The following is a 57,360-nucleotide window of genomic DNA, read 5'->3' as shown; positions in this document are numbered from 1 at the left end:
AATGCAAAGCTATGTTTGAGAGACTTGGAGGAATAGCGAGAAGGATCGAAACCGATGCGGCACAACGTATCGACCAAAATCGCCTTGATTGCTGAAGCGTCCAAACGTGTCATCGTCGCAGTGTCGGTGACGAACAGTGGTCCGGGACTCGTTCCGCGAACAGCGATCCACCTTTTCATCGCACCGACAGGCGACAAATCAGACCAGAGAATTGCCTGCAACTCACGGACGGCATAGTGAATACCGTTTTCCTTGCGCAGGATCAAGCGGAGGTCGTCGCTGTTGGCTACGGACTCCACGTCGCCAAAGTCGAGAGTCGACAGACCTGACTCGTCTATTCCCCCGAAGTACCCTGACAGGAGTACCGCCTGGTCTCGCAGCGCTGTTGGGCTGCACTCAGACAGGGCCTTTGTTGCTCTCCGAATGTGTCTTTCCCGCAGAATGGCACTCCTCTGTGGAAGGACCGGTTCCGCCTTGGACACCTTCCTGGCCGCGGTGAGCACCTGATCCACGAGATCCGATGCTGCCAGCGAGTCTCCTAGATAGGAGATTTGCTGTTCTTGATGTTTCATCTTTATCGCGCACACGCGGAAACGCTCGGTGTGGATCAAATTGGGTTGAACTTTGCCTTCGCTCGGGAACCATTGGGCACGAATGTATCTGAGTATGGTGCTCAGTTCAGCGGGAAGAGGATCGAGGGCGTTGCTGCGGCACCAGGTTGCGAAATCGCCCCAGTACTCCCGGTACAAACTGCTGGAGGAGCTCAGTACCCGCTTCCTGTCCAGTGCGCCGGATAGGGCGGAAATCAACTCGATGTCCGATGGTGAGTGGTCTTCTAGCTGTTCGGAGACTCTATCGAGCAGCTCCAATTCGCGAGTCAGACAGGGCGTCACCACGAAATCTTCAATGCTGTTTCGCTCTACACCCATAGTAGCTTCCCCTGTTCGCCGTAAGGCTTGACCAGGTCGAACAGTCGTCGCGCTGTCGCGACCAATACCGCGGACACCCCTGCGGTGGCGCAGTAGATTGGCCAGATCAACCAGGGGTTCGAATTCCGTGCGAGCATCATCGCCACTGCGAGTGAGCCAACCACGATGGCAAAAGCTGGAATGGTCACCGTAAGTTGTTTCATTGCCCGGATCGGCGAGACCGTCTGGCGCGCCCTCAACCAGGCATTTTGACGTTCAACCCGATCCCATCGATCGTCACGGATGCGTTGTCGAAAAACCCGTAAAGCCACAGTCATTGCCCTCGTCGTGCAGGCGAACAGCGCAAGTGTCTTGGCGCCCAGGTAAAGGTTCGCGTTGTCGATCCCAAACCACCATGCCGCGGTCTTGTACACAATCAGTGTGCAAACAGCGATTATGAGTGCCGAAATCAAACCACGGATCAATGAAGATTTGCCATGCGCAAGAACATCTTTGACCTCGTCCCACGGGCCCTGTACCAGGCCGACTGTCGAGGTGACTACGGTGAGCAAGTAGATGACCGAGTGCAGGACTAGCGCCGACACTACAAGCGCACCGGGTCGATCGATCAAGCTGATGATCGCACATATGACTCCGAATGGAATCGATACGTACAGGCCTTTGCAGACCGACTTTGTTGTCCAGAAATAGAATTGGCTGTCTGGAAGCATCGGGCGGTTCGGGAGGAAGTTCATTTTCGCACCGCCCAGTCTGGCAGGGGTTCGAGCGGATAGTTGGGACACTCAGACTGCTCGATCCCGGCCATGTCCAGAGCCTCCGCGACAATCCTGTCGATGCACGACGGTTTCATCCTCTGCATTGTGTAGATGTCAGCGGGAAACAGTGGCCCATTGCCTCGGTCTCGTTCCATCGTCCAGTTGCGGATGGCAGAAGCCGGTGACATCAGAAGGTCTGAAAATCGTGGCATTTGAATCACCTCTGATTCAGTGCCGTCTGAGGTACGAATGGACAGTTGAATTGGATCACTTATTTTACCGAATGTTAAATCTTCGAAGTTGAGGTTCGCTATTTGCGTGCTTTCCAAGCTGCCGAAGTATTTGATCAGTAGGAGTGTGCGATCCCGTGATGAATCCGGTGCCACCGTTCCGACTGCTCGCCGGAAAACCTCCCACGGCAACCGCGGGTCGCCCATCGAACGGTCCGCTTGGTAAACCGCTTTGACTGCGGACAGTATTGACCGGATGCTTTCTGTTCTGGTCACAGAGTCCTCCAGATACGGAACTCCTTCGCGGTTATGAACGTATCTAATTGCCGCCACACGACCTTCGATAGTTCCGGCAGCGTCAACCTGTGGAAAGCCATTCCGCTGCAGGGGGTTCAAGCCGCCGGTACTGCAGGCGAGGATGTATCGTGCGATCGTCTTTCCGGAGGCCGGCAGCGGATCTACTTGTCGCCTCCGACAGTATGCTTCGAAATGAGACCACTTAGACATGTAGGTCGTCACGGTGGCAGTAGTCGCTGGTTGACTTACAACATGTGTTGCCGCAGCGGTGTGGAACTCAGCTTCCGAAACATCTGACTCAACTAGTTCGTCGACTCGCGTCAGGTACCTGCGAATCTCCTCAACGCTTTTTTGATTCATCCGAGAATCCTTGGCATGCCCGTTGTTGCCCTTTCATGGGATGTGTAAATGGAAGAATTCGTAGAAGGTGATTTCTTCGAGAAGAGTTCTTCTATAAGATTAGATTCTATTAGGGTTGCTACTGTAGGTACAGTGCTTGCGAGTGCTTCCTTACGAAGGAGGCATTTGTTGGTTATGCGCACTGAATTTTAACTCTGTACTATCGCCGAAATTTGACGTAATCTCAATACTACGATAAGTAGAGATTATCGTAGTATCCGTCGTATTTTCGAGTGCGATCGTGAATCGCTCATCTCATCCCTCAGTTAGGTGGACTCTATGTCGTCGAGTAAAAAATCGGGTGGACGCCGAAACCGATCTCGGTCACCGAAGAAGCGAATCGAGGTTCGCGAACCGAATCGTGGGAGAAGCGCGCCGGATCCCCTCACTCTTGAGTACATCGAGGAGCGAGTCCTGCGTAGAGGCGGTGATATCAGTCGTGTGACAATGCTCGTTCATGTGGATGACTGCCCTGGTTTTGACGGGCTCGTACCGAGCGAAATCCTCACTGCGATCGAGGCATACAAGCCTCTACTTCCCAGCGACGCGATCTGCGCGCATCTGAAGGCGAAGTACCATCCGGACTGCGCAGATTGGACATTGCGCCGCCCAAAGGTGTTTTACAGATCGCCTGAGTGGCTGGACGTCAATTTCCCGCAAGAATGCGACGGGGACCGGAGGGAGTATCGGGTGCTCAATCTGGTCACCGGCCAGGTTTCTGTTCCGCCGACGCTGGTTCGAGCGAATCGGCCGATGTTCATCCATGAAGAAGTCGACTCCGGCTGCCGTTGCGGCGTCGGATTGTTGTACCGATGATCGCGGTTATGTCCGACGTCAGCGGTCCCCGTCCACGGCAAGATTGTTGTGGCTGGCTTGTCTCGGCCCCTCAGCCCCGTCTTCAGCCCCTCAAGCAGATGGGTGGGGATCAATGGCGGATGGGGTGATTGCGGGGGTGGAGCCTGTTTTTCGTGCGTCTGCTACTCCGGAGCAGTCGGTGGAATCGTTCAATCAAATTGCTGCGATGGAGGATTCGGAGTTCGCGAAACGGTACCGGGCGTTCGTTCACCAGAAGATCCGGGCGCAATCATCGGTTCGCGCCTACGAAACAGGGTGGCGGCACTTTGTGAAGTGGTGCTCTGTCTGGGGTTTCGACCCTTTGCCGGCCAATGAGATTGCGCTCCTGAAGTACATGCATTATTGGGGAGATCCAGATTTCATTCGAGCGGAGGGCGAGTCTTATCTGTCTGCCAGCACTCTGTCTGTCTACGTGGTCGGTATCAAGTGGATGCATATTCAGAGCGGAAACCCTTGGCCGACAGTAAAATCTACCAGTGGTGATTCTATCTCGGACACCCGCAAACTAATCCAGATTCTCCAACGGGACCGGCGGCGAGCTCCGTTGGGCAAGGCGTTGCTGCGGGACGAGTTGCTGGAAGCTGTCACACTGATGGAATCCGAATCGAGGTTAGGGCGTCGGAACCGGGCATTGTTGTTGACAGCCTTTTATGGTGCCTTCAGGCGGAGCGAGGTGGTCGGACTTCGCCTCGGTGATCTCGATCTGTACGCATCGACCTATGACCATGAGTCAAAGAGCATGAAGCATGGCATGACGATTAATCTGCGGTATTCCAAGACCGATCGACGAGGGGCCGGGTCTTTGGTTCAGATCTCCGCGACTAACTCGAGTCCATGTCCGCATCAGGCGATGAAGGATTGGATCGAGGTCTGCGATGAGGGGCCTGCGGACGGTCCCATCTTCACCCGAATGGGCAATCGTGGACGTCCCAGTCGGAGTCCGTTTCTCGATCCCCGGATCGTAAATGACCTGGTCAAAGGAGCTGTTGTTTTAATCGGCAAGGATCCGACCAGGTACAGTGCGCATTCTCTGCGATCCGGGTTCATCACGTCGGCGTTCGCAGCTGAGGTGCCGGCACCGTCTATCAAGACACAGAGTCGGCACGCCTCATACGAAATGCTGGATCGGTACAACCAGAACAGGGCGGACATGGCTGGCAATGCGGTCAGTCAGATGGACCGAAACCGTTGTCAAGCAATGAATGACGACCCTCATATGGAAGCCGAATCACTCGATTGGCCTTCGAAGCGAGTGCGGGGCGTCAGCTAGATGGAGCCGTCTAGACCGTCGGTGTCCACTGGAGAATGGATCGTGTCGTGGCTAGGCTCCGGCGAACTGACACAGCTCTCGTGTGCAAAGGGTTGCGCAGCCGCGATGTGAGCATGTCCTTTGCATCGATCCGTAGCGACTGCAGCATTATCGTACCGCGCACGGCTCTTATCTCCGTGTCAGATTTTAGGTCATATTCTTGCCCGTATTGCCGAAATTCTAAGTGCAACAGTAAATGTCATCGAAACAATTCCTGGAAGCCGTATAGCTTTGTTACTACCCGTGCGCGCGTAGTCCCTCGGTCGCGCCGGAAACCGAAAGGCTAGGAGTTGTCTCGATGAATATCACGGATCAGGACAAGCGTCAGATCAACAATCGGATGCGGACTACCCGGAATGGACTGAGTGACAGTCTTGGCAGGATTGCTCTCGATATCAGTGGAGAGGAGGACAACGATGATTTCCTTGCTATCTACGATTCGCTTCGTCGGCTGAGGCCCGAGGACGTGGATAGGTTGATGATTGCACGCGTCGGGCGATTCCTGTTGATAAAGATGATGCTGGCGTACAGTCAGGGTCTGATCGGTATCGAGCGGGACTGCGGTGAACTGGCCAGAACTTGGCATGTGACCAGTGCAGGAATCGATGATGCTTACTCACTGGCAGGTGCTGAAGTTGGAGACGCGATCGTCATCTACTTGGACCGTTTGGGACCGTCGAAGGCGAAGCCACGCAGGAAAGCCAATTCTGAGAGTGCCTTCGCTGAGGTGTTGAAAAGGCATGGTTTTCAGCAGGAATGAGCAATGGCTGAACTCGGAGCGTGTGCGGATGCCCCGGATAGTCTCTCTCGTAGCGAGTCTATTGGTACAGGCTCGTCGGACGGCGTGGTGACTCCGTCGGTGCTCCTTGCTCGGAGCCGGCGACATGGGATGGCCCCGTCCGCCCCAGGCTTTACGAGGGTCTGGGGCACCAGCTGCTTTACTCCGCAGCACTTTTCGTGGGCCTGTGCGACCTTTTCGACGAGGAAAGCTTGTTTGGCCAAGTAGGTGTGGACTTACTATCTTGCGAGCACTTCATCGATGCACTTGTTGAACTCGGCGTCCATCGTGGTTCCCAGTTGCGCGAGCTTCGCCTTGAACGCGGCACGTCGAGCCTTGGTCACTCGGGCTGAGACTTGGGCGGTCCGTCCTGTCAGCTCGTCCTGAAGTTCACTCTCTGCTGTAGTTTCTACTGCCGCGCTGGCCGAATCATGGAGATTCGCGGTATCCCGTTGGTCGACCGGAATCGCGGGGTGCCCACTGTGGCGACGAGTGCTCAGGTTGGTCGCGCGCGGTTGCGGTTTCGTCATCTCATCTCCCGCCTTCATAGATTGAGTTCAGGATTGTGGTCAGGTGCTGGACGTAGGTCTGATGACGGACGGAAGCCTTTGTAGACCCCCACTGGTCCAGTCCTTGTCCAGCTTCTTGGGCCTCTGCAATGAAAGTTGCTCGCTGAACCGGGGGATCGAGGACGGGGACTGGCGTGGGAAGTTGTGCGAGGGCGCTGCCGAGTTCGCTTCGCCAGTGGGTCATCCGCTTTGTGTTCTGCACCCCGTTGACGATGGCGGCCGCAATGGTGAGCTCGGAATTCGTATATTGCTGGATTATCTCGACAGTGTCGAGGAGGCGATCCAAACCATCGAGGGTGAACTGGCCGAGTTCTGCGACTACCACTACGGCGTCTGCTGCAGTGAACGCGTTGACAGGCAACTGGTCCAGACTCGGAGGGCAATCGATCAGAATGAGATCGTAACGATCGGAGATCTCCGCGATTGCCTTCTTCAGTCGGCTCTCTCTGCCGGCCTTCATGGTAACCAGGCTCTGAGCCACATCAGCAAGGTCATCACCGCCGGCCGGGACGACGTCAAGGTTTGCCCACTCGGAGGCCCGTATCGCGTCGGATATCGGTGAGCTATTCGACTTGTCCAGGACCGTGGCGAGTGAACAGGTCTGAGTGCCTTGATGTTTTGGTGCCAGGACTTTGGTTGCATTGCCCTGTGGGTCAGCATCGACCACGAGAACCTTGAATCCGTGTTCCGTGATCGCCGCACGTGCGATGTTCACTGTGGTGGTCGTCTTCCCGACTCCGCCTTTCTGATTGGCGAACGCAATTATCCTGGTCATCTGGCTCCGTATTCTCGGTGCGAAACCAGCTTCTACCTGCGGCTTCTCTAGCTAAGACTATCGAATTCTTAACTTGCCATGTAGTGACGACGCTGGCTTGTGAACATGCTGGAGAGTTAACAATTCAACAAGAGGTCATACCGGTCGATGCGATGCGAAGAAGCGGTGATTGCGGCCTGATCCGGGTGAGTCAGCGCATGAGAAATCCCGGCTGTTCGCAAGTCGACTTGTTAACAACCGGGATTTCGCGCGGCCGAACTGGTCGCAGCCGAGGTTCACTCTCCACGTGCCGTCTGTTCGATACAGGGTCGCCTCGAGGATCATTTGAGGCTCGTCGGTGAGGTTTATTGAGCAGCGTGCGACATCTCCGTCACCGTACTGACGAGACTTTGGATAGGAACTGTGTAAGTGAGCGCCTGGGGGTTGTTCGCCCTCTGCTCAAGTCGTTCTCGAAGATCCTCGCGCAGTTCGGGACAGGTTTGGGATTGACCAAGTTCGCAATTGGAGTTGTTGACAAGTGATCGTGAATTGTTGTTAGGCATTCGAATTGGTTGAACCCCGATCTGGTGATCAACAAGATGAGGTCAGCGTTCCACTCAGTTGTCCGCATGGACGTCCCATGGCTTTTAGGCGAGACGGACTGATTGGTGCATCCATAGGCGCCCCCGAACATTGGACAGCGAAGCCTGACCGCAGCGCCTAATTAGGATGTTCCAATGTCACGCTCAAACTGGTCGTTCACGATCGATTGCTCCCGTCGGGTCAGCGGTACAGGCGGCTTGGCTGTCGACGGCCGTGAAATGAGTCCGTATGAGGTCGGCAACCCGGATCGGTGGCCAGGTATCGATGCGGCTTGTCGGAAGTCGGACGTTCGAACCTCGGGCAGGTGCTCGTGACGACGAAGCGCAACCGTCGGTCCGGCGTGGAGGACCGCTGGAGGAAGACGATCAGGGTCGGTGATGTCGAGCAGAAGGTTCCGTCGGCGAATGATGGCAAAGGCAAGCGCTGGCGTGCCCGGTACGTTGACGACCTCGGCACCGAGCATGCAAAGGGCTTCGACCGGAAAGTCGACGCTCAGAACTGGCTGAACACAGCTACGACGGCACTTGGCACGGGAACTCATGTCGCGCCCCGCAATGCTCAGATCACTGTTCAGCAATGGTGCGATCAGTGGATCCTGGGATACGGAGTCCATCGTGACGCGACGGTCAGACAAGCGCGCACGCACATTGCGCAGATAACCGCGGAGTTCGGCAAGGTGCGTCTGTCTGCTGTCCGACCGTCAGCGGTCAAAACCTGGACGTCGAAGCTGAAGGCGGATGGATTCGCGGAATCGTACATCTACGCGTTGCATTCACGTCTGGCGCAGATCATGGGCGATGCGGTTCATGACGGACTGCTTGGTCGTAATCCATGCTCGCGTCGGACGTCGCCGCCGATGGGTCGTGCCAAGGTGTACGTGATCACGACCGAGCAACTGTGGGCAGTGCACGACGCGATGCCGGCTCACTATCGAGGGGCGATTCTTCTTGGCGCGTTCGCAGGCCTTCGGATCTCCGAAGCGGCCGCGACGCTTGTCGACGACGTCGACTTCACCAGGGGAGTAGTTCACCCGAAGCGGCAGTGGCCGGACAAGCCGTTGAAGACGCAGGGGAGTGACGCGCCGATTCCAGTGCCGCAGTCTCTCGCGCTCATGTTGTCGGCGTCGGTGCAGCAGTGGCCCCATGAGCACATGGTGACGAACGGATTGGGGAAGGCCGCGGGACCGTGGTTGATTGAACGTGCGTTGCGAGGGGTGAAGGACTCGGGGGACGTCGACCTTCCCGACGAGTTCACATTCCACGACTTGCGCCACTATCTCGCCTCGCTGCTCATTGCCTCTGGCGCAGATATCAAGACAGTCCAGGCTCGGCTGCGGCATGCGAGCGCGAAGACGACGCTCGACACCTACGGGCACATGTGGCCGGACGCAGACGAGTCCACCCGCTCTGCGATCGATGCTGTGATCACTAAGCGGGTGGACTCGTCTAAAGAAGCTGCGGACGCTGTGCGGACGGAAGGCTAGGTCAGCCGGTTCCAGTCCAGGTCAGCGACCGATGCGGATCACACGTCGTAGTAGAGCTCGAACTCGTACGGGTGCGGACGCAGGTTGACCGGAGCGATTTCCTGCTCACGCTTGAGCGAGATCCAGGTCTCGATCAGGTCGGTGGTGAAGACGCCACCCTCGGTCAGGTACTCGTGATCGGCTTCGAGGCGGTTGATGACCGTCTCGAGGCTGGTCGGAGCCTGCGGGATGTTGCGAGCCTCCTCCGGGGGAAGCTCGTAGAGGTCCTTGTCGACCGGAGCCATCGGCTCGATCTTGTTCTTGATGCCGTCCAGGCCGGCCATCATCTGTGCAGCGAAGTTGAGGTACGGGTTACCCGAGGAGTCGGGTGCGCGGAACTCGAGACGCTTTGCCTTCGGGTTGTTGCCCGTGATCGGGATACGGACAGCTGCCGAGCGGTTGCGCTGGCTGTACACGAGGTTGATGGGAGCTTCGTAGCCCGGCACCAGACGGTGGTACGAGTTGATCGTCGGGTTGGTGAAGGCCAACAGCGACGGAGCGTGGTGCAGGATGCCGCCGATGTAGTGGCGAGCCATGTCCGAGAGGCCTGCGTAGCCGGACTCGTCGTGGAAGAGGGGCTTGCCGTCCTTCCACAGGGACTGGTGTACGTGCATGCCCGAGCCGTTGTCACCGAAGAGCGGCTTCGGCATGAAGGTGGCGGACTTGCCGTGCTGCCAGCAGGTGTTCTTGACGATGTACTTGAACAGCTGCAGGTCGTCGGCCGCTGCGAGCAGCGTGTTGAACTTGTAGTTGATCTCCTGCTGTCCGCCGGTGCCGACCTCATGGTGGCCGCGCTCGAGCTCGAAGCCCGCGTTGGTCAGGTTGGTGGAGATCTCGTCGCGCAGGTCCACGTAGTGGTCGTACGGAGCGACGGGGAAATAGCCGCCCTTGGCACGAACCTTGTAGCCGAGGTTCGGGGAACCGTCGGCGTTGGTCTCTGCGCCGGTGTTCCAGGAACCGGAGATGGAATCCAGCTCGTAGAAAGCGGAGTTCATGCCGGAGTCGTAGCGAACCGAGTCGAAGATGTAGAACTCGGCCTCGGCGCCGAAGAATGCGGTGTCCGCGATGCCGGTGCTGACCAAGTACTCCTCGGCCTTGCGGGCAACGTTGCGCGGGTCGCGGCTGTAGGACTCACGGGTGAACGGGTCGTGCACGAAGAAGTTGATGTTGAGGGTCTTCGCCTTGCGGAAGGGATCGATCTGCGCCGTGGTGACGTCGGGAAGCAACATCATGTCGGACTCGTGGATCGACTGGAATCCGCGGACCGAAGATCCGTCGAACGCGAGGCCGTCCTCGAACACATCCTGGTTGAAAGCAGACGCCGGGATCGAGAAGTGCTGCTGGACGCCGGGCAGGTCGCTGAACCGAATGTCGACGTACTCGATGTTCTCGTCCGCGATGTACTTGATGACCTCTTCGGCCGTGGTGAACGCCACGCTTGTGCTCCTTAAGTCGCTTCAGCCAAGTGATGTCGGTTGAATCCGTCGAGGCAGACGGTAGGGAGCTGGTGTTGCCCGCTCGTCAACCCTTTGTTTCGGCAGTGTTACGCGTCGCAGCATCCTGGGGATTTCCGAAGTCCATGTGACCGGCCACACAGTTAAAACGCGGCAAATCTGGACTACGGTGCTGCGACGCCTATCCTGGACAGCATGGCACGAATCACCGGAACTTGGCTCTCTGGGCCTGAAGCAGCTTTGCCGAAGAATGCGGACGGTCGTGAGCAGTCTTATCGCGGCGAGTTTCTCGGCTTCCCCCAGGAGGGCCCCGGATCGCTGGTCGGTTCGGGTCGTCGTATCGCCGCACTGTTGGTGGATTGGGTAATGGCCGTGGGAGTGGCCTCGCTCATCACCGGTGACTTCTTCGACGGTATGACCTCCACGATCACGCTGATGGTGTGGTTCGCTGTCGGCGTCGTCACCGTGGCGCTGTTCAACTTCACACCGGGGCAATTCGTTCTCGGACTTCAGGTCGCGCGAATCGAAGGCCCGATTCGAGTGGGCTTCGTGCGTGCGCTCGGGCGTCAGGCACTTCTCGTGTTCGTGATTCCCGCGACGATCACCGACATCGACGGTCGCGGTATGCAGGACCGCGCGACCGGCACTTTGCTCGTGAAGTCGCGCTGACACGAACTTCTCGTACGAAGAAAGACCCGGGTCCGTATGGGCCCGGGTCTTTCGTTTTGCTGTGGGGGAGTGTCAGCGACGACGAATGGTCCGCTGCATTCCCTTCATCTTCGCGCCTCCGGGCATCGGTCCCTTGGGAAGCGCTGCTCCGCCGCCGCGTGCGCTGAGCGCAGCGAGTCGGCCTTCGATGTTGTCCATGCGCTTGGTGTCGATGTTGCGCGGTAGCTTGTTCAGGTAGCGCTGGAGCTGCGAGAGCGGAACCTGACCCTCGTCGTTTCCGATGATGATGTCGTAGATCGGGGTGTCGCCGATGAGGCGCGCAGTCTTCTTCTTCTCCTGAGCGAGGAGGCCCTTGACGCGTTGCGGCGAACCTTCTGCGACGAGGATGACACCCGGCCGTCCGACAACCCGGTGAACGGCGTCGAGCTGGGTGGTGCCGGCGACGGCGTTCGTGACGCGCCACGCGCCCTGCATGTTGTCGAGTGCCCACGCGGCGGCGCCGGCCTGACCTTCCGCTTTCTTGTACACCGATTTCTGGACGCGGCGACCGAAGATGATGAAGGCGCCGAGGAGACCGAGAACGATGCCGATCGGAAGCAGGAACCACTGAAGGCCCCAGACGAGACCGACCAGGAAGAAGACCAGAGCCGCACCGACGAGGGTGCCGATCATCAGCGGCAGAAGGAGCTTGTCGTCCTTGCGCTGCATCTGGAACGCCTGCCAGAGCTGAGTTCTACGTTCCTTGGAAGCCTGCTTGCGGGCAGCCTTCGCTGCAGCCTTTGCCTCTTTGGTGGGTTTGCCCTTACCGGATTTGCTGCCGTTCGCCATGTACCCAGGATACGTCCATTGCTGTGCGCCTTTACTAACCGCCCGCGGTTAATAAAGGCGCACAGCAAAAAGTGGATCAGCGATTCAGGCGCGCCATGAGCGAGCTGGCTTCCTGGGAAGCGTCTCCGCCCTCGGTGAGATGACGCTGCGCCTCGGGAAGTTCACGGCCGTGATGTGCCATGGCCTGCGCATACAGGCGGCCGGCGCGGTACGACGAGCGAACCAACGGACCGGCCATGACGCCGGCGAAGCCCATCTCTTCTGCAGCCTTCGAGTGTGCGACGAACTCCTCGGGCTTGACCCACCGCTCGACGGGGTGGTGCCGGGGCGAGGGGCGCAGGTACTGGGTGATGGTGAGGATGTCACAACCGGCGGCGTGGAGATCTGCCATCGCCTCGGTGACCTCTTCAGGGGTTTCGCCCATACCGAGGATCAAGTTGGACTTGGTGACCAGTCCGTAGTCGCGTGCTGCGGTGATGACGTCGAGGCTGCGCTGGTACCGGAATGCCGGACGGATCCGCTTGAAGATGCGGGGAACGGTCTCGAGGTTGTGTGCGAGCACCTCGGGGCGAGAGGCGAAGACCTCGTCGAGCAGTTCCGGCTTGCCGTTGAAGTCGGGAACCAGATTCTCGACGCCGGTGCCCGGGTTGAGTTCGTGGATCTTGCGAACGGTCTCGGCGTAGAGCCAGGCGCCGCCGTCGGGGAGGTCGTCGCGGGCGACGCCGGTGATCGTGGAGTACCGAAGTCCCATGGCCTGAACGCTTTCGGCGACGCGACGGGGCTCGTCGCGGTCGAGGGCTTCGGGCTTGCCGGTGTCGATCTGGCAGAAGTCGCAGCGGCGTGTGCACTGCTCGCCGCCGATCAGGAAGGTGGCTTCGCGGTCTTCCCAGCATTCGTAGATGTTGGGGCAGCCCGCTTCCTCGCAGACGGTGTGCAAACCTTCACGCTTGACCAGGCCCTTGAGCTCCGTGTACTCGGGGCCCATCTTTGCGCGGGTCTTGATCCAGTTGGGTTTGCGTTCGATGGGCGTCTCCGCGTTTCGGATTTCGAGGCGGAGCAGCTTACGTCCTTCTGGGGCGATAGTCACGGGGACGATCCTACGCCCGGTGATTACTGCAACGGGGTTCGGGCGAGCCCGTCAGCTGTACTGAACGGTAGTAAAAGTCGGAGTAGGCGAGGCGCTTTCGAAGGTGACGCGCTCGACGTTGCGTTCGGTGACGGGCATGGTTCCGTCGAGAGCGGCGATCACTGCCTCGGTCACGGCGGGAGTGACTTCGTCCACGGTGACGTCGCGACCGAGTTCGTGTGACAGCGTCGTCACCCCGGCGTCACGGATGCCGCAGGGAATGATGTTGTCGAATCCGGTCAGGACCGAGTTGCAGTTCAGGGCGAAGCCGTGCAGTGCCACGCCCCGTTGAACGCGCACGCCGATGGCAGAAACCTTGCGCTCGGGCTTCCATTGCCCGTTCGCAATTTCGGCAGGCAGCCACACGCCGGAGCGGCCGTCGATCCGCCCGCAGTTCAGGCCGAGGTCCGTGCACACCGTGATCAGTGCTTCCTCGATGCGTCGGACATACCGCACCACGTCGATGGGCTCGGCCAGTTTTACGATCGGGTACCCGACCAGTTGACCGGGGCCGTGCCAGGTGATCTTCCCGCCGCGGTCGACATCGATGACCGGCGTGCCGTCGACAGGTCGATCTTCCGGTTCCGTGCGTCGCCCAGCCGTGTACACCGGGGGATGTTCGAGGAGCAGTAGCGTGTCCGGCCCGATGTCGTCTGCCCGCGTTGCCGCGAGCTCACGCTGACGGTCCCACGCGGCGTTGTAGTCGATCGATCCGAGTTGCTCGACGGCGATCGGCAGTTTCGAGAACCGGGCGGAAACGGCAGCGCTGCTCATGGAAGTAGAGATTACGCCCGACTTCGGACTCAACCGAGTGCGGCCGCCAGCGCTTCGCCGATCGTGTTGTGGCGGAAGGAGAATCCCGCCTTCTCCAACGCTGCGGGAATGGCGCGCTGGCCACCGAGGATGCCGCTTTTGGCGAATTCTCCGATCAAGGCTTCGAGAGCGAACCCGGGAACGATCCACGGCGCCGGGCGGTGAACTGCGCGGGACATGGCGTCGTTGAACTGGGCGTTGGTGACAGGGGCCGGACCGGTCAGGTTGACGGGACCGGAGAGTTCGGGATTTGTGAGCGCGAACTTGATCGCGTCGCACTCGTCCTCGAGCGAGATCCACGGAAAGTACTGACGACCGTTGCCCAGTCGCCCGCCGAGGCCGAACGAATAGATCCGCCGAAGCCGACCGAGCATGCCGCCGTGGGGTGAAATCACGACGCCCGAGCGCAGATTGACGACGCGGGCACCCGCCCTGCGCGCGGGCTCGGTGGCAAGTTCCCAGTCTCGACACGTCGTGGCGAGAAAGTCGGTGCCTGCCGGCGAATCCTCGTCCACGATCTTGTCGCCGGTGTTGCCGTAATAGCCGACGGCGCTGGCGTTGGCGAGGACGGGAACCTTCTGGCTCGCGACAGCTTCGGCCAAGACATCGGTGGCAACTATGCGGCTGTCACGGATCGCTTGCTTGTAGGAACCCGACCACCGTTTGTCGCCGATGCCGACACCACAAAGGTTCACGACGGCGTCAGCGCCTTTCAGGACGGAGAGGTCCAGACGGTCGTGGTCCGGGTCCCAACGCGATTCGTCGGGCCCAGCGGTCGACCGTCGCACCAGACGCACCACGTCGTGGTTGTCGGAGCGCAACGATGACACCAAGGCCGTTCCGATCAAACCGGACGAGCCGGCGATGACTACTCGCATTCGGAAAGCCTCCTTCGATTCAGCCTGCTTCGATATCCGACCCTATCTATCCGACCGTACTGAAAAAGCCGGGGCGCCACCTCCTGATGGAGATGACGCCCCGGCTGGAAGAGCAGTTGCTTACAGGCCCAGATCAGCTTCGAAGGAAGCTTCTTCCAACCGCTGCTTCACGGTGGTGAGGAATCGGCCGGCGTCGGCGCCGTCGACGAGACGGTGATCGTAGGTCAGCGGCAAGTAGATCATCGAACGAACGCCGATGGACTCGTTGCCGTTTTCGTCGGTGACCACCATCGGACGCTTGACAATAGCGCCGGTTCCGAGCATGGCCGCCTGCGGCGGTACCAGGATCGGGGTGTCGAACAGCGCACCCTGGCTGCCGATGTTGGTGATGGTGAAGGTGCCACCCGAGAGCTCGTCCGGCTTCAGGCCACCCGAGCGTGCACGCTTAGCGATGTCGGCGATGGCGCGGGCCAAGCCGGCCAGGCCGAGATCGCCGGCGTTGTGGATGACGGGGGAGAGCAAGCCCTGATCGGTGTCCACTGCGATGCCGAGGTGCTCGGCGTCGTAGTAGGTGATCTGCTTGGCGGCCTCGTCGTAGCTGGCGTTGATGTTCGGGTGCGACTTCAGTGCCTCGACGACTGCCTTGGCGAAGAACGGGAGGAACGTCAGGTTGACGCCTTCGCGCTCGATGAAGCCGGCCTTGGCACGGGCCCGCAGGGCGACGATCTTGGTGACGTCGACCTCGAAGGTCTGCGTGAGCTGAGCGGTGTTCTGCAGCGACTCGCGTGTCTTGGTGGCCGTGATCTGCCGAATACGGTTGGCCTTCTGCGTGGTTCCGCGCAGGTGTGCCAGTTCCGGTCGGACGCCTGCAGCTGCGGAGGCAGCCGGTGCGGCTGCGGGAGCTGCAGCAGCAGGAGCAGCGGCTGCGGGTGCCTTCTTGGCCTCCGCTGCGGCGAGCACATCCTGCTTGCGGATGCGGCCGCCGACGCCGGTGCCGGTGACGGTGGTGAGGTCGACGCCATTGTCCGTTGCGAGCTTGCGCACGAGCGGGGTGACGTACGGGCTGCTGTCACCCGAAGTCGCGGGTGAAGCCGCCGGTGCGGGAGCCGCAGCGGGCTTCGGTGCGGCCGCAGGCTTGGGTGCTTCAGTCTTCGGTGCCTCAGCCTTGGGTGCTTCGGCCTTGGGTGCTTCGGCCTTGGGTGCTTCGGCCTTGGGGGCGGGCGGCGCTGCGGGTGCGGCCGGAGCGGCCTTGGGTGCCGGAGCCGCGGCGGGTGCGCCGGATCCGACGACGGCCAGCTGGCCACCGATCTCGACGGTGTCGTCTTCCTGTGCATTGATCTCGAGCAGGATTCCGGCGACGGGCGACGGGATTTCGGTGTCGACCTTGTCGGTCGAGACTTCGAGCAGCGCCTCGTCGACGGCAACTTCGTCGCCGACGGCCTTGAGCCAGCGGGTGACGGTGCCTTCGGTGACGGACTCGCCGAGGGCGGGCATCGTCACGGCGGTACCTTCAGCGGAACCGCCGGAAGCAGCGGGTGCCTCGGCAGCGGAAGCTTCTTCAGTGGGAGCTTCGGCAGCCGGGGCTTCCTCGGCGGGAGCTTCCTCTGCGGCGGGGGCGGGTGCCTCTTCCGCGGGTGCTGCGGCTTCGCCGGCTTCACCGATCTGGGCGAGCTCGCCACCGATTTCCACGGTGTCGTCTTCCTGCGCGACGATCTTGGTCAGGACGCCGGCGACGGGAGACGGAATCTCGGTGTCGACCTTGTCCGTGGAGACTTCGAGCAAGGGTTCGTCGACTTCGACCGTGTCTCCTTCCTGCTTGAGCCACCGTGTGACAGTTCCCTCGGTGACGCTCTCACCTAGGGCTGGCATCTGGACGGAGAAGGCCATGTCTTTTGACTCCTCGACAGTTGTGTTCGGGTTGTTGAATTTTGTCGACTTGTGGTCGTAATGCATTGTGCTCGAGTGGCGCGCGACGTGCGGCTACTTGTAGCTATTTTGCCGATGTCGACGCGCGGGCGCGGCGTCACCGTCGTTCATCTTTCCATTGATACGCCGGGCGTGTCCGATGAGGGGGATGCCGTCCGTTTCGGGTGTGTCGGCTACCGGCGAGTAGGTATGCGTCGGGGGTTCGGTTGTAACGTCGTAAGCGGACCAAACGGTATGTCGTGCGCAGGCACAACGGACATCGCCTGGCAAACTTGACATATCGCCGGGGTACATCCGCGGCGTCGGTACCGAGGAGGGTACGACCGTGGGACTGTTCGATCGTTTCAAGCGTCCGCCGAGTGCGGCTCAGGCCGCAGCGCAAAGTGATGCGGATCATCTGGCGAACTGGGCGCACTCACACGAGGGCGTCGAGGCGTACGTGGAACCTCAGACGACGGTGACCGAGGTGACCGTCGTCCTCGTCGCAAAGGACGGGGAGTGGACTCGTCGTCGTGTCGGCGGCGAACGTGGTGCCCGCAAATTGGGACAGGACTTGAAGATCCCTGTCTACGACGTCCGCAAAACGGGATATCCGCAGCGTATGCGCGACCACGACGAGCGTAAGCGCATCGAACGCAAGCGTGCCCGCGAGCAGGAATTGCGCGACGGTGCCTGAACTGCTGTGCGCCTTTGTTAACCGCGGGGGGTTGATAAAGGCGCACAGCAAGGGGTCAGCCGTTGACCGCAATGTCCTCCAGGACAGAGATCATCGTGCGAACGGGAACGCCGGTACCGCCCTTGCCGGTGTAACCCCACGGCCCTGACGTGTTGTACGCCGGACCCGCGACGTCGATGTGCGCCCACTGGACACCCTCGGGAACGAATTCCTTGAGGTAGTGAGCTGCGACCAGCATGCCGCCCCAGCGGTGCGGGGTGACATTGGCCATGTCGGCAACCTTGGAGTCGAGATCTCCGCGCAGTTCTTCGGGCAGCGGCATGGCCCAGCCGTTCTCGCCGACGCTCTGCGAGATGGAGGCGACGCGGTCACGGAACTCGTCGGTGCCCATGACTCCGGGGGTGCGGTTGCCGAGCGCGACCATCTGCGCACCGGTCAGGGTTGCGGTGTCGATCATGTAGTCGGGGTTGTCCTCACCCGCGCGAACCATCGCGTCGGCAAGAATCAAACGGCCCTCGGCGTCGGTGTTGACGACCTCGATGGTGATTCCGCCGTACTGGGTCAGCACGTCGCCGGGACGCTGCGCGGTCGCGGACGGCATGTTCTCGGCCATCGGAACGTATGCGACGACGTTGACGGGCAGGCCGAGCTTTGCGGCGAGCACGACGGTGGAGATGACGGCTGCGGCGCCGCCCATGTCCGAGGTCATGTTCTCCATACCGGCGGCGGGTTTGATGGAGATTCCGCCGGTGTCGAAGGTGATGCCCTTACCCACCAGCGCGACCTTGCGAGCTCCACGCTTCTTCGACGCGTATTCGAGGCGGACGAGACGCGGCTGGCGTGACGAGCCCTTGCCGACGCCGATGATTCCGCCGTAGCCACCCTTCTCGAGTGCCTTCTCGTCGAGAACCTGGACGGTGAGCCCGGCCTCGACGCCCAGTGCCTTGGCACGCGCGGCGAACTCGGCAGGGTAGAGGTGGCTCGGGGGAGTGTTGACGAACTCGCGCGCGGTGGCTACGGCTTCGGCGATGGCAGCGGACCGTGCCAGCGTTGCCTTTGTCTCCTTCGTGCGCGGCGAGGGCACCAGAAGTTCGACGCGGGCGAGTGGCTGCGAATCAGGACCGGGAGCCGTCATGGACGACTTGAATTCGGTGAAGCTGTACGCGCCCAACGCAAATCCCTCGGCAGCGGCACCGAGGTCGAGGATCGAGAGCGTGGTCGCGACGGTGTCGATGCCGGACAGCGAGCGAGCTGCAGCGCCGGCGGACTTGCGGATCTGCTCACTGCCGAGCTTGTCGGCGGAGCCGAGCCCGACGGCGAGGACGCTGGTGACCGACAGCGCGCTCGGTGCCGGGACGCGAGTGAGCTGCTCGGGCTTGCCGGTGGCGCCGACGGCGATGAGGCTGTCGAGGATCTCGGCGAGCACGTCCTCGTCGACGATGCCTTCGCTGAGTGCGATTTCGGGGCCGTCCGGACCCGACGTCAGGCCGACGACCAATATCTCTGCGCGCTTGGCGACTGTGCCGGCGAGAACGAGGTCGGGTCCCAACGATCGGGCTGTGCGAGTGCTCAAGGTGTCTCCTGTGAGGTGAGTGTGCGATGCGTCCGGTTCTGGCGGATGCCTGAGTCGATGTTAGGCCCTTTGCAGTTTGCGGACGGGCGATCGTCTCGGTCGGGTGAGCTCTCACTGCGGACATGTTTCGTTCGGCGAAGTCCGATAGGTTGTGGGCCATGACCGACGAACAACTGTTGCAGGGCCCGATCCACCCCGTCCACGTCGAACTCGGCGCGACGTTCGCGCCGTTCGGGGGGTGGCAGATGCCGGTTTCCTACGCCGGGGTCGTGGCTGAACACACCTCTGTGCGTGAGAATGTCGGACTCTTCGACGTCAGTCACCTCGGCAAGGCCGTCGTGCGTGGGGCAGGCGCCGCAGAATTCGTGAACTCCGCACTGACCAACGATCTGAACAAGATCGGGCCGGGTAAGGCTCAGTACACGTTGTGCTGCAACGGGTCCGGTGGCGTCATCGACGACCTCATCGCGTACTACGTCAGCGACGAGGAGATCTTCCTCGTCCCGAATGCGGCCAACACCGCGGACGTCGTTGCGGCCCTGGTCGCTGTAGCACCGGACGGAATCACCGTCGAGGATCAGCATCGTGCCTACGGCGTGTTGGCTGTGCAGGGGCCGAAATCGGTGGCGGTTCTGACCGCTCTGGGACTTCCCACCGACATCGAGTACATGGCGTACGAAGACGCGGAATGGAACGGCGTGCCTGTGCGTGTGTGCCGCAGCGGTTACACCGGTGAGGTCGGGTACGAGCTACTGCCACGGTGGGAGGACAGCGAGCCGTTGTTCCGTGCGCTTCTCGAAGCAGTGCGCGCCGAGGGCGGTCAGGCCGCCGGGCTCGGAGCCCGCGACACTCTTCGCACCGAGATGGGTTATCCGCTGCACGGGCACGAGCTTTCGCTCGAGATTTCCCCGCTCGAAGCACGCTGCGGATGGGCGATCGGTTGGAAGAAGCCGACATTCTGGGGCAAAGAGACCCTGACCGACGAGAAGGCTGCCGGTCCGGCCCGCAAACTCTGGGGGATCAAGGCTCTCGACCGCGGTGTGCTGCGGGCCGGCCTCGGTGTTCTGCGTGACGGCGAGGCAATTGGCGAGACCACCTCCGGAACGTTCTCGCCCTCACTCAAAGTGGGAATTGCGTTGGCGCTCCTGGATTCCGGCGCCAATATCGCAGCCGGTGACGAGATCGAAGTCGACGTCCGTGGTCGTGCTCTTCGGTGCGTCGTGGTGTCTCCTCCGTTCGTGGAGACCAACACCAAGTAGAGAGCTTTTTCACGTTCGATAGGATTGCGCCCATGACAGGTGCCGCCGATTTCGTTCGTGTTCAGAGCTCGTCCCCGAAGTCCGACGCCGAGCGCCGTGACATTCTGGCGGCGCCCGGCTTCGGGCGGCACTTCACCGACCACATGGTCTCGATCGACTACACCGCGGGCAAGGGCTGGCACGACGCCCAGGTGTTGCCCTACGGAAACATCGAGCTCGATCCGGCCGCAATGGTTTTGCACTACGGACAGGCCATTTTCGAGGGCCTCAAGGCATACCGTCAGCCGGGTGGCGAGATCAGCTCGTTCCGCGTCGAGGCCAACGCCGAGCGTTTCGCAGCATCTGCGCGCCGTCTCGCCATGCCTGAACTGCCGGCGCAGATGTTCATCGATTCCATCACCGAACTGATCGACGTCGATCTCGACTGGGTTCCCGCTGCCGGCGGCGAGGACGCGCTCTACCTCCGTCCGTTCATGTTCTCCACCGAAGCCGGACTCGGTGTCCGTCCCGCCGACGAGTACCGCTACCTGCTGATCGCCTCGCCTGCCGGGGCGTACTTCCCGCGTGGCGTGAAGCCGGTCAGTGTGTGGCTGTCCACCGAATACGTTCGCGCAGCCCCCGGCGGGACCGGCGCTGCCAAGTTCGCCGGCAACTACGCCGCTTCGCTCCTCGCCCAGGCGCAGGCTGCCGACGAGGGTTGCGACCAGGTGGTGTGGCTCGACGCCATCGAGCGCACGTACGTCGAGGAAATGGGTGGAATGAACCTGTTCTTCGTCTTCGGCTCCGGCCCCGACGCTCGCCTCGTGACGCCGTCGCTGTCCGGTTCGTTGCTGCCCGGCATTACGCGCAACTCGCTGCTCGCCCTCGCCGCCGATTCCGGCTTCTCCGTCGAAGAGCGCAAGATCAGCACCGACGAATGGCGTACCAAGTGCAAGAGCGGTGAAATCACCGAGGTCTTCGCTTGTGGCACAGCAGCAGTCATCACCCCCGTCGGACGCGTCAAGTCCGCCGAGGGCGAGTTCACCATCGCCGACGGCGAGCCGGGTGAAGTGACGATGGCACTGCGCGACACCCTCACGGGTATTCAGCGCGGCACCTTCGCCGACACCCACGGCTGGATGACCAAGCTTCACTGATCGCTGGTTCGTTCCGCGAGCAATCGCTCGCTGAAGAACTGCAGAATCTCGTCTCGTGCGACGGTGGTGGGCGATCCCGCCTCGTCGACGAGATGAGCTGTCACCACGCTGTGTGGATTGGCAATGACGTGTTCGAAGAACGGTGACGTTGCCGCGTTGGCCGCTTCGTTGCGCAGTACTTTCCCGACGAAGCGCTCGCCCAAGGCCTTCGAGTAGGCCGCGAATCGCTGTGCGCGGCAGAACGGGTCGCCTTGAAAACGGTAGGCAAGCACCGTGAGGTCTTCGGCGTCGAGTCGCGAGCGGACGGCTTCGAGTTCTTCGCAGGGTCTTCGGACGGTACGAGTTCGAACCCCGGTACAACCAGGTGATCGATGTCGTGATGCCCCTCCTGTACGCCGAGCGAAAATCCGCCTGCCGCAACGACGGGCGTGCCGGACGCTGCGATAACCGATACCTCGAAGAGGTCGGCGGGCGCTCCATCAGCGACCCGATTCGCGGTCAGGAGAAGGTCGGTGAAAACGAAGATCTCGGCCGCCAGGCAGCCTTCGTATGCGAGGACTCCGACTCGCACGACGTCAGATCACAGTCCGAGAGTGAGGCCGACGGCCGTCAGCGTCACCGTGAGTTCGAGCGCGAATCCGAGAACATCTCCGTTGAGTCCGCCGAATCTACGGACGCAGTGACGCACACACAGCACACTGATCAGCAGCGCCGACGTGGTGACGAGAGGGCCGAGCCACCACCGGTCGGTGGCAAAGGCCGAAACGGCGATGAGCGGAACCGACCATACGAGTGCGGCCCACAGCGGTTGCGAATCGGCGACGAGCGCACCGAATCCGCTCGGACCAGACGCGAGAATGCCTCGGCGGCAGGCAAAAACGACGGCCACACGACCCACAGCGACAGATACGAGCACCGCGATCCACTGCGTGGGGGAGTCGGCAACAGCGAGGACGCCGAAGGAGACCGATTGCAGCCCGAGGACGATGAACAGTGCCGCGACCCCGAACGGTCCGGCACCGCCGCTGTGCATGACCTCGCGGGCGCGCTCCGGTGGACCGTAACAACCCAGTCCGTCGACGGAGTCTGCCAGTCCGTCCACGTGCATTCCGCGTGTCCCGAGAGCGAGCATACCTACCGTCAGCAAACCTGCGAGATAGGGATTCAGGCCGATACTTGTTGTGCCCCAGAGCAGAAACGTCGCGGCAATCCCGAGAGCGATTCCGGTGAGCGGAGCTGCCGCGATGGCGCGACGACCCGCAGTTCGGTCGATGTCGGAGGGACCACGAACCGGAAGGACCGTCAGCCACGAGAAGGCCAGCGGCACTCCGGACAGCGGGCCCACCACGCTCACTCCGCCGTATCGGTCTTGGTCAGGTCGATCGACCCGGGCACTTCATCGGGCGCGCTGCCCTGAGTGCTGACACCGGCCTCGGAGAATGTCGCCATCTTGCTCAGGATTGCCACAGCGCTCTGAAGAATCGGGAGCGCGGTGACTGCACCTGAACCTTCACCGAGACGCATGTCGAACTCGACGATCGGGTCGAGACCCATGCGGGTCAATGCGATGGTGTGGGCGGGTTCGGTGGAGCGGTGTCCGGCGACCCACCATTCACGTGCGCCGAAAGCCAGTTCGTCGGCAACCATGGCGGCTGCGGTGACCACAACGCCGTCGAGGATCACCGGCGTACGACGCGACGCTGCCTGGGCCAGAAAGCCGGCCATCGCGGCGAGGTCGGCACCCGAAGACGTGCGCAGCAGCGCGACTGTGTCGCGAACGTGCGGACGCGCGCGTCGGAGCGCATCGCGAATCGCGGCAGTCTTGCGGATCCACCCGGCGTCGTCGATACCGGTACCTCGACCCACGACCGCGACAGGTTCGCTGTCCGTCAGGGCGGCGATTAGGACGGTAGCGGGTGTGGTGTTGCCGATGCCCATGTCGCCGGCGATGAGAAGGTCTGCGCCCCCGTCGATTTCCTCGTCCGCGATTGCTCGGCCGGCAGCGATGGCCTGGAGGGTTTCCTCGGTCGACATCGCGTCTTCGCGGTCGATGGACCCAGAAGACCTGCGCACCTTGTGGTTCGCGACGGACGGATCGGTGTCGCCGTCCACCGCGATGTCGACGACGCGAACGGTGGCGCCGGCAACCTCGGAGAGGACGTTGACTGCCGCGCCGCCCCCGAGGAAGTTGGCGACCATCTGTGCGGTCACTTCCGGGGGATAGGCGGAGACACCGTTGCGGGCGATTCCGTGATCACCGGCGAAGACGACGACGCGAGGTCGAGCGAAAGCACGCGGGGGACAAACGCCTTGGCATGCCGATGCCCAACCGGCCAGAGCCTCCAGTCGACCCAGTGAACCGGCAGGTTTGGTCAGATCACGCTGACGCGCATCGGCCTGTGCACGCACCTCGCGGTCGGGCGGGGTGACAGGTTCGAAGTCGGCGCTACTGGCAGGCGCGACGTCGGGGTTGGATTCTGGATTGGCCCCTGAATTGGCGTCGGTACTCACATCGTGCCTTCCGGTTGTGCAGCAGTATCTTTCAAGACGAGCGGTAACCCTGCAACCACTAGTACGACACGATCGCACACCGCTGCGATACGAGCGTTGAGAGTGCCGATCTCGTCGCGGAACAATCGTCCCGACCGGGTCTCGGGGATCACGGCCAAACCCACTTCGGGGCTGACCAGCACCAAGGATCCGCGGTAGTTCTCGACGCTCGCGACCAAGCTGTCCGCAGCGGACGTGATGGTGCCGCGCGGTGCGTCCCAGGCGCCTTGCCGATCGAGTTCCGTGGTCAGCCACGTTCCCAGATCGTCGACCAACGTCGCTGTGTGTGAATCGCTTTCGAGCTGCGCCGCGAGGTCACCCGCATCTGCGGTTTCGACAGTCGACCAGTGAGAAGGCCGTCTGCTGCGGTGCTGATCGATCCGGCTTTCCCAGTCGGCGTCGGAGTTATCGCGCTTGGCTGTCGCCAGGTACCGGATCGGTGCCGAATCTTCGGGCAGGTTGCCTGCACAAACCAAATCCTCGGCGTGCGCGGACTTACCAGACCGCGCGCCGCCGAGGACCAAAGTTCTACAAGTGTCCGTCACGCTCAGATTGCGTCGCCCGGCCCCACACGAGGCTTCGGTGCGCGCAGCTTACGGATCTGCGACGCGCGAACGAACGCGTACCAGCCGAGCTTGAATCCGCCGTCGGTGCTGTCGGGGAAGCGCTCGGCCACGCGGTTGTTGATCATGCGTCCGAGCCAGATGCCTTCACCGACCATGAAGAGCATCATCACGAGCATTGCCAGCGTGACGATCTGCTGGAGTGCGGGCGTGACGAACATCGTCATGATGAGGATCAATGCGAGCGGCATGAACAGCCCGACGAGGTTGCGGCGAGCGTCGATGAAGTCGCGGACGTAGGCGCGAACCGGGCCTTTGTCGCGGGGGAGCAGGTACTTGTCCTCGCCGGCAAGCATGCGGGCGCGGCGGTCTGCCGACGATGCGCGACGCTCGGCGGCTTCGGCCTTGCGGTCCTCCTTGGAACCCCGGGTCGCCTTGCGGCGGGCGCGGGCTTCCTTCGCGGTCAGCGGGGCAGGCGCAACCGGGCCACGCCTCTTCGCTTCGGCGTCACGACGCTTGGGTGTTGGGCGGCCCTTGCCCACCTGCTCGATGGGCGCCTCTTCGGAGGCCGAGGATGCCTCAGTGCCCTCGACGTCACGTTTGTCGGAGTTGTCTGAGTCACCGCGGCGTAGCAATTTCACACCTCCAGGCTATTGGATAAGTGCACGGTCTGGGAAACCGACCTCGGTCTTTCTGAAAATCACAATCGCGCAAGACGCTCAAACGCTCGAGAAACTGAAACATCGGGGTCATTCGGCACTCTTAGACTTCGGCTATGCGGGTAATAGTTGCTCCAGATTCATTCGGTGAGACCCTGACCGCCGTCGAGGCGGCCGAGTCCATTTCTGCCGGTTGGCGACGCGGCCGACCCGATGACGACGTCGTCACCGCGCCACAATCCGACGGGGGACCGGGATTTGTCGACGTTTTGGCCGCGGCAGGGGGCGACATCCGGTCCGCGCGGGTGTCCGGACCGTTGACCGTGGGCGTCGACGCTCAGTGGCTGCTCGATTCGGGCACGGCGTACATCGAGTCGGCCGAGGCAGTCGGGCTCGGCCTGCTCGGAGGCCCGCCGACGCGTGAGAGCGCACTCGCCGCGCACAGTCGCGGTGTCGGAGAACTGATCGCGGCTGCGCTCGAGGCCGGCGTGAAGACGATCGTTGTCGGACTTGGTGGGAGTTGCTGCACCGACGGCGGGCGTGGACTGGTGGAGGCGCTGGGCGGCCTGGAGGCTGCAATGGTGGCTACGGCGGGCATTCAGTTGGTCGCGGCCACCGACGTCGAACACGTCCTTCTCGGCGAACACGGCGCAGCAGCGGTGTTCGGCCCCCAAAAAGGCGGTGATGCCGAGGCAATCGCCGTCCTCGAAGCGAGAAATGCGATGTGGGCAGAACAGTTGGAGGCCGTCACCGGAAAGGGAGTGTCGGATCTTCCGGGTGCCGGCGCCGCAGGTGGTATCGGTGCTGCGCTGTTCGCGCTCGGTGCGCAGCGGCGATCCGGGGCCGACGTCGTCGCCGATCGCACCGGGCAGGCAGCGCTATTGGCGTCTGCCGACCTGGTGATCACAGGCGAAGGCAAGTTCGACCACCAATCTCTGCGAGGCAAACTCGTAACAGCGCTCGCTTCGGCCGGGGCAGCGCACTGCGTTCCGACGCTCCTCTTTGCCGGCCAGGTGACGCTCGACGAGGCGGAATATGCGTCGACCTCGATCGTCGCGGCGAAATCGGTGGCAGGGTTCGCGGGTTCGGTGGAACGTGCGATGAACGAAGCGTCGGCGTGTCTTCAGGGACTCGCCGAACATACAGCGCGCAATTGGAACATCTGGCGCGGTAAACAGAGCACAAGATCCACCAGCGTCGACGCGCCGTTGCCGTGACGGGAAGACCGGATAGGATGAAGACGAATCGCACCCGGTAAGGACTGGCGGGAATAAGTCGGCAGCGGCGTACCGTTGAAGCGTTCACGGGTTGGTACGAACATTAGGGAGAGCCCATGACTGTGCAGAACGAGACCGCCACCCACGGCGTCAAGATGACCGAGGCCGCATCCTCCAAGGCGAAGGCACTCTTCGATCAGGAGGGGCGCGACGACCTCGCGCTGCGTATAGCAGTGCAGCCCGGCGGCTGTGCCGGACTGAAGTACCAGCTGTTCTTCGACGACCGCACGCTCGACGGTGACCTGACCGTCAACTTCAACGGCGTCAACCTGGTTGTCGACCGAATGAGCGCGCCGTACGTCGAAGGTGCGTCCATCGACTTCCTCGACACCATCGAGCAGCAGGGCTTCTCGATCGACAACCCCAACGCAACAGGCTCCTGCGCCTGCGGTGACTCGTTCAACTGAGTCTGTCGATCACAACTCAATTCGCAAACAACTGACGCGGAACCGACATTCGGTTTCGCGTCAGTTGTTTGTGGTGACCCGTACCCTGACGGTTCCGATCCGACGGCTCGGGTGCCAAAGGCGGCGCTACGGGCAGTAACGTGAACTTTTGCTCCTCTTTCATTCTTGTACTCACTTCGCTGAAAGGCCACGATCCGTGACTATTGCGGTAACCGGTTCCATTGCCACCGACCACTTGATGCGCTTTCCCGGCCGCTTCGCCGATCAGCTCCTCGCCGATCAGCTCGCCCACATTTCGCTGAGCTTCCTGGTGGACGACCTCGTGATCCGCCGCGGCGGCGTCGGCGGCAACATCGCCTACGCAATGGGCGTGCTCGGTGGATCGCCGCTGCTCGTCGGCGCGGTCGGCGCGGACTTCGCCGAATACCGCACATGGCTCGAGGACAACGGCGTCGATTGCAGTGCGGTCCGCATCTCGGACAAGGCGCACACCGCGCGTTTCGTGTGCACCACCGACGAGGACATGGCACAGATCGCGTCGTTCTACCCCGGCGCGATGAGCGAGGCCCGCGAGATCGAACTCGCAGCAGTGGCCAAGACCTCGGGTGCACTTGATCTTGTACTGGTCGGCGCAAACGACCCCGAAGCAATGGTTCGACATACCGACGAATGCCGCCTGCTCGGAATCCCGTTCGCAGCTGATCCGTCGCAGCAGCTTGCTCGCCTGTCCGGTGACGAGGCCAAGGCGCTCATCCACGGTGCGAAGTACCTGTTCACCAACGAGTACGAGTGGGGTCTGCTTCAGCAGAAGACGGGTCTGAGTGAGGAAGAGATCCGCGCACAGGTCGGCATCCGCGTCACCACTCTTGGTTCCAAGGGCGTGGAAATTGTTGATGCCGAAGGTAATTGGGTGCGCGTCGACGTTGTGCCCGAGACGGGTAAGGTTGATCCGACGGGTGTTGGCGACGGATTCCGTGCCGGCTTCCTGCTCGCACACGGCGCTGGTCTGAGCTTCGAGCGTGCTGCTCAGCTGGGATCGCTGGTTGCTGTGTTGATCCTCGAGACCGTCGGAACCCAGGAGTGGGTGTTCAATCGCGAGGAGGCTCTCAAGCGTCTCACCGAGGCGTACGGCAGCGCGGCAGCGGACCAGATCGCGACGATCCTGCCGCAGTAGGGCTCCGCCCCGTGAGTGGTTGAGGAGTCCGGAGACTCGCTAACCACTCACGGGGCCGAAGGCTTAGATATTGACCGGGTACACCGGTTCCTGGATCTGCGGCACGATGCGCTTCTCCACGAAGATTCCGTGCCAGACCATGAAGGTCAGGACGGTCCACAGGCGTCGGCTGTGGTCCGAAACGCCCTCGCGGTGATCGTTGAGCATCTTCACGACGGCCTGCTTGTCGAAGATGTGGTCGGTACCCGACTCTTCGATCTGCAGATGTGCCCAGTCGAAGAGTTCGGTGCCGCGAAGCCAGTGGCGCAGAGGAACCGGGAATCCGAGCTTGGCGCGGTGCAGAACATGGTGCGGCACAATGCCTTCCAAGGCCTGACGCAGCGCATACTTGGTAGTGTCCTTCGTGATCTTCTGATCGAGCGGTACGCGTGACGCGACGTCGAAGACCTCGGGATCGAGGAACGGCACACGCAGTTCCAGCGAGTTGGCCATCGTCATCTTGTCGGCCTTGACGAGGATGTCGCCGCGCAGCCAGGTGAACAGGTCGAGATGCTGCATCCGCGCAACCGGATCCCAGTCCCGTGACTGCGCGTAGATCGGCGCAGTGACGTCCTGGTGAGTCCATTCGGGGCGGAAATCGCGAAGGACGGCGCGGAGCTGAGCGTCATTGAAGCTACGAGCGTTGCCGTAGTAGCGCTCCTCGAGGGTCAACGAACCGCGATTGAGCAGGCTCTTGCCGCGAGTGCCGTCCGGGATGCGTTCGGACAACTTGCCCGCAGCCCGACGCAATCCCTTGGGGAGGTACTCGAACGGCTTGAGCGACAACGGCTCACGGTAGATCGTGTAGCCGCCGAACAGCTCGTCTGCACCCTCGCCGGACAGCACGACCTTGACGTGCTTTCGCGCTTCCTTCGCGATGAACCACAGCGGAATCAATGCCGGATCGGCTACCGGGTCGTCGAGGTACCAGACGATCTCGGGAATGGCAGCGGCGAACTCGGCGGGGGAGACCACCTTGACGACGTGCTTCGCGCCGATCGCTGCGGCGGATTCTGCAGCGACGTCGACCTCGGAATAGCCTTCACGTTCGAAACCGGTCGTGAAGGTGATCAGGTTGGGGTTGTGACGCATCGCCAGCGCCGCGATCGCAGTGGAGTCGATACCGCCGGACAGGAACGAACCGACTGTGACGTCGGCCCGCATGTGCTTGGCGACCGAATCCTCGAGTGCTTCGGCGATTTCCTGGTAGCGCGCCTTCTCGGTGCCAGGTGCAAAAGGCTTGGCCGGGAACTTCGGCGTGAAGTACCGCGTGAACGTGGGCTCCTCGCCGGGACGCACCCGAGCGAAGCTGCCCGACTCCAGGCGTCGGATCTCCTTGTGCAGTGTTTCCGGCTCCGGTACGTACTGCAGAACGGTGTAATGCTCGATGGCGCGCGGATCCAGCTCGGTACCGATGCCGATCAGATCGGTGAGTTCGAGCAGGCTCTTCTTCTCGCTGCCGAACGCGGTGCCGCCGGCGCCGGTCGCAATGAACAGCGGCTTGATCCCGAACGGATCGCGCGCGATGAACAGCTCGCGTGTGTCGGTGTCCCAGATCGCGAACGCGAACATTCCGCGCAGGCGCCTGACCGCATCTTCACCCCAGTAGTGGAATGCAGCGACGATGGCTTCCGAGTCGCCCTCGGTGAAGAACTTCGCGTCGTGGTCCTTGACCAGCTCGGCGCGGATCTCCAGATAGTTGTAGATCTCGCCGTTGAACGTGAGCGCGTAGCGCTCAGGGTTCTCCGGCGGGCCCCAACGCAGCGGCTGGTGGGAATGAGCGATGTCGATGATCGCCAGGCGGTTGAACCCGAAGACGAGGTGGTCGTCGTTCCACGTCCCGTGTTCGTCCGGCCCGCGGTGACGAAGGCAATGCATCGCCTGGTCGACCCGCGAGACGGCGTCTTCGCTGGTTCCGCCAGATGTCAGTAGCCCGAGCAGTCCACACACAGCGTCCGGTTCCTCGATTCAGAATTTTTTGTACAGAAGGCTCCCGGACACGAGTGTCGGGGAGAGGTCAACGAACTCTTGTCGAAAGTATGCCGCAGATCGACGTCCCTGCCGATCACGGCGGAACGAATCGACGTGATGTGCGTCGCCCAAACGACCTGAGCTGTTCCTGAGCAGCACCTGAGAGAGCTGTGTGACGTCCGCCGCGACACGGGTGAGGACCCGAGGATGGATAGCGCCCGGCTTTGGTCTACGCTGCGTAGTAATTGGGCCTTCCCTCCGGGCATGCCCTAGTTGAATTTTGTGGCGATCAGGAAGGCGTGAACGTGGCGCAAGGTCGGATCCTTCGGCGAGCGGGGCTGGCAGTATCTCTGGGCATTGCTGCCTTGCTGCTGTCGGGTTGCTCCATCGACAACGAAGTGCTTCGTTTCGGGTGGCCTTCGGGCATCACCCCGGAGGCGACGCGCATGCGTGAGCTGTGGACGTGGTCGGTTGTAGCCGCCCTCGTCATGGGTGTGCTGGTGTGGGGGTTGGTCTTCTGGGCCGTCATCTTCCACCGTAAGAAGAAGGACTCGCCGGAATTCCCGCGTCAGACGGCATACAACGTGCCGCTCGAACTCGGTTACACGGCAGTTCCCTTCGTCATCATCGCGGTTCTCTTCTACTTCACCGTCATCGTTCAGAACCATGTTCTGGACAAGACGGACAACCCTGACGTCGTCGTAGACGTCACGGCATTCCAGTGGAACTGGAAGTTCGGTTACCGCTCCATCGAGTTCGGTGACGGTTCCGCCAAGTACAACGGAATCGACGTCGAGGCCGAAGAGGCTGCCAAGACCGAGGGCTCCACTGTCAACGATCACGGCGAAGAAGTTCCCGGCCCGATCCACGGCAACAGCACCGAGGACCTGAGCTACCTGCACTACGACAAGATCGAGACCGTCGGCTCCAGCCAGGAGATCCCGATCCTCGTTCTGCCCACCGGCAAGCGAATCCAGTTCGAACTCGCTTCTTCGGACGTCATCCACGCATTCTGGGTGCCCGAGTTCCTGTTCAAGCGTGACGTTCTCCCGAACCCCAAGGAGAACCACTCGGACAACATCTTCCAGATCAGTGAGATCGAGAAGGAAGGCGCGTTCGTCGGGCGTTGTGCAGAAATGTGTGGCACGTTCCACGCGATGATGAACTTCGAGGTTCGTGCGGTTTCGCCGGAGGACTTCGCCAAGTACATCGAGCTGCGCAAGGGTGACGCGGAGGGCAAGGGTGGTCTGACGACCGCTGAGGCTCTGCAGGCAATCGGTCAGTCGCCGGTGGCTACGTCGACCACGCCGTTCAACACCGACCGCGAGTACCGTCAGGCAACCGTCGCCACTGCAGGCAACTGAGCCGGCCAGCCTCTTCACTGAACAAGGACAAGTGCTGATATGAAGATCGAAGCCAAGCTCTTCGAGATCCTGACGATGTTCTTCATTCTCGTCGCGATCATCTACGGAGTGTTCACCGCTCTGTCACGCACAGGTATCGAGTGGGCCGGACTGACGGCCATCGTCCTGTCTGCAGGTCTGACGCTCATCGTGGGTACCTACTTCCGCTTCGTTGCTCGTCGTCTGGACACCCGTCCCGAGGACTACGACGACGCTGAAATCTCGGACGGTGCAGGAGAACTGGGCTTCTTCAGCCCGGGTAGCTTCTGGCCGATCCTGCTGGCCGCCGCTGCTGCACTCGCGGCAGTGTCGCTGGCGTACTTCCAGCCGTGGCTCATCGCAGTGTCAGTTGTCTGTGTGCTGGCCGCAGCTGCCGGCCTGGTGTTCGAGTACTACACCGGACCCGAGAAGCACTAGTTTCACCTGCACTCGAACAGAGGCGCCGAATCCATCCGGGTTCGGCGCCTCCGTTGTCGTTGATGCAGGGTTGTCGTTGATGCAGGTGTAGGACGGACAAGCTTGCCGAGTATCAACCGCTGTCTGTCAATCGTGGAGCAGGTATTCGAGGTCGTAGCGGTGCAGACCGTCCACGACCTCGAGTTCGAGCGTGCCCGAGATACCCTTCAATTCGCCGGTTCCGGACCCGGGGACGATCTCGTACAGGAGCTTCTGGGTTCCGTCGATCATCCGACCGAACTGCTGCAGGGCGAACGACCCCACCGCTTCGTCGACTTGCCCGGTGACAACCTCCAACGCGACGTAGCCGGCTTCACCGTTTGTCGGGTCGCCGGCGGACAGCATGAGGCCGGACGACGTACCTTCGATGCCGCCGACGAATGTCTTGTCGAACTCGAAGCGGCCGACGCGTCCGGCGAGCTCAGGATCGGCAGGGCGGAGATCGATCTCGAAGGTGCCGCGCGCATGGGATGTCATGGTCCGAGTATCTCACCAGGCGGCAACGCCTCGTGGGGACTCTCGAGAACGTGCAACACTTCGCCTATGATCCTCGAACATGCCGTCTTGCAGGTCGATCCGGCGCAGTCAGCGCAATTCGAGTCCGCGTTCGACGTGGCCCGTGCCATCATCTCCGAGGTTCCCGGATTCATCAGGCTGCGGCTCTCGCACTGCGTGGAAGCGCCGGAGCGGTACCTCCTGCTTGTCGAGTGGGAGGACTTGGAGTCACACACCATCGGGTTCCGTCAGTCCGCAGGATACGAGAAGTGGCGAGAACTTCTCCATCACTTCTACGAACCTTTCCCGACGGTCGAGCACTATTCGTCCGTCTTCGAGGTCTGAGATTGGGCGTACTGCCCTTCAAGCCGGCCTCATACGGCGGACCGGGGGAGTGGTAACCCCCCTTAGTGGTTCTCCAAACTGAATCGCTCAGAGAACGAGTGAGGCCCCGAACCGGAATCCGGTTCGGGGCCTCACTGGTCAGCTGTTGTTCTTAGTGGAGCTCTCCACCCGAACCGTTGGACTTGCCATTGGTTCGGTTCTGGTAGTCCAGAAGGATCTGAAGCTGCTCGTGCTCAGCTTCGTGGTGAGCGGCTTCGAGAGCCTCGCTCTCCTCGACCGGGTCAGCGGTGATCAGGCTACCGCTACCTGGCTTACCGGCGAGACCGAGCTTGTTCATCTTCTTCGGGACAGCTGCACCCTGGTACTCGAGCGGGATCGGGTGTCCGTGCTCGTCGACGGGGCCGAGCGGCTGGTGGATCTCGATGTACTGGCCGTTCGGCATCCGCTTGATGATGCCGGTCTCGATGCCGTGCTCGAGGACTGCACGGTCACTACGCTGCAGGCCGATGCAGAACCGGTAGGTCACGAAGTACGCGATGGGCGGAAGGAGAACCATGCCGATACGGCCGATCCACGTCATTGCGTTCAGCGAGATGTGCAGGTGGTACGCGATGATGTCGTTGATGCAGGAGATCGTGAGCACCAGGTAGAAGGCGATCGACATCGCACCGATAGCGGTACGGACCGGCACGTCGCGCGGGCGCTGCAGGATGTTGTGGTGAGCGTCGTCTCCGGTGAGGCGCTTCTCGATCCACGGGTACGCGATCAACAGTGCGAAGACGAGGCCCATGATCAGGGCGACGGCAAACACAGCGGGAATCGTGTAGCGATTGAACAGGTAGATCTCCCACGCCGGCCACAGTCGAGCAAGGCCGTCCGTCCACATCATGTAGATATCAGGCTGCGAACCGGCAGAGACCTGAGACGGGTTGTACGGACCGATGTTCCACACGGGGTTGATCTGGAACAGACCACCGAGCAGTGCGAGCACGCCGAAGGTCATGGCGAAGAACGCGCCACCCTTCATCGCGAACACCGGGAGGATACGGACGCCGACGACGTTCTGCTCCGTACGGCCTGGGCCGGGGAACTGCGTGTGCTTCTGGTACCAGACCAACGCGAGGTGGCCGGCGATCAGGGCCAGGATGATGCCCGGGAACAGCAGCACGTGGGCGACGTAGAGGCGCGGAATGATGAGGTCGCCGGGGAAGTCGCCGTCGAAGATCAGCCAGTGCATCCAGGTACCGACGATCGGGATACTCATCGTGATACCACCGAAAGCGGCGCGAAGGCCGGTGCCCGAGAGCAGGTCGTCGGGGATGGTGTAGCCGAAGAAGCCTTCGAACATCGCCAGGATGAGCAGCAGGCAGCCGATGACCCAGTTCGCCTCACGCGGACGACGGAATGCGCCGGTGAAGAAGATGCGAGCGAGGTGAACGATGATCGACGCCGCGAACATCAGTGCAGCCCAGTGGTGAATCTGGCGAACGAAGAGACCGCCGCGCACCTCGAAGGAGATGTTGAGGGTGGTCTCGTAGGCACGAGACATCGTGACACCGCGTAGCGGCTGGTATGCGCCCTGGTAGACGACGTGTGCCATCGACGGATCGAAGAACAGTGTCAGGAACACACCGGAGATCAGCAGGATCACGAAGCTGTAGAGCGCGATCTCGCCGAGCATGAAGGACCAGTGCGTCGGGAAGACCTTGTTGATCTGCCGGCGCATGCCTGCAGCGAGGTGGTAGCGGGAGTCCATAGCCTCCGCTTGTCCAGCCGCTGCCGCGCTGATCTTGGACGGTTTGGTTGTTGTTGTGGTCACGGTCGACGCTCCCAAAATGCCGGGCCGAGTGCTTCGATGAAGTCACCGTCGGCGACCAGGAAGCCCTCTTCGTTCACTGTAATAGGCAACTGCGGAAGTGCGCGAGCAGCGGGACCGAAGATCGGCTTGCCGTAGGTCAGTGCGTCGAACTGCGACTGGTGGCAGGGGCACAGAATACGGTTGCTCTGCTGTTCGTAGAGCGAGGTGGGGCAACCCAGGTGGGTGCAGATCTTCGAGTACGCGAAGTAATCGCCGTAGTTGAAGCTTTCCTGGCCCTTACGCTTGGTGACACGCGCGGTGTCTTCCGTGCGGAGGCGAATGAGCATCACCGAGTTACGAATGCCGCGCAGTGCAGCGAGCAGAGCGTGCTCGTCGCCACGGTCGGACTCGCGGAACGGGAAGACCGTTTCCATCGATCCGGCATCGAGATCTTCCGGGCGAACGAGGACGATGTCCTCGGGACGGCCGGTGTCACGACGCAGGTAGATTGTCTCGCCCGGGTAGTTCGGGGTCCAGCCGGACACCCACAGAGGTGAGTCGTCGCCCTTGGCCCACGGGTTCTTGATGAGTCCGCCGAGGGGCATGACCATCATGACGCCGAGTGCGCCACCGCCGAACATCAAGCTGCGCTTGATGGCCTTGCGGCGGGGGAGGGTGGACGTATCGAGGGTGTCGCCGAGTTCGGCAACGATCGTGCGACGATCGACCTCTGTGGAACCACCGTCGTGGCGGTCCTGGATCGAAACCTCTTCGGGGATGAACTTCTTCGTGAACTGGACGGCACCGATGCCGACGCCGAGGATCGCCAGACCCATGGTCAGGCCGATCAGCGGGGTGTACAGACTGTACTTGCCGTAGTTCTCGTCACCGGCGCCGGCGTACTCCCAGGGCCAGAACAGGTAGATCGCGATGAACGCGATCGCCGAAACGCCGGCGAGGCCGAACCAGAAGGCGACGTTGCGCTCTGCGCGCTTCTCCGCCCTGGTTCCCTTTACCGACCAACGATCACGGCGGTAGACGACGTCGACGCCATCGAGATTGGTACCCAGCTTGACCAGGTCGTCGCGTGACATCGCGTCGAGCTCTTCATCTGTGTACTTCTTAGGCGTATCGCCGCCATGCTGGCCAGCGTCGCTCATGACCTTGCTCCGATCCACAATGCTGCACCGACGACAGCGATGATTCCGACGGCCCACATGGCGAGACCCTCAGAGGCCGGACCGAGGCCACCGAGCCCGTACCCACCGGGGTCCTTCGATTCGCCCGACGACTTGACGTAGGCGATGATGTCCTTCTTCTCCTCGATCGTCAGCTGACGATCCGAGAACTTCGGCATGTTCTGGGGGCCGGTAACCATGGCAGCGTAGATCTGCTGCTCGCTGGCCGGATCCAGGACCGGGGCGTACTTGCCCGAGGACAGTGCGCCGCCGCGGCCGGTGAAGTTGTGGCAAGAAGCGCAGTTGAGCCGGAAGAGCTCACTGCCGCGTCCGATGTCGCCACCGCGCAGCGAGGACTGGGCGATTTCGCCGTTCTCGTCGCGGATGAGCGTCGGGCCGCCGCCGTTGGCCTGGATGAAAGCGCCGAGTGCGTCGGTCTGCGCAGCATCGAACTTGGGGTCCTTGCGTGCAGCCTGGGCCTCGTTGCGAGCTGCGGGCATACGACCAGAGGAGACCTGGAAGTACACGGCTGCTTCGCCGACGCCGATGAGGCTGGGACCGCGGTCCTGCACGCCCTGCAAGTTCGCGCCGTGGCACGTGATGCATGACGTGTCGTAGAGCTGCTTGCCTTCACGAATCAGGGCTGCTGAATCGTCACTGGCGGTCGCAACCTGCGGAGCTGGTGTCAACGCCGAAGCGAGGAAACCTGCGCTGATCAATCCCATCATCAATACGAGCGCGCCGGTAACGCGCCGGCGGATTTTCCGCTGGCGACGCGACTTCGCGGCATTCGCTGAGTTATCGGATGCGGGAGGGGGGGATGAACTCATCTGTATCCCTTTGGTATGTCGGGACGGAACTGGACGTCAGGGGCTGCCTGGGGCGTACAGCTGATTAACGGATGAAATAAATCGTGGCAAACAGCGCGATCCACACGATGTCGACAAAGTGCCAGTAGTACGAAACAACGATCGCGGCGGTGGCCTGGGCGGGCGTGAACTTGCTGACCCTGGTACGTGCGATCAAGAAGACGAAGGCGATGAGACCGCCGATGACGTGCAGACCGTGGAAGCCGGTGGTCATGTAGAACACCGAGCCGTACACGCTGCTCGAAATCGTGGTGCCCTCGTGCACGAGGTGGTAGTACTCGTAACCCTGGCCGGCGACGAAGAACGCCCCCATGACCAAGGTGATGGTGTACCAGCGACGAAGTCCGAAGACGTCGCCACGCTCAGCCGCGAAGACACCCATCTGGCAGGTGAACGAAGATGCGATCAGCACCAAGGTCACCGGCACGGCCAGATACAGGTTCAATTCGGTTGGCTCCGGCGGCCAATTTCCGTTCGCCTGAGCTCGTGCCACGAAGTACATGGCAAAGAGCCCTGCGAAGAACATGAGCTCACTTGACAACCACACGATGGTGCCAACGCTGACCATATTCGGCCGGTTCAGCGAGTGCACGCGTTGGGTGATTGCCGATCCTGAAGTCCCTACTGCGCTCGTCACAGACAGAAGTATGACGCTTCGTCGTAAGAGACGACCACTCGGGTCCACCATCGGCGCGTCGCTCGGCTCGAGTTCGCGGGATCGGGCGGCGAACGCGCTGGTGGCGTGGTCGGAATATGCTGGCGCGATGGCAGCTGCACACAAGAGTAGACCGTGGTTCCTGAGAATTTTCGGCACGAAGATTCCGGCACCGCTCGATGCAGGGCGGATGGATCTGGTCGTCGTTGCCGAATGCTTCGACGACGCCGAGGCGAGCTCGACGGCTCTCGAACGTGCCGCCTCCACCGAACCGGAGTTCCGGGCGGAGTCCGAGGTGGTTCTGCGGCACCATCTGGACCTGCCGGAGGGTTCGGTTGTCGAAGCCGAGAGCATCGTCGCCCAGGACGGATATTTGCCAGGCGCGAGTCGGCCCGAGGACGTGACTCGGGCGGTCGAGAATTCGGTTCGCATCATCTTCGAGCGTGTCCAGGTGCTTGACGCCCTGCATTGCTCCCAGGAGCGATCACGAATGGCCGGTCTGGCGCAGCGACTCGGTGGTTCGGTCGCCGGGTGGGACGCGCTTCAGCCCCCAGCCCTTGCGGAGGCGACGCCCAAACGCGGTCGCCGAAAGTCCTGAGCGGCCCTATTCGGTTTCCTCGCTACCTCACTGACTAGGCTGCGATGGTCATCGACAGCACGAAATGACAGCACGAAACACAGCCCACATGAACGACAGGGGACCAAGGCACTATGGCCGGCACCGACGCAACCAACGCCGTGAACGTCGATTCGAGTGCCGTGGTGCGGTCCTGGCCGATGATTCTCGGTTTGCTCACGGACGGCAGCGACTTGTCGGAAGCCGACAGTCGGTGGGCGATGGGCGAGATCATGTCGGACAACGCCACTTCCGCTCAGATCGCAGCTTTCGGCGTCGGGCTGAAGATGAAGGGTGAAACTCCCGCGGAGTTGGAAGGGCTCGCTGCCGCGATGCTCGAACACTCCCGGCGCGTGCCGGTCGATTCCGACGTCGTCGACATCGTCGGTACGGGCGGTGACCGCTCCAACACCGTCAACATCTCGACGATGGCCTCGATCGTGGTTGCCGCGTCCGGTGTGCGAGTTGTCAAGCACGGCAACCGCGCTGCTTCGTCCAAGAGCGGCGGAGCCGACGTGCTCGAGGCGCTCGGCGTTCGCATCAACCTCGGGCCGGAGCAGGTGGCGAGGTGTGTCGAGGAGGTCGGCATCGGCTTCTGCTTCGCGCCCGTCTTCCATCCCGCACTGCGCTTTGCCGCTGTGCCCCGCAAGGAAATCGGCATCCCGACGGCGTTCAACGTGCTCGGTCCACTGACCAACCCGGCTCGCCCGCGCGCCGGCCTGATCGGGTGCGCATTTCCGAAGCTGATCTCGGTTGTCGCGGGAGTACTTGCGCAGCGCGGCAATTCGGCGTTGGTGGTGCGCGGAGACGACGGACTCGACGAACTGACCACCTCCACGACTTCGACGGTCCACATCGTCGGCGGTGGAAGTGTGCGAACCGTCACGTTGGATCCGCGTGATCTCGGAATCGACCGCGTTCCTCTCGAAGAGTTGCGCGGAGGAGACGCCGAAGTCAACGCCACGGTGGCGCGAACGCTGCTCTCCGGGCAGAAGGGCCCCGTCCGGGACGCGGTCTTGCTGAATGCGGGAGCAGCCATCGCGGCATTCAACGGTGTCGGCGACGACCTCGAGGGTGCGATCTCTGCCGGGATGAACGCCGCCGCTGCCGCGATCGACAGTGGCGCGGGGGCTGAATTGCTTCACAAGTGGGCGGCACTCACCGTCGATCTGGCTGACCAAGCCTGATCGACGTCAGTCGAAGAGGCGTCGAAGGGGCTCGGTCGACGGGCTACTCACCCAGCGAGAAACCGGCTTCGACGTCAGCGCTGGAGAACGACTGGAAGGCAATGTGTGTGGCGGTTCGGAGTACGCCGGGCACCTTGTTGATTCCTCCGGTGACCACGTCGGCGATCTGGGCGTGGTCACGTACTTTCACGATGGCAATCAAGTCGACGTCACCTGCGCACGAGTAGACCTCGGTCACACCGGACAGGTCGGCGACGGCCTGCGCGGTTTCCGGGATCCGAGCGGACTCGGCGTGAATCATGACGATGGCGTTGATCATTTCTCTCCTCGATTTCCCGGTGGGTTGTGATGACCCGGTGGTTTCGATCGAGCTTAGGGGTGCCGCCCCGTCGTTACGTCATCGATGTTCGGATTCGGTACCCGCCCGCGCGAGTCGGCACCAGGCTTCCCACCTGCCGGCACCGCCCACAGGTTCGACGTAGCCGGATGTCGCCGACACGATTCGTACGCCGTCCGATGCGAGCCACCTTGCGATCAGGCCCAGTTCTTCGGGTGACGCGCCGCGAAACGGTGTGTTGTCCGGCAACACGGTTTCGGCGGCCGCTGTGATGGCGTCGACGACGGGCATCGGGTGTGTTCCGCGCCTGGCGAGGCCCGCGGAGGCGAGCCGTCCAGAGCGGATCACGGACAGCTCCCAGCCGCCGTCCCCGGTGGGGCGGGCGAGAACGAGTTGTTCGATCGCCGCGACTGCGGCGAGCCGCTGTGTGCGCCGCACTGCGGTAGCGACTGCGACGGTTCGGTCACGTAGACGAGCAGCATTCTCGAACAACGCGTGTGCGGACAGTTCGTCGATCCGCGCCTGCATCTGTTGTAAAGGAGCGTCGCTGGTTCCCCGGAAGAAACCACGCACAGCCTCAGGGGCCGCCGCGTAGTCCTCTGCAGTGATTTCCGGGGCCCAGGAGGCCGGACATGCTCCCAATTCGCGAGCGGGGCAGTCAGGGCCGTGGACGGCGCCGCGCCCCAGTCGCTTGGTGCAGGTGCGTAGACGACTGAACTCTGCGACTGTCTCGGCGACGTCTACTGCATCGGCGCGAGAGGTGAACGGGCCGATCGAATCGGCAGTCGCCGTGCGAACCACGGACAGTCTCGGAAACGCCTCGTCCGTGAGGGTGATCCACCAACCGCGCTTGGGAAACTTGGAACGACGGTTGTACGGCGGCGCATGCGCGCTCAGAAGGCGCAGTTCGCGGACTCCGGCTTCCAAAGCGTGCGCGCACTCGACGTGGTCGACGCGAGTGGCCAGCGCGACCATTTCCTTCATACGGCCGCGCGTCTCCGAACCGGTGAAGTAGTTACGGACGCGGCGTCGAAGGTCGGTAGCAGTTCCTATATAGAGGGCTTCGTCCGAAGGACCTCGGAAAAGGTAGACACCGGGGCTTCGCGGCAGGTTTGCGGCGAAGGACCGTTTGGCCCGCTGATGCGAGGAGATGTTGGGCAGGTAGTCGACGAGTTCGCTGTAACTGTGGACGCCCTGGTTTCCGACCCTGTCGATCAACCCGTGGAGGACATCGACCGTCGCACGCGCGTCGTCGAGCGCGCGGTGCGTCGGCTGGGTGGTCACTTGAAACAGATGGGCAAGTGCGGAGAGCTTCACCGAAGGTGCTTCGTCGCGTGTGAGTACCCGTCGGGCGAGTTTGACGGTGCACAGGACTCGGAACGCCGGCCACGGGCGTGCGCTGCGTGACGCCGCTGCTTTGAGGAAGCCGATGTCGAACGGCGCGTTGTGTGCCACCAGCACCGCGCCCTCGGCGAATTCGAGAAATGCAGGCAGGACACGTTCGATGGGAGGTGCGCCGATCAGCATGGCCGTGGTGATTCCGGTCAGCTCGACGATGTACGGCGGAATCGACCGGCCGGGATCGACGAGTGTTGCCATTTCACCGAGTACCTCTCCGCCCCGGATCTTGACGGCGCCGATCTCGGTGATGGAGTCCTGGTCGGCGCTTCCGCCTGTGGTCTCGAGGTCGACGACGACAAACGTTGTCTCGCTCAGCGGTGTGTCCAGCTCGTCGAAGCTCAGTTGCCGCCCGACGTCGAATTTCTCCCCGTCGGAGAACGGGGGCGGAGACGGAAATTCTCGGGCCGAGGCGGGACTCACATCGCAGACAGTAGAAGGACCCCCCGACAGGAATGGGTGAGTGCTGACGCGGAATCCGGCTCACTCCGACTTCCATTGAGAAAGCAGCGGATCGACCCCCGACAAAAGTATGAGAGACGAGGATCACACTTGCGGCGGGAACTCGCGAATGCGGCCCCGAGCCTACTTGCCGGTAGGGCGATTCGTGAGGTTGTTGCTACGACGATCAGCCGCCGAAAATGCTCGTTTGATCGAAACAGGTTCTAGTTTCAAGTAATCGGCGTTGAACTGCATGGAAGATCGGATTGTCGGGTTTGGTGACCCTTGTCAGTGGGTAACAAGCGCAGGTTTGCGGGCCAGGTGAGCCTCGCCGAACAGACCTGTCGTTATCTCTTCGTGACCCGTTGGGAGTATCGCGGGCGCGGCAGCACGATTTCCGGCGAATCGGGCGCGATTGTCACGAAGCGGTCGACATCGTCGCGATCATTTCGTAACCTTCCTGAGACCTAACGAAGTCTTGCCGGACCAAACAGGACCGGCATCGTCAGGAACCGCCTAATCGGGATCTCCGCGAGGAACCCGAACCGGGAACCCAAGTTTCCACTGGGGTGAATCCCGCCTGGGGTGCAGCACGCTCGATCGCTGCAGACCACGCGGGTAGGGCTGATCTTCCCAGCCCGAACCCGTCAGCTAACTCGGTCGGCGGATGAATGGAAGAAATGGAGCACCCCTTAAGTGGCGTCACAGAGTTTCAAGCGTTCAGCGCAGTTGGCAGTAGCCGGCGCGCTCGCAGTCGGTGCATTTGCTGCAACCGCTGCACCTGCCTCGGCAGACCCCATCACGATCCCCGGCGTCGGCACCTTCGAGGTTCCTGGCGTTTCTATTCCTCAGTTGCCGGTCGTCCCGGGCATCACCGACATCGCACCGGCCGCACCGGCCGCTCCCGTCTCCAGTGTCGGTGAGCAGGCAGTTCGCGCCGCAGAGAGCAAGCTGGGCTCCCCGTACGTGTACGGCGCATCGGGCCCGGACGCATTCGACTGCTCCGGTCTGGTCCAGTGGGCATACAAGCAGGCCGGCCTGAACCTGCCTCGCACGAGCTACGACCAGGCTGCAGCCGGCGTTGCCGTTGCACAGTCCGATCTTCAGGTCGGCGACGTGATCTCCTTCTACGGCGGATCGCACTCGGGCATCTACGCCGGCAACGGCAATGTCATCCACGCGTCGACCGCTGGTCAGCCCGTGAAGCTCGCACCGGTCTCTTCGATGCCGTACGACGGCGCTCGTCGTTACTGATTTCTGATCACGCTCGACGGCTGTCTCCGGTAGGCAGTCGGAACGATCCGCCGCTGCAAGGCGGCGGAGCTCGGGGGAGCTCCGGATCTTCGAATGTGGGCCTCGAATCTTCTGATTCGAGGCCCACATTCTTTGTTTCTCGACAATCCGCCAGTACTTCACCCCGACACGCCTACCGGCGAGTAGACACAAACGTATGCCGTTCCGTAACCTTACCGAGACATTGCGCGGCCGAGGCAGGTACTGTGAATAGTTGACAGCCAGCTAACAGAATGTCGACCGGTCCCGGTCGACGTCGCTTCATCGAGACGGAGAGTTGCATTCCGTGGTTTCATCGAAAAACAACAGTCGAGTACGCGCCGCATTGACAGTGGGAGTGCTGGCGTTCGGACTCGTCGCAGGGCCTTCGATGCAGGCCGGTGCCGACCCCGTCATCACCAACCCCACCGAGGCGCTCGACAAGCTCGGTGAACTCTCCCGGGTATCCGAGCAGACCAACGAAGCGCTGCACAACGCACAGATCGACCTCGACGCGAAGCTGGCGGTCGCGAATGATGCGGACGCGCGTTCGGCAGCCGATCAGGGTCTTCTCGGCGCGGCTTCGGCACGTGTCGCCGAGTTCGCTCCGGCGGTAAACCGCATTGCCACAGCGAATTACCAGGGTGCGCGGACCAATCGCCTCTTCGCTCTGATGGTGAGCGATTCGCCGCAGCAGTTGCTCGACCAGATGTCCGCGCTCGACGTTATCTCCAACGACGCCGCAGTGCAGGTCTCACAGTTCAACCAAGCTACTGCCGATGCGCGTGCTGCCTCGGAAGCGTCGAAGCGATCGGCCGAAGATGCTCGAACCGCCGCCGATCAAGCCCGTGCACTCAGTGACGATTTGCAGCGCAAGCAGAGTGAACTGCAGACGCAGATTGCCGATGTGACCAAGGCATTCCAGAACCTCACCGATGCCGAGCGTAACCAACTGAGCGGTACGCCATTCCCGCCGGACGTCGATCTCAGCAAGATTCTAGCTAACTTGACGCCGGGGTCCGGCGCCGCAGCGCTCCAGGCAGGCCTGACCCGTATCGGTGATCCGTACGTCTGGGGCGCAACCGGCCCGAACGAGTTCGACTGCTCAGGTCTGGTGGTCTGGGCCTACAAGCAGATCGGGAAGTCTCTGCCCCGTTCGAGCCAAGCGCAGGCACAGGGCGGTGTTCCGGTCTCGAGGGACCAACTACAGCCCGGTGACGTTGTGACTTTCTACAGCGACAACTCGCATGTCGGTATCTACGCCGGCGACGGAAACATTCTGCATGCATCGACGTTCGGCGTACCGGTGAAGGTTCAGTCGATGGCAGGCATGGAGTTTTCCACTGCGCGTCGTTACTGACGGCTTGCTGCGTCCGGGCGACGTGTGGCCAGCCGCCGTGAAGCGTCGAGTCGAGTTCTCCTACACTCGGCACCGTGCCGACTGAACCGATGACGACGCCCGACGTCGGCGCAGATCAAAAACGCCGTTGGGAGTACCCGGCTCTCGTGGCGCTCGGTGTTGCCGTGGTGCTCGTTCTCGGTTTGACGATCTTCCTGACGAACAGGTCCGATTCCGACGAAAATGCAGCCAGCGAGCAGGATGCCGATCGAACCGCTCAGGTACAGGCCTTTCTCGATGCCTGGGCTGCGGCGCAGATGTCCGACGATCCGTCAGGGCTGGCGAAGTTCGTCGACGATGCTGCCGCACCCGGTGTGCTCGAAGCGGAGATTCGACGAGCCACTGCAGCGGGAGCGCTCGACTTCTCCGACTGGGGATACGAGATTCCCGGCGGCGGCCTGACTCCGGCGCCGCGAACCGGTGCGCCGGACGGAGACGTCGAATTATGGAATGCGCAAGTCCTGTTGCGGTACGCCCTCGACGGCGTCGACGCGTTGCCCACTCGCAAGGGCGTGTCCATGACGCTCGCGAAACGCGGTGATCAGTGGTCGGTTCTTGCTGACGGGGCGATCGTCGGACTGGACGGAGCCCGAACGACGGGCGAATCCTGGAACGGCCCTTGGGACTTCGGCCCGCTGGCCGTCGCCGAAAATTCTGCGGGTAGTGCGCTGGTGATCGGGCATCCGGGTCAGCAGGCGTTTGTCGATGCCTTGGCGTCCGATGTGGACTCGGCCATCGAGAACACGACGCAATTGTGGGGTCCATGGTGGTCCGAGCGAGCGGTGCTCATGGTGGCTGGATCGGCGGAGGAATTCACCGCACTGGTCGGCTCCCATCACGACGGCGCTTCGATTGCCGCAGTTTCGGTCGCGGATGCGACGGCGGACGGGTCTTCCGACGTGAGCGGCCAGCGGGTGGTTTTCTCGCCTGCCGCGGCTTCGAGGTTGACCGACATCACCAGGCGAACGGTGCTGCGCCACGAACTCATGCACATAGCCGCCCGATCGAAAACCCGCGACGGGTCACCGATGTGGGTGTTGGAAGGGTTCGCCGAATACGCGGGAAACCGCGGATCCTCGCGGGCCTGGGGCGAGATCGCACCGACTCTGGCAGCAGCGGTACGTGCCGGCGATACTCCTACCGAGTTTCCGGACGACGCGCAGTTCGGCGGTGTACCGGTCGTGAGTTCACTGGCGTACGAATCGGCTTGGTCGATCAACGCGTACATCGCTGATCGATTCGGAGAGGCCAAGCTGACCGACCTCTTTCGGGCCCTGGCCTCCGGAAAGATGACGGCTGAAGACCTCGACTCGCGGATCCGAGCGGTTCTCGGCGTCGGAACCGAGGACCTACGAACCGGATGGGTCGACTGGACCAACAGCCATCTGGGCTGAGCAGTCAGCGGTTCGGTCGTTCGCAGCTGGGTCGTTCGTAAACTGCGCGGTGACCTTGTCGCGTCTCGACGCACCGAGTGCCTTACGGTGGACGGATGCGCCGGACCCTCTTGGTGACCAATGATTTTCCTCCTCGCCCCGGAGGTATCCAGTCTTATCTCCACACGTTCGCAGGGCATCTGCCGGCGGACAAGTTGGTGGTGTACGCGCCGCGGTGGCGGGGCGACTCGCACAAGAAGTTCGACGCGGCACAGCCTTTCGAGGTCATTCGGCACCCGACGACGCTGATGCTGCCCTCGCCTTTTGTCGCTCGTCGGGCCGCGAAGTTGGTCAAGAAGCACGACTGTGAGTCGGTCTGGTTCGGTGCGGCGGCGCCGTTGGCGTTGTTGGCGCCGGTTGTTCGGCGCGCCGGAGCGAGCCGAGTGATCGCGAGTACCCACGGCCACGAGGTCGGATGGTCGATGATTCCCGGTGCGCGGCAATCGTTGCGCGTGATCGGCGATCACACGGATGCGGTGACGTTTGTCAGCAAATACACCCGTGGGCGGTTCTCGGCGGCTTTCGGCCCGCAAGCGGCGCTCGAGCACCTGCCGTCCGGAGTCGACACGTCGTTGTTCCACCCGGACTCGGTCGCCCGCGCAGAACTGCGTAAGCGATACGGGCTGGGAGAGCGGCCCACGATCCTGTGCCTGTCGCGGCTCGTGCCACGCAAGGGGCAGGACATGCTCATCAAGGCGCTGCCGACGATTCGAAAGAGCATCGACGGGGCGGTGCTGGTGATCGTCGGCGGTGGACCGTACGAGGACCACCTCCGTCAACTCGCGCGAAAGACCGGGATGGACGATCACGTCGTCTTCACCGGCACGGTGCCCGCCGCGGAGTTGTCGGCTCACCACACGATTGCCGACGTGTTTGCGATGCCGTGTCGTACCCGAGGCGCCGGCTTGGACGTCGAAGGATTGGGAATCGTCTACCTCGAGGCTTCGGCGACCGGCGTTCCGGTGATCGCCGGGCGCAGTGGTGGCGCTCCGGAAACGGTGCAGCAGAACAAGACCGGCCTCGTGGTCGACGGCACCTCTGTTCGCGACGTCGCCGAATCCGTGATCGAGGTGCTGTCCGATCGTGATCGAGCGGCCGCGATGGGAGCAGCCGGCCGGGCGTGGGTTGCCGAAGAATGGAAGTGGGACACGCTCGCTTCGAAGCTGCGTAGTCTTCTCGGCTGAGCTACTGCGGACTGGAACGCGAACGGCCCGCACCGAATTCGGTGCGGGCCGTTCATGTCAGCAGAGGACTGATCGACGAAAGGCTACTTGGCGTAGATCTTTTCGATGTCGGCGGCAAAGCTCTCGTGCACGACGTTGCGCTTGAGCTTCATCGTGGGCGTGAGTTCGCCTGTGTCCTCGGAGAAGTCGACCGGAAGAATGCGGAACTTCTTGATTGCCTCGGCGTGTGAGACGAGCTTGTTGGCCTCGTCGATGGCGTCCTGGATTTCGCCGACCAGTTCGCCGTCCGAAACCAGGTCGGCAGCTGTGGTTCCTGCGGCCTTGTTGTTGCGCTCGTTCCAAGCGGGAAGAGCTTCGGCGTCGATGGTGATGAGGGCGCCGATGAAAGGCTTCTGGTCGCCGACCACGATGGCCTGGCTGATCAGCGGGTGGGCGCGAAGGGAATCTTCGAGCTGAGCGGGGGAGACGTTCTTGCCGCCCGCCGTGACGATGATTTCCTTCTTGCGGCCGGTGATGGTGATATAGCCGTCCTTGTCGACGGTGCCGAGGTCGCCGGTGTGGAACCAGCCGTTCTCGATCGACTCGGCAGTCGCCTTCTCGTTGCGCCAGTAGCCGGTGAAGACGACCGGTCCCGAGAGGAGGATTTCGCCGTCTTCAGCGATGCGAACGGAGTTGCCGGCCAAAGGCTTTCCGACAGAGCCGACCTTCTGTGCGCCGATGGTGTTGACGGCGAACGCTGCGGTGGTCTCGGTCAGCCCGTAGCCCTCGTAGATCGTGACGCCGATACCGCGGAAGAAGTGGCCGAGTCGAGCGCCCAGAGGTGCACCACCGGAAATGGCCAGCTGGCACTGCCCGCCGAGTGCAGCGCGAAGCTTCGAGTACACGAGCTTGTCGAAGAGAGCGTGCTTGGCCTTGAGAACGATGCCGGCGCCGCCCTTGTCCTGCGCCTCGCTCCAGGCAACGGCGGTGTCTGCGGCCGCGTCGAAGATCTTTCCCTTGCCGTCGCCGTGCGCCTTGGCACGTGCGCTGTTGTACACCTTCTCGAACACGCGTGGCACCGAGAGGATGAAGTCCGGCTTGAACTCGCCGAACGTCGGAACGAGGTTCGGGATGTCACTCGTGTGCCCCAGCGCTGCACCGGCGTCGAACGACGCGATGCTGACTGCGCGAGCGAGAACGTGCGCGAGCGGCAAGAACATCAGGGTGCGAACGCCGGGAGTCTTGAGCAGCGTGCCGAGGTTGGAGTCGAGGATGCCCTTCGACTCGGCAATGAGGTTGGAGTGCGTCAGCTGGCAACCCTTGGGTCGGCCTGTGGTGCCCGACGTGTAGATCAGGGTCGCGGGATCGGAAGCCTTCAGTGCAGCGACGCGGGCGTGGACGTCCTCGTCGGAGATGTCGGCGCCCAGTGCGGTCAATTCCTCGACAACACCTTTACCGCCTGCCGCGGCTTCGATCTGGTAGACCGTGCGCAGCGCGGGTGCGGCTGCAGCGACGTCCTTCACGGTCGCGGCATGTGCGTCGTTCTCGACGATGAGGTCGATTGCCTCGGAGTCCTCGAGAATCCAGCGAACCTGCTCGGCTGCGGAGGTTTCGTAGATCGGAACCGTCACGCCGCCGGCCGCCCAGATGGCGTAGTCGACGAGCGGCCATTCGAAGCGAGTCGCCGACATGAGGCCGACGCGGTCGCCCTGCTTGACTCCGATCGCGATCAGGCCCTTGGCGACGGCAGTCACCTGAGCGGCGAAATCGCCTGCAGTGACGTCGACCCATGCATTTCCGACTTTGCGCTTGTAGACAACCGCCGCCGGCTTCGTCTTCGCGAAGGCGAAGACCGAGTCGACCGCGGAGGCATCCTCGGGAATGGTGAACGTCTGGGGTGCGCTGAACTCAGGCACGAAATACCTCCGACACTGCGAAATACTGACGAGTAGGGTTTTCGTCTCCTACTGTAGTCGCATGTCCGACGCAGTTGTGGCCAGGCTTACAGTCTGTCCGGTATGTAGTGGTGCGACACCCCTCGACGCTTCACCGACGCGATATGTGAAGCTACATCGGTGAGCAGCATTCAGGTCGCAGACCAGACTTTCATCGCCGCCCCGCCCGAGCGGGTCGCCGAACTGTTGTCCTCGCGTGCGCAATGGCGTCGCTGGTTCAGTGATCTTGTGCTCGAAGTCCGGGAAGATCGCGGTCCCGCGGGATTCCGGTGGGGAGTGTCCGGTCAGCTGGTCGGCACCATGGAGGTGTGGCTCGAACCGGTCATGGACGGGACGATCGCGCACTACTTCCTGCACTGTGAACCGGTCGGAGTATCACCGTCCGATCTGGCGAACCTCGACCTCGCCGGGATGAACCGCAAGCGTCGGGTCGACGGCAAGGTCATGTCCTTCCAGCTCAAGCGCGAACTCGAAGCAGGGCGTGCCGCCGGAGTAGCACCGGACTGATAATCGAAGCAGTGCACGTTGTGCAGGTTCTGGACTTTTGACGAAGGAAGGTAGCGCAGTCGTATGGCCGAGAAGACCAAGGGGTTGATCAGCATCGACGCCCCTGCCGACGCCGTGATGAACGTCATCGCCGATTTCCCGCAGTACCCCGAATGGGTGGCCGCGGCGAAGTCCGTCGAGGTGACGGCTCCGGGGCAGGGCGGCCGCGCGGACCGAGTACGTTTTGTCCTCGACGCGGGGATGGTGAAGGACACCTACGAACTGCAGTATTCGTGGGCGCCGGACGGTATGGCGGTGAGCTGGGAGCTGATCTCGGGTGAGATCCAGAAGTCCCAATTCGGTTCGTACACACTCGAGCCCGGCCCGAACGGCACCACGTCGGTCACCTACGAGTTGACGGTCGACCTGACGATTCCGATGATCGGTCTGTTCAAGCGCAAGGCCGAGAAGATCATCACCGACACAGCTCTGAAAGAACTGAAGAAGCGAGTCGAGGGCTGAGTGCCGGAGCAACGATCGCGCGTCCAACTGTTCGTCGGTAAAGGCGGAGTAGGCACGACGACGCTTGCCGCAGCGACTGCTGTGTCGGCTGCGGCCGACGGGGCGAGAGTGCTCTTGGTGTCGATCGATCAGACAGGTTCTCTCGCGGATGTCGTGGGCGCGCCGGCGCTGCGAACGACTACACCTCTCACCGAGCGCCTCGACGTCCGGCAACTCGACACTTCCGAGCTCCTCGAGGAAAAGTTCCGAGGACTGTCGGGATTGATCGAAGCTGCAGGAAATTTCGGAGCGGGAAATCACGAACACGGTTCGTCGTTCGAGCGGTTGGAACCAGAAGAGTTGACGGGATCCCTGGGCGTCCAGGACATACTCGGACTCTCCGAGATCGTCGACTTCTCCGACAGCGGCGACTACGACCTCGTGATCGTGGACTGTCCGGCCGCAGCCGAAGCGCTGCGGATCCTCGGGTCGCCGTCGATGGTGTCGGAGTATCTCGAGCGATTGTGGCCGCGGCACAGGCGGATGGTCGCCGTGACGGGCACGGACATGCGGTTGCTTTTGCTCGTGTCCGTCATCGAACGGGTGCTCGCGTCGGTGGATCGAATCGCGGTTCACCTCTCGGATCGGGAGAACACCAGCGTGCGTGTGGTGGCGTCGGCTGATGGCGTGTCGGTCGCGGCGACTCGTCGGACGTTGTCCGGGCTGGCTCTGGCCGGGTTGCGAGTTGACGGGATTGTGATCAACAACCTTGTCCCGCAGTTCAACTCGTCAGCCGGGAAGGGTGTCGACGATTCACCGGCGGCGCAGTGGCTCGCTTCGATCCGGGCGGCACAGGCACTCGTCGTGGACGAATTGCGTGGATCAACCGATGGAATGTCCGTCACAACGGTCGAACGCGCTTGCGCCGAACCGGTAGGGTTGGCCGCTCTGGGCGAGATCGCGGCCACGTTCGAGGGTGGAACGGGCACGGATTCGGGCACCGTCGGCACCGCGGACAACATCGTGGTGTCGTTGGAGTCGGGGACCGGAGTCGATTCGGTGTACGTGATGCGGATGTACCTTCCCCTCGTGGATCCGTCGTCGTTGTCGTTGGGCCGGGTGGAGGACGATGTGCTGGTGGGAGCAGACGGCGTACGACGCAGAGTTCGATTGGCGTCGGTGCTGCGTCGTTGTGTCGTGAACGGGGCGGAGTTGGACGGCAGTTACCTGATCATCCGGTTCAGCCCGGATCCCGCGGTGTGGCCGGTATGAGCGAAGAGCACGAGCGCCTCGTCGCGGAATTTCGCGCGCTGGCCGAAACCGTTCTGACGCGCCTGGAACCGGTGTTGCAGAAGGCTGCCGCAGCATCCACCGCCGCGACGGATGACCCCGGTTCAGCGGACACGCAACCGGTGTTCAGCGGCTGCAGTTGGTGCCCGGTGTGCGCCCTCGCTGCACTGGTTCGCGGTGAGCACCACGAACTGTTGGCATTTCTCGCGGGTCAAGCAGCAGCATTCCTTGCGCTGCTTCGCGAGATTCTCGACGAGTTTCTCGGGGCGCCGTCAGGCCCCGATCGTGGACCGGACAGCGGCCCGACGACGCCAGGTGCGGAGCGAACTCGCACGGCGGCATTTGTCCCGATCAACGTGACGGTCAAGGACTGACTTAGTACCCCGGGTAGAGCGAACGGCTCGTGATGAGCACAATCGACACAATGGTCACCGACGCACGAGGCACCGATACAGGGTGCGCACTCCAACGGGCGCCGCTCGCGCGGGAATTGGCGAGATGAGCGCGCGCCGCTTGAAAGCGGTCTCCGACTCCACCATGGACGACGTCTTGACGGTCGGCATCGACGTCGGCGGGACGAGCATCAGGGCCTCCGTCGTGGACGTGGACGGACAAGTGCTCGAGATGATTCAGGCCCCGACTCCGCAGTCCGCCAGAGCTCTCGAAGACGGCCTTGATCGCGTCGTACGCGAGTTGGTCACCAGGCACGAGGTATCGGCTGTGGGGTTGGCGGTCGCGGGCTTCATCACGTCCGATCGAAGCTCGGTTCGGTTCGCGCCGCACTTGCCGTGGGTGGACGCGCCGGTCGGAAGCGACTTGAGCAAGCGACTCGGACTGCCGGTCGTTCTCGAGCACGACGCCAACGCAGCAGCATTTGCCGAACATCGATTCGGCGCGGCCGCAGGGGGCCGCAATGTCGTGATGGTGGCAATCGGGACCGGAATCGGCGGCGCGCTGCTGATCAACGGCGAGCTGTATCGGGGGAGTCACGGCGTCGCCCCCGAACTCGGCCACATCCAGGTCGTGCCAGGCGGGCGGCAATGCGCGTGTGGCAAACGTGGGTGCTGGGAGCGCTATTGCAGCGGAACGGCACTCGTGGACACGGCAATCGAACTGCTTGCCGCCGACCCGGCCGCGTCGACGGTTCTGGCGCGTGAGGTAGCGGTGGATCCGGGGTCCCTCACCGGTCGTCGGATCGCCAACGCCGCGCAGGACGGTGACCCACTCGCGCTGGCGACCATCGCCGAGTTCACCCGTTGGCTGGCCGTCGGACTGGCGATGGTCGGCGACGTCTACGACCCCGATCTGGTGGTGATCGCCGGCGGCGTCGCAAGTTCAGCCCCACTGTTTCTCGACGACGCCCGTGAGCAGTACGCGACATTGCTGACGGGCGCGAAGCACCGCCCGCTGGCACGAATCCGTTCGGCTCAGCTGGGCGAAGCTGCAGGGATGGTCGGCGCCGCAGCCCTGGCTCGCTCGGTAGTGCCTCAGGATCTCGGTGGGGTCGACGGCGCTGGAACCACATCTGCCGGAGTGTGATCGGGTCGATCCTGCAGGGGCGTGTGTAGCGGGGGTTACGGGTCGGCAGTAAGGTCGTACTCAGCGAAATTCAGTTGTGAATGGGAGGGACGCCGTGTGGTATTGGCTCTTCAAGTATGTGTTGCTGGGGCCGATTCTCTGGCTGCTCGGGCGTCCGACGGTCAAGGGTCACGAGAACATTCCGACTGACGGAGCGGCTATCCTGGCGAGCAATCACCAGGCGGTTCTGGACTCGTTCTACCTTCCGCTTCGCGTCAACCGCCGCATCACGTTCCTTGCCAAGAGCGAGTACTTCACCGGTTCCGGTCTGAAGGGCGCTTTCCAGAAGTGGTTCTTCACCGCGGTCGGTCAGGTCCCCATCGACCGAACCGGCGCGGACGCGGCGCAGGATGCGCTCAACGCCGGTCTCAATGTTCTCGGTTCTGGCAGTCTGCTGGGCATCTACCCCGAGGGAACGCGTTCGCCTGACGGTCGCCTCTACAAGGGCAAGACCGGAATGGCGCGCCTCGCGCTCGAATCGGGCGTCAAGGTGATCCCGGTTGCGATGGTCGGTACCGACAAGATGAATCCGATCGGCTCGCGGATGTGGCGCCCTGCCAAGGTCACCGTCATCGTCGGCGAACCCATCGATTTCTCCCGCTTCGAAGGCATGGGCGGAAACCGCTTCGTCGAGCGCGCTGTGACCGACGAAGTGATGTACAAGCTGATGAAACTCTCCGGCCAGGAGTACGTGGACATCTACGCGGCGAGCCTGAAAAACCAGGCGCCCACGAAACCCGAAGTTGCCGTCGACGTTCCGTCGGAGAACGGCGAGTCGGTTGTTGATCTCGTCGCCTCCGCCGAGTCGAAGGAAGCCGCGAAGACCGACAAGGATTCGGTCCCGGACGCACAGGCCAGCTAGAGATTTCCCACATCTGCCGCACGTGCATTGGCTCCAGGGCCTGCGCGTGCGGCATAGTTTTCGGACGTGCGCTACTTCTACGACTGTGAATTCATCGAAGACGGTCGAACCATCGATCTCGTGTCCATCGGCGTTGTCTGCGAGGACGGCCGGGAGTACTACGCGGTCTCGACGGAGTTCGATCCCGCCCGTGCCGGTAGTTGGGTGCGCAAGAACGTGCTGCCGAAGTTGCCGCAGCCGTCGTCGCCGCTGTGGAAATCCCGCGAGAAGATCCGCGACGACCTACTGAAATTCTTCGTTCCGCGTCCGATGGTCGTTCCGGAGCTCTGGGCGTGGGTCGCCGCCTACGACCACGTCGCGCTGTGCCAGCTGTGGGGCGATATGACCGAACTACCGCAGTCGATGCCGCGCTACACCCGCGAACTGCGACAGTTCTGGGAAGACAACGGCAGTCCTGCCCTCCCGTCAGCACCTGCCGACGCACACGACGCACTTGCCGATGCCAGGCACAACCTCGTGAAGTTCGACGCGATTTCGGCAGTACGTTCACTTCGCTGACCACGTCTTCGGCGCGCGAGAATTGTCCCGATTGAGCTGCGATCGAGAGCCTGTGTGACGCGCCGACGGGTGAGCGAATATCCTGTAGAGGTGAACTGGACTGTCGACGTGCCGATCGACCGCTTGCCCGAACTCCCGCCGCTGCCTGCCGGACTGCGTAAGCAGCTCGACGAGGCGCTCGCGAAGCCCGCTGCTCAGCAGCCCTCGTGGCCCGCTGACCAGGCGGCCGCCATGCGGACTGTGCTCGAGAGCGTGCCTCCCATCACGGTGGCCAGCGAAGTCGAGGCGCTGCAGGAGCGTCTCGCGCAGGTCGCGCGTGGTGAGGCATTCCTGCTCCAGGGCGGTGACTGCGCCGAGACATTTGCGGACAACACAGAGCCGCACATCAAGGGAAACATCCGCACGTTGCTGCAGATGGCCGTCGTGCTCACCTACGGTTCCTCGATGCCGGTCGTCAAGGTTGCTCGCATCGCCGGCCAGTACGCCAAGCCGCGTTCTGCCGACATCGACTCGCTGGGTCTGAAGTCCTACCGCGGCGACATGATCAACTCGCTCGTCGCTGACGAGGCAGTCCGCGCGCACGATCCTTCGCGTCTGGTGCGTGCATACGCCAACGCCAGCGCCGCGATGAACCTGGTTCGCGCGCTCACCGGCGCCGGCATGGCCGACTTGCACAAGGTGCACGACTGGAACCGTGAGTTCGTTGCGGCGTCTCCCGCCGGCGCACGCTACGAGCAACTCGCTGCCGAGATCGACCGCGGCTTGCAGTTCATGAACGCGTGTGGCGTCACCGATCCGAGCCTGCACCAGGCACAGATCTTCGCCAGCCACGAGGCTCTGGTTCTGGACTACGAGCGCGCGATGCTGCGTCTCGACAACGACAGCGATCACCCTAAGCTCTACGACCTGTCGGCTCACTTCCTCTGGATCGGTGACCGCACCCGTCAACTCGACGGCGCGCACATCGCCTTCGCCGAGTTGGTGTCCAACCCGATCGGTCTCAAGATCGGTCCGAGCACGACGCCGGAAATGGCGGTGGAATACGTCGAGCGCCTCGACCCCACCAACAAGCCGGGTCGGCTGACCCTGATCTCACGCATGGGTAACGGCAAGGTCCGCGACCTGCTGCCCGCGATCATCGAGAAGGTCCAGGCCACCGGCCACCAGGTCATCTGGCAGTGCGATCCGATGCACGGCAACACGCACGAAGCCTCCACCGGATACAAGACGCGCCACTTCGACCGCATCGTCGACGAGGTGCAGGGCTTCTTCGAGGTCCACAACGGTCTCGGCACGCATCCGGGTGGCATCCACGTCGAGCTGACCGGCGAGAACGTCACCGAGTGCCTCGGCGGCGCACAGGACATCTCCGACCTCGATCTCGGCGGTCGCTACGAGACGGCGTGCGATCCGCGACTGAACACGCAGCAGTCGTTGGAGCTTGCCTTCCTCGTGGCCGAGATGCTTCGAGGCTGACACCTCGCCCGTACTGATTCGCCGGTAAACGCCCTCACCTGCTCGCGCAGGTGGGGGCTTTCACTATTTCGTGAATCGCGTGACAAATCGGCGCTGCCACGGCATTTCGACGGCGCGAGGTGAGTAGTGTGCGCGAACGTACGCGGTGGCGTCCTGACTCGGCACGCCGTCCACGATGGCGAGAGCGGCCAAAGCTGTTCCGGTGCGGCCGTATCCACCACCGCACGCGATCTCGACTCGTTCGGTTTTCGAACGCACCCACACTTCGTGCAGGGCGCTGCGCAGCGCAGCCGGATCGCTCGGCAACCAGAAATCTCGCCAGCGGATCCACACCGAGTCCCACTCGGTAGCGGGAGGTTCCTTACCGGTCAGATAGACGCCGAAGGTGGGGAGAGGTCCGGAAGGAAGTGGATTGCGGAGTCCTCGACCCCGAATCGATCGGCCCGACGGCAGGTCGAGTATCCCTAAGCTCTCGGGTTCCCAGGTGACCATGAATTCAGACTAGGCCGAAGCGAACTGTCAGGGAATTGCGACGACGCTGATGTCGGTGCCCTTGGCAACGAGGTCGTTCTTGACGCTCTGGCTGATGATGACCGAGCTGTCGTTCTGAGTGAGCTGACGCACGGTGATCTCGAGGCCGAGGCGGCCGAGTTCTTCGCGTGCGGAGGAGACGGAGCGGCCGATCAGCGAGGGAACCTTGACGGAGTCGGAGATCAGGAGAACAACGGAGGTGCCGGCGTTGACCGAGGACCCGACAGCGGGATCGGTGCCGATCACATTACCGCCCTCGACGGCGTCGTCGAACGTAGTTCTGGTGGTGCTGACGGAGATGCCTACCTTGTCGAGGGCGGCGCGTGCGGCGTTCTCGGACATGCCCTTCACATCGGGAATGTCGACTGGCGGTGACCCTTTGGACGTGATGACCTTGACTGAGGAGCCCACGGCAACTTCGGTTCCCGGTGCCGGGTCGAGGGCTGCCACGCCGCCGATCGGGATCTTGGAACTGAAGGTGTCCCCGCCGTCGACCGCCACGAGAGTGCGGTCGGAGAGTTGTGCGCCCAACGCCGTGACGTCGCCGCCGGCCGGAATGGGTGGGACCGTCGGACGCCCGAGCGAAGTCAGAAGCGCGACGGTCGAGCCTTTGGTAACCCTGGATCCGGAGGCCGGGTCTGTCCCGATCACCATGTCGATCGGTTGGGCATCGGAGTACTGACCCTGGACGTCGGGAGTTAGCCCGGCGTCCTGCAGGGCGGTGACTGCAGTGTCCTTGGTCAGCCCGTCGATCGAGGGAACGGCTGTGTAGCGGCCCGAGCCCATCCACCATCCGCCGAAGCCCAATGCAAGCGCGAGGACCGCGATGACGAGCAGCCAGATCAGGGTGGCTCGCCGAGATTTGCGTCGTGCCTCGACAAAATGAGCGTGCGGATCGAGGGGCCCCAGTTGCTCGTCGCCGAAATCGGAACCGTCGTCGAAATCCGAGTCGCCGTCGACCGTCGACGGACGAGCAGTTTGAGCGGTGACCGCGCGAGTGTGCTGGATGCCGCCAGGGGGAGGGGAGCCCGTGCCGAGCGCCGTGGTGGCTGCGGCAGCAGGGGCAATGCCGGACGCCAACACTGTCGTGGCAGCAGGGTTCGGGCGCGCAGCAGAGTTCGGGCGCGCATCCGTGGGGGGCGCCGGCGCCGGTTGTGGCCGAGCCGGGGCAACCTGCGCGCTTTGGTGCTGGGCGCTTCGGCGCGGCGCCGGGACACGGTACGACGGAAGCTCCAGTTGTTCGCTCACGCTGCGAAGTGCAGCTGCCATCTCACCGGCGTCGGCAAAACGATGTGCCGGCTCGCGATGAGTGGCTTCGGCAACCAGCCGATCGAATTGCGCCGGTACACCGGGGATGCGGGAGCCGGGGCGCGGGACATCATCGTGGATGCGTTGGTAAGCGATGGAGAGCGACGTATCACCGGTGAAAGGGGTTGTACCAGTGAGAAGTTCGAACATCAACACGCCGGTGGAGTAGACGTCGCTTCGAGTGTCGGCAATTCCGGACGTCACCTGTTCCGGCGACAGATAGGCCGCGGTGCCGAGGATCACGCTGTTGGATGTGGTGGTTGCTGCCGCAGCTGCACGCACCAATCCGAAGTCGGCGATCTTCACTTCACCGGTGTCCGAGATGAGGATGTTCTCCGGTTTGACGTCACGGTGAACCAGTCCCGCTCGGTGCGCGACCGCCAGCGCGTCCA

The 57,360-nt window shown here is 62.5% G+C and carries 55 protein-coding genes and 1 riboswitch (2 of these 56 running past the window's edge); of the genes, 27 read left to right on the top strand and 28 right to left on the bottom strand.

The window, feature by feature from the left end:
• The 3 genes in view from ACSW29_RS27175 to ACSW29_RS27165 are tightly spaced (each overlapping or abutting the next) and all read right to left on the bottom strand, a layout consistent with a single transcriptional unit that may run on beyond the window.
• Positions 1–929: the 5' portion of a hypothetical protein gene (locus ACSW29_RS27175; protein WP_448278749.1), read on the bottom strand. 136 nt of this gene lie to the left of the window's left edge; the window shows 929 of its 1,065 coding nt (coding positions 1–929); it begins with the start codon at positions 927–929; the stop codon falls past the left edge of the window.
• Entirely contained in the window at positions 920–1,663 is a 744-nt protein-coding gene (locus ACSW29_RS27170) for a hypothetical protein (protein WP_448278748.1), read from the bottom strand. The genes ACSW29_RS27175 and ACSW29_RS27170 overlap by 10 nt, the downstream gene beginning before the upstream one ends.
• Positions 1,660–2,571, bottom strand: a complete 912-nt coding sequence (locus ACSW29_RS27165; protein WP_448278747.1) for a hypothetical protein — start codon at positions 2,569–2,571, stop codon at positions 1,660–1,662. Before ACSW29_RS27165 ends, ACSW29_RS27170 begins: the two co-directional genes overlap by 4 nt.
• A gap of 967 nt (positions 2,572–3,538) precedes the next feature.
• Between ACSW29_RS27165 and ACSW29_RS27160 the strand changes: the two genes are divergently transcribed.
• On the top strand, positions 3,539–4,735 hold the full coding sequence (locus ACSW29_RS27160; RefSeq protein WP_448278746.1) for a tyrosine-type recombinase/integrase: 1,197 nt from the start codon (positions 3,539–3,541) through the stop codon (positions 4,733–4,735).
• A 337-nt stretch (positions 4,736–5,072) separates the two neighbouring features.
• Positions 5,073–5,534 carry a hypothetical protein gene (locus ACSW29_RS27155; protein ID WP_448278745.1) on the top strand — a complete coding sequence of 154 codons (462 nt, stop codon included), beginning with the start codon at positions 5,073–5,075 and terminating at the stop codon, positions 5,532–5,534.
• Positions 5,535–5,791: 257 nt separating this feature from the next.
• Here the strand turns inward: ACSW29_RS27155 and ACSW29_RS27150 are convergent, their stop codons facing one another.
• Both ACSW29_RS27150 and ACSW29_RS27145 read right to left on the bottom strand, forming a co-directional pair.
• On the bottom strand, positions 5,792–6,082 hold the full coding sequence (locus ACSW29_RS27150) for a hypothetical protein (protein ID WP_448278744.1): 291 nt from the start codon (positions 6,080–6,082) through the stop codon (positions 5,792–5,794).
• 1 nt (position 6,083) lies between these two features.
• Positions 6,084–6,896 (bottom strand): ParA family protein, encoded by an 813-nt coding sequence (locus ACSW29_RS27145; RefSeq protein ID WP_448278743.1) that lies wholly within the window; start codon positions 6,894–6,896, stop codon positions 6,084–6,086.
• A gap of 892 nt (positions 6,897–7,788) precedes the next feature.
• On the opposite strand from ACSW29_RS27145, the gene ACSW29_RS27140 reads away from it, so the two are divergent.
• Positions 7,789–8,961, top strand: a complete 1,173-nt coding sequence (locus tag ACSW29_RS27140) for a tyrosine-type recombinase/integrase (protein WP_448278742.1) — start codon at positions 7,789–7,791, stop codon at positions 8,959–8,961.
• A gap of 38 nt (positions 8,962–8,999) precedes the next feature.
• Here ACSW29_RS27140 and glnA read toward each other — a convergent pair whose 3' ends face one another.
• Positions 9,000–10,436 carry a type I glutamate--ammonia ligase gene (gene glnA / locus ACSW29_RS27135; protein ID WP_003941609.1) on the bottom strand — a complete coding sequence of 479 codons (1,437 nt, stop codon included), beginning with the start codon at positions 10,434–10,436 and terminating at the stop codon, positions 9,000–9,002.
• 213 nt (positions 10,437–10,649) lie between these two features.
• Between glnA and ACSW29_RS27130 the strand changes: the two genes are divergently transcribed.
• Entirely contained in the window at positions 10,650–11,123 is a 474-nt protein-coding gene (locus ACSW29_RS27130) for an RDD family protein (protein WP_172932084.1), read from the top strand.
• A 72-nt stretch (positions 11,124–11,195) separates the two neighbouring features.
• On the opposite strand, the gene ACSW29_RS27125 is transcribed toward ACSW29_RS27130, so the two are convergent.
• The 5 genes from ACSW29_RS27125 to sucB form a co-directional block, all read right to left on the bottom strand.
• A complete protein-coding gene (locus ACSW29_RS27125; RefSeq protein ID WP_347873051.1) occupies positions 11,196–11,951 on the bottom strand; it encodes a DUF4191 domain-containing protein in 756 nt (251 codons plus the stop codon).
• Between the two features lie 76 nt (positions 11,952–12,027).
• Positions 12,028–13,038, bottom strand: a complete 1,011-nt coding sequence (lipA, locus tag ACSW29_RS27120; protein WP_003941610.1) for a lipoyl synthase — start codon at positions 13,036–13,038, stop codon at positions 12,028–12,030.
• Between the two features lie 51 nt (positions 13,039–13,089).
• The gene (gene lipB, locus ACSW29_RS27115) at positions 13,090–13,851 is read right to left on the bottom strand and encodes a lipoyl(octanoyl) transferase LipB (protein WP_317826325.1); all 762 of its coding nucleotides are present in this window, start codon (positions 13,849–13,851) and stop codon (positions 13,090–13,092) included.
• A gap of 29 nt (positions 13,852–13,880) precedes the next feature.
• Complete coding sequence (locus ACSW29_RS27110; RefSeq protein WP_317826326.1) at positions 13,881–14,768, bottom strand: TIGR01777 family oxidoreductase; 888 nt, start codon at positions 14,766–14,768, stop codon at positions 13,881–13,883.
• 120 nt (positions 14,769–14,888) lie between these two features.
• A complete protein-coding gene (sucB, locus tag ACSW29_RS27105) occupies positions 14,889–16,655 on the bottom strand; it encodes a 2-oxoglutarate dehydrogenase, E2 component, dihydrolipoamide succinyltransferase (RefSeq protein WP_448278741.1) in 1,767 nt (588 codons plus the stop codon).
• A gap of 364 nt (positions 16,656–17,019) precedes the next feature.
• Between sucB and ACSW29_RS27100 the strand changes: the two genes are divergently transcribed.
• A complete protein-coding gene (locus ACSW29_RS27100) occupies positions 17,020–17,370 on the top strand; it encodes a hypothetical protein (protein WP_003941713.1) in 351 nt (116 codons plus the stop codon).
• Between the two features lie 55 nt (positions 17,371–17,425).
• Here ACSW29_RS27100 and ACSW29_RS27095 read toward each other — a convergent pair whose 3' ends face one another.
• Positions 17,426–18,943: a leucyl aminopeptidase gene (locus ACSW29_RS27095; protein WP_214888014.1), complete on the bottom strand. Its 1,518-nt coding sequence runs from the start codon at positions 18,941–18,943 to the stop codon at positions 17,426–17,428.
• A gap of 158 nt (positions 18,944–19,101) precedes the next feature.
• Between ACSW29_RS27095 and gcvT the strand changes: the two genes are divergently transcribed.
• Positions 19,102–20,202: a glycine cleavage system aminomethyltransferase GcvT gene (gene gcvT / locus ACSW29_RS27090; RefSeq protein WP_448278740.1), complete on the top strand. Its 1,101-nt coding sequence runs from the start codon at positions 19,102–19,104 to the stop codon at positions 20,200–20,202.
• Between the two features lie 32 nt (positions 20,203–20,234).
• Entirely contained in the window at positions 20,235–21,338 is a 1,104-nt protein-coding gene (locus tag ACSW29_RS27085; protein WP_230813607.1) for a branched-chain amino acid aminotransferase, read from the top strand.
• On the opposite strand, the gene ACSW29_RS27080 is transcribed toward ACSW29_RS27085, so the two are convergent.
• The 5 genes from ACSW29_RS27080 to ACSW29_RS27060 all read right to left on the bottom strand — a co-directional run bounded on the left by ACSW29_RS27080 (position 21,332) and on the right by ACSW29_RS27060 (position 25,092).
• A complete protein-coding gene (locus ACSW29_RS27080; protein WP_448278739.1) occupies positions 21,332–21,610 on the bottom strand; it encodes a hypothetical protein in 279 nt (92 codons plus the stop codon). The genes ACSW29_RS27085 and ACSW29_RS27080 overlap by 7 nt on opposite strands.
• 308 nt (positions 21,611–21,918) lie before the next feature.
• Positions 21,919–22,686 (bottom strand): adenosylcobinamide-GDP ribazoletransferase, encoded by a 768-nt coding sequence (locus tag ACSW29_RS27075; RefSeq protein ID WP_448278738.1) that lies wholly within the window; start codon positions 22,684–22,686, stop codon positions 21,919–21,921.
• Between the two features lie 2 nt (positions 22,687–22,688).
• Complete coding sequence (gene cobT / locus ACSW29_RS27070; protein ID WP_411742534.1) at positions 22,689–23,747, bottom strand: nicotinate-nucleotide--dimethylbenzimidazole phosphoribosyltransferase; 1,059 nt, start codon at positions 23,745–23,747, stop codon at positions 22,689–22,691.
• Positions 23,748–23,845: 98 nt separating this feature from the next.
• Positions 23,846–24,433, bottom strand: coding sequence for a bifunctional adenosylcobinamide kinase/adenosylcobinamide-phosphate guanylyltransferase (gene cobU / locus ACSW29_RS27065; protein WP_317826332.1), 588 nt, complete (start codon positions 24,431–24,433; stop codon positions 23,846–23,848).
• A gap of 2 nt (positions 24,434–24,435) precedes the next feature.
• Positions 24,436–25,092, bottom strand: coding sequence for a DUF3043 domain-containing protein (locus tag ACSW29_RS27060; RefSeq protein ID WP_007730051.1), 657 nt, complete (start codon positions 25,090–25,092; stop codon positions 24,436–24,438).
• Between the two features lie 134 nt (positions 25,093–25,226).
• Here ACSW29_RS27060 and ACSW29_RS27055 point away from each other — a divergent pair, with 134 nt between their 5' ends.
• From ACSW29_RS27055 to ACSW29_RS27045, 3 genes are all read left to right on the top strand, one after another.
• The gene (locus ACSW29_RS27055; RefSeq protein WP_448278737.1) at positions 25,227–26,327 is read left to right on the top strand and encodes a glycerate kinase family protein; all 1,101 of its coding nucleotides are present in this window, start codon (positions 25,227–25,229) and stop codon (positions 26,325–26,327) included.
• A 116-nt stretch (positions 26,328–26,443) separates the two neighbouring features.
• Complete coding sequence (locus tag ACSW29_RS27050; RefSeq protein ID WP_230813595.1) at positions 26,444–26,794, top strand: HesB/IscA family protein; 351 nt, start codon at positions 26,444–26,446, stop codon at positions 26,792–26,794.
• Between the two features lie 196 nt (positions 26,795–26,990).
• A complete protein-coding gene (locus ACSW29_RS27045; RefSeq protein WP_448278736.1) occupies positions 26,991–27,968 on the top strand; it encodes a carbohydrate kinase family protein in 978 nt (325 codons plus the stop codon).
• Between the two features lie 63 nt (positions 27,969–28,031).
• Here the strand turns inward: ACSW29_RS27045 and asnB are convergent, their stop codons facing one another.
• Positions 28,032–29,957 carry an asparagine synthase (glutamine-hydrolyzing) gene (gene asnB, locus ACSW29_RS27040; RefSeq protein WP_019748911.1) on the bottom strand — a complete coding sequence of 642 codons (1,926 nt, stop codon included), beginning with the start codon at positions 29,955–29,957 and terminating at the stop codon, positions 28,032–28,034.
• A gap of 320 nt (positions 29,958–30,277) precedes the next feature.
• On the opposite strand from asnB, the gene ctaC reads away from it, so the two are divergent.
• Together ctaC and ACSW29_RS27030 are read left to right on the top strand one after the other, a co-directional pair.
• The gene (ctaC, locus tag ACSW29_RS27035; RefSeq protein WP_007730054.1) at positions 30,278–31,342 is read left to right on the top strand and encodes an aa3-type cytochrome oxidase subunit II; all 1,065 of its coding nucleotides are present in this window, start codon (positions 30,278–30,280) and stop codon (positions 31,340–31,342) included.
• Positions 31,343–31,381: 39 nt separating this feature from the next.
• A complete protein-coding gene (locus tag ACSW29_RS27030; protein WP_230813589.1) occupies positions 31,382–31,798 on the top strand; it encodes a cytochrome c oxidase subunit 4 in 417 nt (138 codons plus the stop codon).
• A gap of 126 nt (positions 31,799–31,924) precedes the next feature.
• Here ACSW29_RS27030 and ACSW29_RS27025 read toward each other — a convergent pair whose 3' ends face one another.
• Positions 31,925–32,314: a DUF3224 domain-containing protein gene (locus tag ACSW29_RS27025; RefSeq protein ID WP_230813587.1), complete on the bottom strand. Its 390-nt coding sequence runs from the start codon at positions 32,312–32,314 to the stop codon at positions 31,925–31,927.
• A gap of 66 nt (positions 32,315–32,380) precedes the next feature.
• On the opposite strand from ACSW29_RS27025, the gene ACSW29_RS27020 reads away from it, so the two are divergent.
• Positions 32,381–32,677, top strand: a complete 297-nt coding sequence (locus ACSW29_RS27020) for an antibiotic biosynthesis monooxygenase family protein (RefSeq protein ID WP_230813585.1) — start codon at positions 32,381–32,383, stop codon at positions 32,675–32,677.
• Positions 32,678–32,828: 151 nt separating this feature from the next.
• Here ACSW29_RS27020 and qcrB read toward each other — a convergent pair whose 3' ends face one another.
• The 4 genes from qcrB to ctaE form a co-directional block, all read right to left on the bottom strand.
• On the bottom strand, positions 32,829–34,433 hold the full coding sequence (qcrB, locus tag ACSW29_RS27015) for a cytochrome bc1 complex cytochrome b subunit (RefSeq protein WP_230814115.1): 1,605 nt from the start codon (positions 34,431–34,433) through the stop codon (positions 32,829–32,831).
• 59 nt (positions 34,434–34,492) lie between these two features.
• Complete coding sequence (gene qcrA / locus ACSW29_RS27010; RefSeq protein WP_020908103.1) at positions 34,493–35,635, bottom strand: cytochrome bc1 complex Rieske iron-sulfur subunit; 1,143 nt, start codon at positions 35,633–35,635, stop codon at positions 34,493–34,495.
• The gene (gene qcrC, locus ACSW29_RS27005) at positions 35,632–36,483 is read right to left on the bottom strand and encodes a cytochrome bc1 complex diheme cytochrome c subunit (protein WP_020908102.1); all 852 of its coding nucleotides are present in this window, start codon (positions 36,481–36,483) and stop codon (positions 35,632–35,634) included. The genes qcrA and qcrC overlap by 4 nt, the downstream gene beginning before the upstream one ends.
• Before the next feature lie 64 nt (positions 36,484–36,547).
• Entirely contained in the window at positions 36,548–37,159 is a 612-nt protein-coding gene (gene ctaE / locus ACSW29_RS27000) for an aa3-type cytochrome oxidase subunit III (RefSeq protein WP_007730060.1), read from the bottom strand.
• A gap of 127 nt (positions 37,160–37,286) precedes the next feature.
• Between ctaE and ACSW29_RS26995 the strand changes: the two genes are divergently transcribed.
• Complete coding sequence (locus tag ACSW29_RS26995) at positions 37,287–37,775, top strand: hypothetical protein (protein WP_317826336.1); 489 nt, start codon at positions 37,287–37,289, stop codon at positions 37,773–37,775.
• Between the two features lie 113 nt (positions 37,776–37,888).
• Positions 37,889–38,980 carry an anthranilate phosphoribosyltransferase gene (trpD, locus tag ACSW29_RS26990; RefSeq protein WP_317826338.1) on the top strand — a complete coding sequence of 364 codons (1,092 nt, stop codon included), beginning with the start codon at positions 37,889–37,891 and terminating at the stop codon, positions 38,978–38,980.
• Positions 38,981–39,023: 43 nt separating this feature from the next.
• Here the strand turns inward: trpD and ACSW29_RS26985 are convergent, their stop codons facing one another.
• Both ACSW29_RS26985 and ACSW29_RS26980 read right to left on the bottom strand, forming a co-directional pair.
• Positions 39,024–39,299: an Lrp/AsnC family transcriptional regulator gene (locus ACSW29_RS26985; RefSeq protein ID WP_003941677.1), complete on the bottom strand. Its 276-nt coding sequence runs from the start codon at positions 39,297–39,299 to the stop codon at positions 39,024–39,026.
• Between the two features lie 78 nt (positions 39,300–39,377).
• A complete protein-coding gene (locus tag ACSW29_RS26980) occupies positions 39,378–41,060 on the bottom strand; it encodes a DEDD exonuclease domain-containing protein (protein ID WP_448278948.1) in 1,683 nt (560 codons plus the stop codon).
• A 599-nt stretch (positions 41,061–41,659) separates the two neighbouring features.
• Positions 41,660–41,838, top strand: a riboswitch (cyclic di-AMP (ydaO/yuaA leader).
• A gap of 14 nt (positions 41,839–41,852) precedes the next feature.
• Between ACSW29_RS26980 and ACSW29_RS26975 the strand changes: the two genes are divergently transcribed.
• From ACSW29_RS26975 to ACSW29_RS26960, 4 genes are all read left to right on the top strand, one after another.
• Positions 41,853–42,410: a C40 family peptidase gene (locus ACSW29_RS26975; RefSeq protein ID WP_448278735.1), complete on the top strand. Its 558-nt coding sequence runs from the start codon at positions 41,853–41,855 to the stop codon at positions 42,408–42,410.
• A gap of 325 nt (positions 42,411–42,735) precedes the next feature.
• Positions 42,736–43,788, top strand: coding sequence for a C40 family peptidase (locus tag ACSW29_RS26970; protein WP_448278734.1), 1,053 nt, complete (start codon positions 42,736–42,738; stop codon positions 43,786–43,788).
• Positions 43,789–43,862: 74 nt separating this feature from the next.
• On the top strand, positions 43,863–45,221 hold the full coding sequence (locus ACSW29_RS26965; protein ID WP_448278733.1) for a peptidase MA family metallohydrolase: 1,359 nt from the start codon (positions 43,863–43,865) through the stop codon (positions 45,219–45,221).
• A gap of 95 nt (positions 45,222–45,316) precedes the next feature.
• Positions 45,317–46,444, top strand: coding sequence for a glycosyltransferase family 4 protein (locus ACSW29_RS26960; RefSeq protein ID WP_448278732.1), 1,128 nt, complete (start codon positions 45,317–45,319; stop codon positions 46,442–46,444).
• 83 nt (positions 46,445–46,527) lie between these two features.
• On the opposite strand, the gene ACSW29_RS26955 is transcribed toward ACSW29_RS26960, so the two are convergent.
• On the bottom strand, positions 46,528–48,339 hold the full coding sequence (locus tag ACSW29_RS26955) for an AMP-dependent synthetase/ligase (protein WP_317826342.1): 1,812 nt from the start codon (positions 48,337–48,339) through the stop codon (positions 46,528–46,530).
• Positions 48,340–48,498: 159 nt separating this feature from the next.
• Between ACSW29_RS26955 and ACSW29_RS26950 the strand changes: the two genes are divergently transcribed.
• From ACSW29_RS26950 to ACSW29_RS26915, 8 genes are all read left to right on the top strand, one after another.
• Positions 48,499–48,885, top strand: a complete 387-nt coding sequence (locus ACSW29_RS26950) for a polyketide cyclase / dehydrase and lipid transport (RefSeq protein ID WP_448278731.1) — start codon at positions 48,499–48,501, stop codon at positions 48,883–48,885.
• A gap of 63 nt (positions 48,886–48,948) precedes the next feature.
• On the top strand, positions 48,949–49,386 hold the full coding sequence (locus tag ACSW29_RS26945; RefSeq protein WP_230813566.1) for an SRPBCC family protein: 438 nt from the start codon (positions 48,949–48,951) through the stop codon (positions 49,384–49,386).
• A complete protein-coding gene (locus tag ACSW29_RS26940) occupies positions 49,387–50,637 on the top strand; it encodes an ArsA family ATPase (protein WP_448278730.1) in 1,251 nt (416 codons plus the stop codon).
• Positions 50,634–51,029, top strand: coding sequence for a hypothetical protein (locus tag ACSW29_RS26935; protein ID WP_230813561.1), 396 nt, complete (start codon positions 50,634–50,636; stop codon positions 51,027–51,029). Before ACSW29_RS26940 ends, ACSW29_RS26935 begins: the two co-directional genes overlap by 4 nt.
• A gap of 124 nt (positions 51,030–51,153) precedes the next feature.
• Complete coding sequence (locus ACSW29_RS26930; protein ID WP_448278947.1) at positions 51,154–52,194, top strand: ROK family protein; 1,041 nt, start codon at positions 51,154–51,156, stop codon at positions 52,192–52,194.
• Positions 52,195–52,288: 94 nt separating this feature from the next.
• Positions 52,289–53,095, top strand: coding sequence for a lysophospholipid acyltransferase family protein (locus ACSW29_RS26925; RefSeq protein ID WP_230813556.1), 807 nt, complete (start codon positions 52,289–52,291; stop codon positions 53,093–53,095).
• 66 nt (positions 53,096–53,161) lie between these two features.
• The gene (locus ACSW29_RS26920) at positions 53,162–53,653 is read left to right on the top strand and encodes a polyadenylate-specific 3'-exoribonuclease AS (protein WP_230813553.1); all 492 of its coding nucleotides are present in this window, start codon (positions 53,162–53,164) and stop codon (positions 53,651–53,653) included.
• 90 nt (positions 53,654–53,743) lie between these two features.
• Entirely contained in the window at positions 53,744–55,129 is a 1,386-nt protein-coding gene (locus ACSW29_RS26915; RefSeq protein WP_007730070.1) for a class II 3-deoxy-7-phosphoheptulonate synthase, read from the top strand.
• A gap of 63 nt (positions 55,130–55,192) precedes the next feature.
• Here ACSW29_RS26915 and ACSW29_RS26910 read toward each other — a convergent pair whose 3' ends face one another.
• Together ACSW29_RS26910 and pknB are read right to left on the bottom strand one after the other, a co-directional pair.
• A complete protein-coding gene (locus ACSW29_RS26910) occupies positions 55,193–55,621 on the bottom strand; it encodes a protein-tyrosine phosphatase family protein (RefSeq protein ID WP_448278729.1) in 429 nt (142 codons plus the stop codon).
• A 27-nt stretch (positions 55,622–55,648) separates the two neighbouring features.
• A protein-coding gene (pknB, locus tag ACSW29_RS26905) for a Stk1 family PASTA domain-containing Ser/Thr kinase (protein WP_448278728.1) crosses the window boundary here: on the bottom strand, positions 55,649–57,360 show its 3' portion. Its footprint extends 352 nt past the window's final position; the window shows 1,712 of its 2,064 coding nt (coding positions 353–2,064); its start codon lies off the right edge, out of view; its stop codon occupies positions 55,649–55,651.

It is taken from the genome of Rhodococcus sp. GB-02 (genome assembly GCF_053470465.1).
This window is presented reverse-complemented; position numbering and strand designations above follow the sequence as displayed.

Coding starts and splice junctions, on each gene's coding strand:
- ACSW29_RS27170 (WP_448278748.1), bottom strand. CDS start 1,663: ATGAACTTCCTCCCGAACCGCCCGATGCTTCCAGACAGCCAATTCTAT.
- ACSW29_RS27165 (WP_448278747.1), bottom strand. CDS start 2,571: ATGAATCAAAAAAGCGTTGAGGAGATTCGCAGGTACCTGACGCGAGTC.
- ACSW29_RS27160 (WP_448278746.1), top strand. CDS start 3,539: ATGGCGGATGGGGTGATTGCGGGGGTGGAGCCTGTTTTTCGTGCGTCT.
- ACSW29_RS27155 (WP_448278745.1), top strand. CDS start 5,073: ATGAATATCACGGATCAGGACAAGCGTCAGATCAACAATCGGATGCGG.
- ACSW29_RS27150 (WP_448278744.1), bottom strand. CDS start 6,082: ATGACGAAACCGCAACCGCGCGCGACCAACCTGAGCACTCGTCGCCAC.
- ACSW29_RS27145 (WP_448278743.1), bottom strand. CDS start 6,896: ATGACCAGGATAATTGCGTTCGCCAATCAGAAAGGCGGAGTCGGGAAG.
- ACSW29_RS27130 (WP_172932084.1), top strand. CDS start 10,650: ATGGCACGAATCACCGGAACTTGGCTCTCTGGGCCTGAAGCAGCTTTG.
- ACSW29_RS27125 (WP_347873051.1), bottom strand. CDS start 11,951: ATGGCGAACGGCAGCAAATCCGGTAAGGGCAAACCCACCAAAGAGGCA.
- lipB (WP_317826325.1), bottom strand. CDS start 13,851: ATGAGCAGCGCTGCCGTTTCCGCCCGGTTCTCGAAACTGCCGATCGCC.
- ACSW29_RS27110 (WP_317826326.1), bottom strand. CDS start 14,768: ATGCGAGTAGTCATCGCCGGCTCGTCCGGTTTGATCGGAACGGCCTTG.
- sucB (WP_448278741.1), bottom strand. CDS start 16,655: ATGGCCTTCTCCGTCCAGATGCCAGCCCTAGGTGAGAGCGTCACCGAG.
- gcvT (WP_448278740.1), top strand. CDS start 19,102: ATGACCGACGAACAACTGTTGCAGGGCCCGATCCACCCCGTCCACGTC.
- ACSW29_RS27085 (WP_230813607.1), top strand. CDS start 20,235: ATGACAGGTGCCGCCGATTTCGTTCGTGTTCAGAGCTCGTCCCCGAAG.
- ACSW29_RS27055 (WP_448278737.1), top strand. CDS start 25,227: ATGCGGGTAATAGTTGCTCCAGATTCATTCGGTGAGACCCTGACCGCC.
- ACSW29_RS27050 (WP_230813595.1), top strand. CDS start 26,444: ATGACTGTGCAGAACGAGACCGCCACCCACGGCGTCAAGATGACCGAG.
- ACSW29_RS27030 (WP_230813589.1), top strand. CDS start 31,382: ATGAAGATCGAAGCCAAGCTCTTCGAGATCCTGACGATGTTCTTCATT.
- ACSW29_RS27025 (WP_230813587.1), bottom strand. CDS start 32,314: ATGACATCCCATGCGCGCGGCACCTTCGAGATCGATCTCCGCCCTGCC.
- ACSW29_RS27020 (WP_230813585.1), top strand. CDS start 32,381: ATGATCCTCGAACATGCCGTCTTGCAGGTCGATCCGGCGCAGTCAGCG.
- qcrB (WP_230814115.1), bottom strand. CDS start 34,433: ATGGACTCCCGCTACCACCTCGCTGCAGGCATGCGCCGGCAGATCAAC.
- qcrA (WP_020908103.1), bottom strand. CDS start 35,635: ATGAGCGACGCTGGCCAGCATGGCGGCGATACGCCTAAGAAGTACACA.
- qcrC (WP_020908102.1), bottom strand. CDS start 36,483: ATGAGTTCATCCCCCCCTCCCGCATCCGATAACTCAGCGAATGCCGCG.
- ACSW29_RS26995 (WP_317826336.1), top strand. CDS start 37,287: ATGGCAGCTGCACACAAGAGTAGACCGTGGTTCCTGAGAATTTTCGGC.
- trpD (WP_317826338.1), top strand. CDS start 37,889: ATGGCCGGCACCGACGCAACCAACGCCGTGAACGTCGATTCGAGTGCC.
- ACSW29_RS26985 (WP_003941677.1), bottom strand. CDS start 39,299: ATGATCAACGCCATCGTCATGATTCACGCCGAGTCCGCTCGGATCCCG.
- ACSW29_RS26960 (WP_448278732.1), top strand. CDS start 45,317: ATGCGCCGGACCCTCTTGGTGACCAATGATTTTCCTCCTCGCCCCGGA.
- ACSW29_RS26945 (WP_230813566.1), top strand. CDS start 48,949: ATGGCCGAGAAGACCAAGGGGTTGATCAGCATCGACGCCCCTGCCGAC.
- ACSW29_RS26935 (WP_230813561.1), top strand. CDS start 50,634: ATGAGCGAAGAGCACGAGCGCCTCGTCGCGGAATTTCGCGCGCTGGCC.
- ACSW29_RS26930 (WP_448278947.1), top strand. CDS start 51,154: ATGAGCGCGCGCCGCTTGAAAGCGGTCTCCGACTCCACCATGGACGAC.
- ACSW29_RS26910 (WP_448278729.1), bottom strand. CDS start 55,621: ATGGTCACCTGGGAACCCGAGAGCTTAGGGATACTCGACCTGCCGTCG.